The sequence below is a fragment of the Streptomyces sp. NPDC002513 genome, from assembly GCF_053595355.1.
Genome location: NZ_JBSFXK010000017.1, coordinates 1 through 46739, shown reverse-complemented (window position 1 = coordinate 46739; position 46739 = coordinate 1). Strand labels below are relative to the sequence as shown.

36 protein-coding genes and 1 pseudogene are annotated in these 46739 nt (G+C 71.5%); 13 read left to right on the top strand and 24 right to left on the bottom strand.

The window, feature by feature from the left end:
* The coding region (locus ACWD5Q_RS14450; protein WP_451427303.1) for a VWA domain-containing protein at nucleotides 1-1330 on the top strand (1330 nt) is incomplete at its 5' end.
* Between the two features lie 179 nt (nucleotides 1331-1509).
* Nucleotides 1510-3225, top strand: coding sequence for a methionine--tRNA ligase (metG, locus tag ACWD5Q_RS14445; protein WP_451427302.1), 1716 nt, complete (start codon nucleotides 1510-1512; stop codon nucleotides 3223-3225).
* 184 nt (nucleotides 3226-3409) lie between these two features.
* On the opposite strand, the gene aspS is transcribed toward metG, so the two are convergent.
* Complete coding sequence (gene aspS / locus ACWD5Q_RS14440) at nucleotides 3410-5173, bottom strand: aspartate--tRNA ligase (protein WP_451427301.1); 1764 nt, start codon at nucleotides 5171-5173, stop codon at nucleotides 3410-3412.
* Nucleotides 5174-5445: 272 nt separating this feature from the next.
* Between aspS and ACWD5Q_RS14435 the strand changes: the two genes are divergently transcribed.
* Nucleotides 5446-7608, top strand: a complete 2163-nt coding sequence (locus ACWD5Q_RS14435) for an ATP-binding SpoIIE family protein phosphatase (protein WP_451427300.1) — start codon at nucleotides 5446-5448, stop codon at nucleotides 7606-7608.
* Nucleotides 7609-7678: 70 nt separating this feature from the next.
* Here ACWD5Q_RS14435 and ACWD5Q_RS14430 read toward each other — a convergent pair whose 3' ends face one another.
* The 4 genes from ACWD5Q_RS14430 to ACWD5Q_RS14415 form a co-directional block, all read right to left on the bottom strand.
* A complete protein-coding gene (locus tag ACWD5Q_RS14430; protein ID WP_451427299.1) occupies nucleotides 7679-8785 on the bottom strand; it encodes an AI-2E family transporter in 1107 nt (368 codons plus the stop codon).
* 94 nt (nucleotides 8786-8879) lie between these two features.
* A complete protein-coding gene (locus ACWD5Q_RS14425; protein ID WP_451427298.1) occupies nucleotides 8880-9860 on the bottom strand; it encodes a pirin family protein in 981 nt (326 codons plus the stop codon).
* A 158-nt stretch (nucleotides 9861-10018) separates the two neighbouring features.
* Nucleotides 10019-11962 (bottom strand): Ig-like domain repeat protein, encoded by a 1944-nt coding sequence (locus tag ACWD5Q_RS14420; RefSeq protein WP_451427297.1) that lies wholly within the window; start codon nucleotides 11960-11962, stop codon nucleotides 10019-10021.
* A gap of 205 nt (nucleotides 11963-12167) precedes the next feature.
* On the bottom strand, nucleotides 12168-12659 hold the full coding sequence (locus tag ACWD5Q_RS14415; RefSeq protein ID WP_451427296.1) for an SseB family protein: 492 nt from the start codon (nucleotides 12657-12659) through the stop codon (nucleotides 12168-12170).
* A gap of 143 nt (nucleotides 12660-12802) precedes the next feature.
* On the opposite strand from ACWD5Q_RS14415, the gene ACWD5Q_RS14410 reads away from it, so the two are divergent.
* Both ACWD5Q_RS14410 and ACWD5Q_RS14405 read left to right on the top strand, forming a co-directional pair.
* Nucleotides 12803-14629, top strand: a complete 1827-nt coding sequence (locus ACWD5Q_RS14410) for an acyl-CoA dehydrogenase (protein WP_451427365.1) — start codon at nucleotides 12803-12805, stop codon at nucleotides 14627-14629.
* A gap of 418 nt (nucleotides 14630-15047) precedes the next feature.
* Nucleotides 15048-16346: a M18 family aminopeptidase gene (locus ACWD5Q_RS14405; RefSeq protein ID WP_451427295.1), complete on the top strand. Its 1299-nt coding sequence runs from the start codon at nucleotides 15048-15050 to the stop codon at nucleotides 16344-16346.
* A gap of 165 nt (nucleotides 16347-16511) precedes the next feature.
* Here the strand turns inward: ACWD5Q_RS14405 and ACWD5Q_RS14400 are convergent, their stop codons facing one another.
* On the bottom strand, nucleotides 16512-18338 hold the full coding sequence (locus tag ACWD5Q_RS14400) for an NHL domain-containing thioredoxin family protein (RefSeq protein WP_451427294.1): 1827 nt from the start codon (nucleotides 18336-18338) through the stop codon (nucleotides 16512-16514).
* 143 nt (nucleotides 18339-18481) lie between these two features.
* On the opposite strand from ACWD5Q_RS14400, the gene ACWD5Q_RS14395 reads away from it, so the two are divergent.
* Nucleotides 18482-18736 carry a hypothetical protein gene (locus ACWD5Q_RS14395; protein ID WP_451427293.1) on the top strand — a complete coding sequence of 85 codons (255 nt, stop codon included), beginning with the start codon at nucleotides 18482-18484 and terminating at the stop codon, nucleotides 18734-18736.
* Nucleotides 18737-18834: 98 nt separating this feature from the next.
* On the opposite strand, the gene ACWD5Q_RS14390 is transcribed toward ACWD5Q_RS14395, so the two are convergent.
* Nucleotides 18835-19248, bottom strand: coding sequence for a cupin domain-containing protein (locus ACWD5Q_RS14390; protein WP_451427292.1), 414 nt, complete (start codon nucleotides 19246-19248; stop codon nucleotides 18835-18837).
* A 128-nt stretch (nucleotides 19249-19376) separates the two neighbouring features.
* Between ACWD5Q_RS14390 and ACWD5Q_RS14385 the strand changes: the two genes are divergently transcribed.
* The gene (locus ACWD5Q_RS14385) at nucleotides 19377-19871 is read left to right on the top strand and encodes an LURP-one-related/scramblase family protein (protein WP_451427291.1); all 495 of its coding nucleotides are present in this window, start codon (nucleotides 19377-19379) and stop codon (nucleotides 19869-19871) included.
* Between the two features lie 167 nt (nucleotides 19872-20038).
* Here the strand turns inward: ACWD5Q_RS14385 and ACWD5Q_RS14380 are convergent, their stop codons facing one another.
* Entirely contained in the window at nucleotides 20039-20863 is an 825-nt protein-coding gene (locus ACWD5Q_RS14380) for a maleylpyruvate isomerase family mycothiol-dependent enzyme (protein ID WP_451427290.1), read from the bottom strand.
* Between the two features lie 177 nt (nucleotides 20864-21040).
* Between ACWD5Q_RS14380 and ACWD5Q_RS14375 the strand changes: the two genes are divergently transcribed.
* Nucleotides 21041-21835: a carbon-nitrogen family hydrolase gene (locus tag ACWD5Q_RS14375; protein WP_451427289.1), complete on the top strand. Its 795-nt coding sequence runs from the start codon at nucleotides 21041-21043 to the stop codon at nucleotides 21833-21835.
* 21 nt (nucleotides 21836-21856) lie between these two features.
* On the opposite strand, the gene ACWD5Q_RS14370 is transcribed toward ACWD5Q_RS14375, so the two are convergent.
* The gene (locus ACWD5Q_RS14370; protein ID WP_451427288.1) at nucleotides 21857-23173 is read right to left on the bottom strand and encodes an MFS transporter; all 1317 of its coding nucleotides are present in this window, start codon (nucleotides 23171-23173) and stop codon (nucleotides 21857-21859) included.
* Entirely contained in the window at nucleotides 23170-23853 is a 684-nt protein-coding gene (locus tag ACWD5Q_RS14365; protein ID WP_451427287.1) for a GntR family transcriptional regulator, read from the bottom strand. Before ACWD5Q_RS14365 ends, ACWD5Q_RS14370 begins: the two co-directional genes overlap by 4 nt.
* A 205-nt stretch (nucleotides 23854-24058) precedes the next feature.
* Between ACWD5Q_RS14365 and ACWD5Q_RS14360 the strand changes: the two genes are divergently transcribed.
* Nucleotides 24059-24952 (top strand): D-alanyl-D-alanine carboxypeptidase family protein, encoded by an 894-nt coding sequence (locus tag ACWD5Q_RS14360; RefSeq protein WP_451427286.1) that lies wholly within the window; start codon nucleotides 24059-24061, stop codon nucleotides 24950-24952.
* Nucleotides 24953-25027: 75 nt separating this feature from the next.
* On the opposite strand, the gene ACWD5Q_RS14355 is transcribed toward ACWD5Q_RS14360, so the two are convergent.
* The 5 genes from ACWD5Q_RS14355 to ACWD5Q_RS14335 form a co-directional block, all read right to left on the bottom strand.
* Nucleotides 25028-26446 carry a dihydrolipoamide acetyltransferase family protein gene (locus ACWD5Q_RS14355; RefSeq protein ID WP_451427285.1) on the bottom strand — a complete coding sequence of 473 codons (1419 nt, stop codon included), beginning with the start codon at nucleotides 26444-26446 and terminating at the stop codon, nucleotides 25028-25030.
* 10 nt (nucleotides 26447-26456) lie between these two features.
* Entirely contained in the window at nucleotides 26457-27434 is a 978-nt protein-coding gene (locus ACWD5Q_RS14350; protein WP_451427284.1) for an alpha-ketoacid dehydrogenase subunit beta, read from the bottom strand.
* A gap of 1 nt (nucleotide 27435) precedes the next feature.
* The gene (pdhA, locus tag ACWD5Q_RS14345; protein WP_451427283.1) at nucleotides 27436-28626 is read right to left on the bottom strand and encodes a pyruvate dehydrogenase (acetyl-transferring) E1 component subunit alpha; all 1191 of its coding nucleotides are present in this window, start codon (nucleotides 28624-28626) and stop codon (nucleotides 27436-27438) included.
* A gap of 578 nt (nucleotides 28627-29204) precedes the next feature.
* The gene (locus tag ACWD5Q_RS14340; protein WP_451427282.1) at nucleotides 29205-30776 is read right to left on the bottom strand and encodes a protein kinase domain-containing protein; all 1572 of its coding nucleotides are present in this window, start codon (nucleotides 30774-30776) and stop codon (nucleotides 29205-29207) included.
* Nucleotides 30777-31694: 918 nt separating this feature from the next.
* On the bottom strand, nucleotides 31695-32228 hold the full coding sequence (locus ACWD5Q_RS14335) for a bacterial proteasome activator family protein (RefSeq protein WP_451427364.1): 534 nt from the start codon (nucleotides 32226-32228) through the stop codon (nucleotides 31695-31697).
* Between the two features lie 855 nt (nucleotides 32229-33083).
* On the opposite strand from ACWD5Q_RS14335, the gene ACWD5Q_RS14330 reads away from it, so the two are divergent.
* Nucleotides 33084-33605 carry a hypothetical protein gene (locus ACWD5Q_RS14330; protein WP_451427281.1) on the top strand — a complete coding sequence of 174 codons (522 nt, stop codon included), beginning with the start codon at nucleotides 33084-33086 and terminating at the stop codon, nucleotides 33603-33605.
* Nucleotides 33606-33674: 69 nt separating this feature from the next.
* Here ACWD5Q_RS14330 and ACWD5Q_RS14325 read toward each other — a convergent pair whose 3' ends face one another.
* From ACWD5Q_RS14325 to pdhA (ACWD5Q_RS14300), 6 genes are all read right to left on the bottom strand, one after another.
* On the bottom strand, nucleotides 33675-34655 hold the full coding sequence (locus ACWD5Q_RS14325; RefSeq protein ID WP_451427280.1) for an NAD(P)H-quinone oxidoreductase: 981 nt from the start codon (nucleotides 34653-34655) through the stop codon (nucleotides 33675-33677).
* Nucleotides 34656-34741: 86 nt separating this feature from the next.
* The gene (locus ACWD5Q_RS14320) at nucleotides 34742-36304 is read right to left on the bottom strand and encodes a molybdopterin molybdotransferase MoeA (RefSeq protein WP_451427279.1); all 1563 of its coding nucleotides are present in this window, start codon (nucleotides 36302-36304) and stop codon (nucleotides 34742-34744) included.
* Entirely contained in the window at nucleotides 36301-37266 is a 966-nt protein-coding gene (locus ACWD5Q_RS14315) for an NTP transferase domain-containing protein (protein ID WP_451427278.1), read from the bottom strand. Before ACWD5Q_RS14315 ends, ACWD5Q_RS14320 begins: the two co-directional genes overlap by 4 nt.
* A gap of 104 nt (nucleotides 37267-37370) precedes the next feature.
* Nucleotides 37371-38936 carry a dihydrolipoamide acetyltransferase family protein gene (locus ACWD5Q_RS14310; protein ID WP_451427277.1) on the bottom strand — a complete coding sequence of 522 codons (1566 nt, stop codon included), beginning with the start codon at nucleotides 38934-38936 and terminating at the stop codon, nucleotides 37371-37373.
* A complete protein-coding gene (locus tag ACWD5Q_RS14305; RefSeq protein WP_451427276.1) occupies nucleotides 38936-39940 on the bottom strand; it encodes an alpha-ketoacid dehydrogenase subunit beta in 1005 nt (334 codons plus the stop codon). Before ACWD5Q_RS14305 ends, ACWD5Q_RS14310 begins: the two co-directional genes overlap by 1 nt.
* On the bottom strand, nucleotides 39937-41082 hold the full coding sequence (pdhA, locus tag ACWD5Q_RS14300; RefSeq protein WP_451427275.1) for a pyruvate dehydrogenase (acetyl-transferring) E1 component subunit alpha: 1146 nt from the start codon (nucleotides 41080-41082) through the stop codon (nucleotides 39937-39939). Before pdhA (ACWD5Q_RS14300) ends, ACWD5Q_RS14305 begins: the two co-directional genes overlap by 4 nt.
* Nucleotides 41083-41271: 189 nt before the next feature.
* On the opposite strand from pdhA (ACWD5Q_RS14300), the gene ACWD5Q_RS14295 reads away from it, so the two are divergent.
* Nucleotides 41272-41757, top strand: coding sequence for an Lrp/AsnC family transcriptional regulator (locus ACWD5Q_RS14295; RefSeq protein ID WP_451427363.1), 486 nt, complete (start codon nucleotides 41272-41274; stop codon nucleotides 41755-41757).
* Nucleotides 41758-41776: 19 nt separating this feature from the next.
* Here ACWD5Q_RS14295 and ACWD5Q_RS14290 read toward each other — a convergent pair whose 3' ends face one another.
* Together ACWD5Q_RS14290 and ACWD5Q_RS14285 are read right to left on the bottom strand one after the other, a co-directional pair.
* Nucleotides 41777-42364 carry a TetR/AcrR family transcriptional regulator gene (locus ACWD5Q_RS14290; RefSeq protein ID WP_451427274.1) on the bottom strand — a complete coding sequence of 196 codons (588 nt, stop codon included), beginning with the start codon at nucleotides 42362-42364 and terminating at the stop codon, nucleotides 41777-41779.
* Complete coding sequence (locus ACWD5Q_RS14285; protein WP_451427273.1) at nucleotides 42361-43875, bottom strand: 3-hydroxyacyl-CoA dehydrogenase; 1515 nt, start codon at nucleotides 43873-43875, stop codon at nucleotides 42361-42363. Before ACWD5Q_RS14285 ends, ACWD5Q_RS14290 begins: the two co-directional genes overlap by 4 nt.
* 148 nt (nucleotides 43876-44023) lie before the next feature.
* Here ACWD5Q_RS14285 and paaN point away from each other — a divergent pair, with 148 nt between their 5' ends.
* Nucleotides 44024-45715: a phenylacetic acid degradation protein PaaN gene (paaN, locus tag ACWD5Q_RS14280; RefSeq protein WP_451427272.1), complete on the top strand. Its 1692-nt coding sequence runs from the start codon at nucleotides 44024-44026 to the stop codon at nucleotides 45713-45715.
* A 7-nt stretch (nucleotides 45716-45722) separates the two neighbouring features.
* On the opposite strand, the gene ACWD5Q_RS14275 is transcribed toward paaN, so the two are convergent.
* On the bottom strand, nucleotides 45723-46493 hold the full coding sequence (locus ACWD5Q_RS14275) for a TrmH family RNA methyltransferase (RefSeq protein ID WP_451427362.1): 771 nt from the start codon (nucleotides 46491-46493) through the stop codon (nucleotides 45723-45725).
* 143 nt (nucleotides 46494-46636) lie between these two features.
* Here ACWD5Q_RS14275 and ACWD5Q_RS14270 point away from each other — a divergent pair.
* A pseudogene (locus ACWD5Q_RS14270) lies at nucleotides 46637-46739 on the top strand (septation protein SepH); the annotation flags it as partial.

Sequence of the window (46739 nt, the reverse complement as noted above, 5' to 3'; positions counted from 1 at the left end):
AGCCACCACACCCGAGACCGAGGCACCCACCGAGGCCACGGCGGAACCCGAGGCCACGTCAGAGCCGGAGCCCAAGCCGGAACCGGTCGCCGAAACGACCCCCGAGCCCACGCCGACGGCGGAAGAGAAGCCCGAAGAGCAGGCTGCCGCCGAGACGACCACCGAGACCACGGAACCGGAAGCCACCGCAGAGCCGGAACCGGCCACGGAAACGGAACCGGAGACCACCCCGAAGCCGGAAGCCACCACACCCGAGACCGAGGCACCCACCGAGGCCACGGCGGAACCCGAGGCCACGTCAGAGCCGGAGCCCAAGCCGGAACCGGTCGCCGAAACGGCCCCCGAGCCCACGCCCGAATCCGTCGCCGAAACCACCGAGCCCGAGCCCGCCCCCGAGGCCGAGAAGGAGCCGGAACCGGAACCGGTAGCCACCGCATCCGAGCCCGCGACCGAGCCCGAACCCGAGCCGGTCGCCGCCGACGAGGAAGCCCGGAACGAGTCGTCCACCCCCTCCGACGACGAAGCCGAGGCCCCGGCGGACGCCGACGACGAAACCGAAGGCGAAACCGAAGCCGAAGCCGAGACCGACGCCGACGCCGAGACCGAAGCCGAGACCGACGCCGACGCCGACGCCGAGACCGAAGCCGAAGCCGAGACCGAAGCGGCCCCCGCCCTGAGCCTCGCCCGTGTCACGTCGCTCGCGCCCGCTCTCGCCACCGCGTACAGCGCCGCCGCGACCGTGCTCGACAAGCACGGCCTCACCGGCACCCGCGCCAAGGTCTATCTCGTGCTGGACCGCTCCGCCTCCATGCGCCCGTACTACAAGGACGGCTCCGCCCAGGCTCTCGGCGAGCAGGCTCTCGCCCTCGCCGCCCACCTCGACCCCGAGGCCACGGTGCACGTCGTCTTCTTCTCCACCGAAGTGGACGGCACCGGAGAGCTGACCCTCACCGAGTACGAGAACAGGATCGACGACCTCCACGCGGGCCTCGGCCGCATGGGCCGTACGAGCTACCACGCGGCGGTGGAGGCGGTCACCGGTCACCACGACAGGACCGCGGACCCCGCCCTCCCCGCCCTGGTGATCTTCCAGACGGACGGCGCCCCGGACGCGAAGACCCCCGCCACCCAGTCCCTCACGGCCGCCGCGAAGAGCCACCCCGCGCTCTTCTTCTCCTTCGTCGCCTTCGGCGACCCGGAGAACAAGGCCTTCGACTACCTCCGCAAGCTGAAGACGGACAACACGGCCCACTTCCTGGCCGGCGAGACCCCGCGCGAGCTGACGGACGCGGAGGTCTACGAGGGCGTCCTGGCGAGCTGGCGCCCGTAGGGGCCACCAGAGGACCCGGGAAAAGACCGCTCGAAGACGCCGCCCGCTTCCCACCCCCTGAAAAACGGGAAGCGGGCGGCGCACCCATGTCGGCTACGATTTCAAGGTTCGTAGACGATGACGGACGGTCCAAAAACCGACGGTCGTCACCCCACGTAGCGACTTGGGAGCAGCCCGCGATGGCTCGACACCTCATCACCAGCGCCCTTCCGTACATCAACGGGATCAAGCACCTGGGCAACATGGTGGGGTCCATGCTCCCGGCGGACGTGTACTCCCGCTATCTGCGCCAGCGCGGCCACGACGTGCTCTACATCTGCGCGACGGACGAGCACGGCACCCCGGCCGAGCTGGCGGCCAAGGAGCTGGGCCTGCCGGTCGACGTGTTCTGCGCCCAGGCGCACGACGCGCAGAAGGCGGTGTACGACGGCTTCAACCTGGCCTTCGACTACTTCGGCCGCAGCTCGTCCCCGCAGAACCGCGAGATCACGCAGGAGATCGCCCGCGAGCTGAAGGCGAACGGGTTCATCGAGGAGCGGTCCATCCGCCAGGTGTTCTCGAACGCCGACGACCGCTTCCTGCCCGACCGGTACATCATCGGCACCTGTCCGTACTGCGGCTACGACAAGGCCCGCGGCGACCAGTGCGAGAACTGCACCCGCGTCCTCGACCCCACGGACCTGATCAACCCGCGCTCCGCGATCAGCGGCAGCAGCGACCTGGAGATCCGCGAGACCAAGCACCTCTTCCTCCTTCAGTCGGTGCTGGCCGGCGAGGTCGAGGCATGGGTCGACGAGCGCGCCGACAGCTGGCCGGTGCTGGCCTCCTCGATCGCCCGCAAGTGGCTCAGCGAGGGCCTGCACGACCGTGCGATCACCCGTGACCTGGACTGGGGCGTCCCCGTCCCGGCCGACACCTGGCCCGAACTGGCCGCCGAGGGCAAGGTCTTCTACGTCTGGTTCGACGCCCCGATCGAGTACATCGGCGCGACGAAGGAATGGGCGGACCAGGACCCGGAGCACCGGGACTGGCGTTCCTGGTGGTGGGAGTCGGACGCCGACGTCCACTACACCCAGTTCATGGGCAAGGACAACGTGCCCTTCCACAGCGTGATGTTCCCGGCCACCCTGCTGGGCACCCGCTCGCCGTGGAAGAAGGTCGACGTCATCAAGGCCTTCAACTGGCTCAACTACTACGGCGGCAAGTTCTCCACCTCGCAGAAGCGCGGCGTCTTCACGCACGACGCGCTGGAGATCCTGCCCGCCGACTACTGGCGCTACTTCATGATGGCGAACGCGCCGGAGTCGGACGACACGTCCTTCACCTGGGAGCACTTCACGGCCACGGTGAACAAGGACCTGGCGGACACCCTGGGCAACTTCGTCAACCGGGTGCTCTCCTTCTCCCGCAAGCGCTTCGGCGACGCGGTCCCGGAGGGCGGCGAGCCGGGCGAGGCCGAGGCGCGGCTCGGTACGGAGATCGCACGTCTCCTCGCGGAGTACGAGGAGCACATGGAGGCCATCCAGTTCCGCAAGGCGGCGGCCTCGCTGCGCGCCCTGTGGTCGGCCGGCAACTCCTACCTGGAGGAGAAGGCCCCCTGGCTGGAGATCAAGACCAACAAGGAGGGCGCGGCCCTCACCCTGCGGACGGCGATGAACCTGATCCACCTCTACGCGGTGGTCTCGGAACCGTTCATCCCGACGTCCTCCGCGGCCATGCGCGCGGCCTTCGACCTGACGGACGACACGGCCGTGTGGGTGACGCCGCAGGAGGCGCGGTCCCTCACGGCGGTCCCGGCCGGCACGCCCTTCACGGTTCCCCCGGTGCTGTTCGCGAAGCTGACGGACGAGGACCTGGCCGCGTACAAGGAGCGCTTCGGCGGCGAGACCGAGTAGCGCCGTCGGTACGCCGCGGGGGCCCGGGAAGCGATCGGCTTCCCGGGCCCCGGCTTTTCCGCCCGGGGAAAGGGCTGTGCTTCCCGGGGCGCATACGACAGCGGCTCGGAACCGTTCCTCGGTTCCGAGCCACCTCTTCGGCGCGGCGTTCCCCGCACCGCCTCGCTCAGCTGCTTCTCCGGCGCTACTTCGGCTGCGGCTTGCGCACCGAGAGGTGCAGCTCCCTCAGCCGCTCCTCCGGCAGCTCCGTCGGGGCGCCCATCATCAGGTCCAGTGCGTTGCCGTTGAGCGGGAACGCGATGGTCTCGCGGATGTTCGGCTCGTCGGCCAGCAGCATCACGATACGATCGACGCCCGGCGCGATACCGCCGTGCGGCGGGGCGCCGAAGCGGAAGGCGCGGAGCATGCCGGCGAACTGCTCCTCGACGGTCTCACGGTCGTAGCCCGCGATCTCGAAGGCCTTGAGCATGATCTCCGGCTCGTGGTTCCGGATCGCGCCGGAGGACAGCTCGACGCCGTTGCAGACGATGTCGTACTGCCAGCCCAGGATGTCCAGCGGGTCCTGGGTCCGCAGCGCCTCCAGGCCGCCCTGCGGCATCGAGAACGGGTTGTGCGAGAAGTCGATCCTGCCGGTCTCCTCGTCCTTCTCGTACATCGGGAAGTCGACGATCCAGCAGAAGCGGAAGACGCCCTCCTCGAAGTGGCCGGCCCGCTTGGCGGCCTCCACCCGCACCGCGCCCATGATCTTCGAGACCTCGTCGAACTCGCCCGCGCCGAAGAAGACCGCGTGGCCGGGGGCCAGCTGGAGCCGCTTCGTCAGCTCCGCGACGTTCTCCTCCGTCAGGAACTTCGCGATCGGGCCCGTCAGCGAGCCGTCCTCGCCGACCCGCACCCAGGCCAGGCCCTTCGCCCCCTGCTCCACCGCGTACTCGCCGAGCTGGTCGAAGAACTTCCGGGGCTGCGACGAGACGTCCGGCACCGGCAGCGCGCGCACGTGCTTGCCCGCGAAGGCCTTGAACTCCGAGCCCTCGAAGATGTCGGAGATGTCGACGAGCTCCAGCTTGGCGCGCAGGTCCGGCTTGTCGGAGCCGTACTTCAGCATCGCCTCGCGGAACGGGATCCGCAGGAAGGGGGAGGAGACATGACGGCCGCCGCCGAACTCCTCGAAGATCTCCGTCATGAGCTTCTCGATCGGCTGGAAGACGTCCTCCTGCTCGACGAAGCTCATCTCGACGTCGAGCTGGTAGAACTCGCCCGGCGAGCGGTCCGCGCGGGCGTCCTCGTCGCGGAAGCAGGGCGCGATCTGGAAGTACCGGTCGAAACCGGAGATCATCAGCAGCTGCTTGAACTGCTGCGGGGCCTGCGGCAGCGCGTAGAACCTGCCCGGGTGCAGGCGGGAGGGGACGACGAAGTCGCGGGCACCCTCCGGGGAGGTGGCGCTGAGGATCGGGGTCGCCATCTCGTTGAAGCCCATCGCCGCCATCTTGTGGCGGATGGCCGAGATCACGGCCGTGCGCAGCATGATGTTGCGGTGCATGCGCTCGCGGCGCAGGTCGAGGAAGCGGTACTCCAGGCGCCGCTCCTCGTTCACCCCGTCCTCGGCGTTGATCGTGAAGGGGAGCGGGGCGGCCGCGCCGAGCACCTCGACCTCGCCGACCTCGATCTCGATCTCACCGGTCGGCAGGTCCGGGTTCACGTTCTCGGTGCCGCGGGAGACGACCTTGCCGTCGGCGCGGACGACCGTCTCCTTGGAGAGCTTGTCGAGGGCCTCGTAGGCGGGCGTGCCGGGGCGGGCGACGAGCTGCGTGATGCCGTGGTGGTCGCGCAGATCGATGAAGAGGATGCCGCCCAGGTCGCGCCGATTGTGCAGCCAGCCGCTCAGCCGGACGTCGCTGCCGACGTCAGAGGCGCGGAGCTCGCCGCAGGTGTGGGACCTGTACCGATGCATCGTCGTTCATCCAGCCTTCGCGGGTCGGGTCTTCCCGGGGCCGCTCGCCCCGGCGCCTCCGGGCGGCCACGGCCCGGACCTACCAAGGGTACCGGCCGCCCCGGCATCGACTCCCCCTGATTACGGGGCGACGCTCCGCCGACCGGCGGGCGACGCTCCGCGAACACCGCACCGGGCGACTCCGGGGACGGGCGCCGGAACAGACATGTCCGAGATGGCGTTTTTCTCATGTTCGGTGGCGTCTTTGGATCGTCTCTTCTTAGAGTGGGCCAATGCGCACCGGTGAGCCCCTGCCCGCCGTGGGAGACGTCCTGGCCGCTCTCGCGACCGGCCTGTGGCACTACGACGCCGCCGCGCGAGTGGTCACCCTGGACGCCGAGGCCGCGCGGCTCGTCGGACTGCCCGCCCGGCCGACGACGCTCACGGAGGCGGGCATCCGGGCCCGCTTCCACCCGGCGGACTGGAACGAGGTCGACGGGATCGTCCAGCTCGCCCTCGCCGAGGGCACCATCGCCGAGGTCCGGATGCGGATCATGGACGAGCACCAGCGGGTGATCCGCATCGTCCGCAGCCGCTCCAAGCCGTCGGCGGATCCGGAGTCCGGGGAGTACGTCCTGGACGGCACCCTCCAGGAGGTCACCGAGTCCCCGGAGGGAGCGGCGCGCTCCCCCGTCACCGGCGACTGGCGGCGCTCACGCGAGGCGTTCCTGCTGGACGCGGGGCGCGCGCTGGCCGAGGCGCGGTCCACGGAGGAGGTGCTGCGGGTCGCGGCCGGGCTGTCGATGCCCGGCTTCTCGCCGGACGGGCTCGCGGTCTTCGGGACCGAGGCGGACCGGCTGACCGTCATCGGCCACTGCGGCCGGAAGCCGGACGACGAGGGACCCCTCACCCGGATGCCGCTGGACACGGACTACCCGGCCGCCGAGGTCGTCCGCACCGGCCGCGCCGTCTATCTGTCCTCGCCCGAGCAGTACCGGGCCCGCTACCCGGTGTCCTGGCCGCTCGCCGCGCACTTCGGCCGCCGCTCCTGGGCCTTCCTGCCGCTCACCGTGGCGGGGCGCACGATGGGCGCGTGGATGGCGGCGTTCACGTACCCCGTCACCTTCACGCCCGACGAGCGCTCGGTGCTCACCACGATCGCCCGCATGCTCGCCCAGGCCCTCTCCCGCGCGGGCGCCGCCGAGACGGAACGGAAGCTGACGGACGGACTGCAACGCTCGATGCTGCCCACGCTGGGCCCGCGGATACCGGGCATGACCGTGGCCGCGCGCTACATACCGACCGGCGGCGGGCTCCAGGTCGGCGGCGACTGGTACGACATGATCCAGCTCCCCGCGGGCTCCTCCCGGGCGACGTCCGGCGGCGGACGCTTCGCGCTCACCATCGGCGACGTCCAGGGCCACGACGTGCGCGCGGCCGGACTCATGGGCCAGCTGCGGATAGCACTGCGCGCGTACGCCGCCGAGGGGCACCGACCGGACGCGGTCCTCTCCCGCGCCTCACGCTTCCTGCACGGGATGACCTGCGGCGGCGAGGGCACCGACCTGCGCTTCGCGACCTGCCTCTACGTCGAGGTGGACCCGGCGACCGGCACGCTGGAGATCGCCCGGGCCGGCCACCCGGACCCCGCCATCCGCATGGCCGACGGGACCGTGCTGATGCGGCCGACCGCGGGCGGGATGCCGCTCGGCATCGACCCCGACGCGGACTACCCGACCACCCGGCTCGTCCTGGAACCCGGCGAGATTCTGCTGCTCTGCACGGACGGGCTGATCGAGACCGGCGGGCACGACCTGGACACCGGCTGGCGGCGCATCCGGCGGCTCCTGGAGGAGCACGACGGGGACATGGAGGCGCTGGCCGACTCACTGGTGCAGGCCGTCCACGGGCCCTCCTCGCACCACGCCACCGGACCGCTCACCGACCGCCGCGAGGACGACATCGCCGTGGTGCTGCTGTACCGGGCGGGCGACGGCTCCGGTCGCGCCGGCGCCGGCCTGCCGCCGGTCCTGCGGCGCACGATGCTGACGGTGGCGCAGGCCGAGCCCGAGCGGGTCGCGAGCGCCCGGCAGCAGCTGCGCGAGCTGCTGCACGACTGGTCCTCGCAGGACCAGGTCCACTCGGCCGTGCTCGTGGCCTCCGAGATACTGACGAACGTCCTCGTGCACACCGACACGGACGCCCTGCTCCGCGCCGAGGTCTCCGGCGACGGGCGCGGCTTCGACGGCACGGGCGGGCGCCGGCTGCGGGTGGAGGTCACCGACGCCTGCGACGACCTGCCGCACAAGCGCCGGCCCGGCGAACTCGCCTCCTCCGGGCGCGGCCTGGTGCTCACGGAACTGCTCGCGGACGCCTGGGGGGTGGAGCCACGGGGCCAGGGCAAGAACACATGGTTCGAACTGTTCGAGGCCCCCGCGACGTACGGCGGGACGTAAGCCCCCACCACGGCCAGGGGCCACCAGGGGACGGGCGCCGGGCTCCGGGCGCAGGGGCTCCCACGGTCCGTCACGCTCCCGGTGGCTCCCCCTGCGCGCCCGGCGGCTTCCCCCCGGCATCAGGCCCCGGGCGCACCGGTTGCGGCCCGTCCCGTCCGTACCGTGTCCGCAGCTCGTGGCCGACGCCGAACGCCGCCGCGGTCAGCGGCACCGCCAGCAGCATCCCTAGGATGCCGGCGACCGACGCGCCCGCGGTGAGCGCCAGCAGTACGGCGGCGGGGTGCATCCGCACGGTCCGGCTCTGCACCACCGGCTGCAGCACATGCCCGTCCAGCACCTGCACGGCGACGACGACACCGAGCGCCCACAGCCCGATGACCACCCCGCGGTCCGCGAGGGCGACCAGGACCGCGACCGCACCGGAGAGGAAGGCGCCGAGGTAGGGGATGTAGGCGCCCACGAAGACCAGCGCGCCCAGCCCGATCGCGCCCGGAACGCGCAGGACCAGCAGGCCCACGGTGGTCAGCGTCGCGTCGATGAGCGCGATGACCGTGGTGCCGCGCATGAACCCCTCGACGGCCTCGAAGGCGCGCCGGGCCACCGCCTCGACGGTGTCGGCGGCCCCGCGTGGGGCGAGCGAACGCAACTGGTCCGCCACGCGGTGGGAGTCGCGCAGAAAGAAGAAGACGAGCAGCAGGGCGAGGACGGCCATGGCGATGTACTCGGCCACGACGCTGACCCCGCTGATCACGTTGGAGGCGGCGGTTCCCCCGAACTTGGAGATCAGGCCCTTGGAGTGGGTGGCCAGGTCGTCCAGCGAGGTGCCGGCCGCCCCGAAGTGCCCCGCGACCGTTTTCGCGGCCCGCTTGAGCGAGGACAGGATCTGGTCGCCGGTGTCGACGAGGGCGGCGACGACGATGTACACCGCTCCGCCGACCACGGTCGCCACGGCGACGCAGGTGATCCCGGCCGCGAGTGACCGGTGGACACCGGCCCGCACGAGCCACCGGTGCAGCGGCCCGAGGAGCGCGGTCCCGAGCAGCGCGAGCAGCACCGGCACGACGGCCGTACGGAACTGTCCGCACAGCCGGAGCACGATCCAGACGACCCCGGCGACCAGCAGCACGGCGGCGCACCAGGCGGCGAGCCGGCGTACGGCGTCGGGAAGGATCTGCACCCTCCCAGCCGATCACGCGAAGGGCGGGCTGTCCTGTGCGGACAGCCCGCCCGGGTGACGCCGTATCAGACCCGCACCGGCGCCGATCCGCCGATCAGGCGTCCTGCGGACCGCTCTCGGTCATCCCGTGCACGGCGGGGATGGTGCCGAGGCGCCCCTTCTGGAAGTCCTCGAAGGCCTGCTGGAGTTCCTCGCGGGAGTTCATCACGAACGGGCCGTAGTGCGCCATGGGCTCACGGATCGGCTGTCCGCCCAGCAGGACGACCTCGAGGTCCGGGGTGTGCGAGTCCTGCTTCTCGTCCGCACGGACGGTGATCGAGGAGCCCGCGCCGAACACCGCGGTCTGGCCGAGACGGATCGGACGGCGCTCCGTACCGACGCTGCCGCTGCCGGCCAGGACGTACGCGAGACCGTTGAAGTCCTCGCGCCAGGGCAGGGTGACCTCCGCACCCGGCGCCACGGTGGCGTGGATCAGGGTGATCGGCGTGTGCGTGACACCGGGGCCCTTGTGACCGTCCAGCTCACCGGCGATGACGCGGATCAGCGCGCCGCCGTCGGGGGTCGTCAGCAGCTGGACCTGGCCACCGCGGATGTCCTGGTAGCGCGGGGCCATCATCTTGTCCTTGGCGGGCAGGTTGACCCAGAGCTGGATGCCGTGGAACAGGCCGCCGGACACGACGAGCGCCTCCGGCGGGGCCTCGATGTGCAGCAGGCCCGCGCCCGCGGTCATCCACTGGGTGTCCCCATTGGTGATGGTGCCGCCACCGCCGTGGGAGTCCTGGTGGTCGAAGACGCCGTCGATGATGTAGGTGACGGTTTCGAAGCCACGGTGGGGGTGCCAGGGGGTGCCCTTGGGCTCGCCCGGCGCGTACTCCACCTCACCCATCTGGTCCATCATGATGAACGGGTCGAGGTGACGGTAGTTGATCCCCGCGAACGCCCGGCGAACCGGGAATCCCTCGCCTTCATAGCCGCTGGGCGCGGTCGTGACACCGAGCACGGGACGGGACACCGCGTCGGCCGGCGTGACCACACGGGGCAGGGTCAACGGGTTCTCGACGGTCACTGCTGGCATGTCTGGTACCTCCTTGTGCTCTTACTTTAGTTGACGATTGAACTTTCTGCCACCCTGAACGCGAAAGAGCCCGGAGGACATTCCCTCCGGGCTCCGTCTCCATGTCCGCGCGCCGGTCGTTTCAGCCGTTTCGGCTACTTTCAGTCGCTTCAGTTGTCTCAGTTGCTGAAGTACAGGTACTTCCAGGCCCCGTACGTCGTGGAGTTCACGGTGTCACCGGACGAGCCGTTGACGTACACCGGCCGCATCCGCGCCTTGATCCCGGACTCGCCGGGCGCCTCGAGACTCACGGCCGACGTGCCGTTCGTGCCGAGCGCGAAGTACTCGGAGCCGGCCGCGTGCCACGCGCCGCTGTAGTAGACCTGCAGGTCCACACGCTGCTTGCGACCCGGGTAGTAGGTCATGGTCGTGGTGAGCAGCGGGGCGGTGTTCTTGTGGAACCAGTAGTACGACGTCGAACCGATCTTGGCCGTCTTGTAGTGCTTGGAGACTGCCATGGAGACCCTGACCCGGGCGTACGCGTTGATCTTGACCGTCTTCGGCTGGTACCGGGAGTCGCCCGCGAAGACCGCGGTGACGGCCGTGTCGCGGGTCATGTCCAGGGTCACCGACAGATTGCCGCTGCTGTTGACCGTGCCGGACTTCACCAGCCTCTTCGGCTTGTCCGCGCCGAAGGGGTCCGCGTAGATCTCGACCTTGCGGTTCTTGTACGTCGTGCCGAGGTGCGCGGTGAAGTTCACATCGGCGCCGTAGTCGTACAGCTTGCCGTTGTTGTTCAAGGACAGCGTCGTCGCCGCGCGGGAGACCGCGACCTTGTCGGAGGCGGAGGCCGACGTGTGCTCCGCGTCGCCCGCGTAGGTGACCTTGTAGGTGACGGTGCCGCCGGCCGGCGGGGTGTCCGTGAAGGAGTAGGTGCCGTCCGTCTTCACCGTGACGGCCGGGAGCCCCTTGCCGCCGGGGCTGTCCAGGTCGGTGCGGGTGACCGCGAGCTTCGCGCCCGCCGGGAGCGGCACGCTCGCCGTGATCCGGCCCTTGACCGTGAGCTGCTTGGCCCGGGTCGCGGAGGCGGGCGCGTCGACCGTGAGGCTCGGCACGCTGAGCGCCGGGCCGGTGTACGCCTTCAGGGTGAAGGTGCCGCCCGTACCGGCCAGGGCGAACAGCCGCGAGGAGTCGGGGGTCCACGCCACCTCGCCGATGCCGGACGACGTCCCCGTCTCGAAGCGGCGCACCGGAGTGCCGGCGCCCGGCTTGTAGACGGACACATGACGGTCGTAGGCCTGGGCGATCAGACCGCTCGGCGAGACGTCGCCGGACCAGCCCGTCTCCGTGAGTTCCCCGGCCTCCGTGAAGGTCCCGTCGGCGTAGGAGAGCTTCCGGGAGCCGTTCCACAGCACCTGGGAGCCGCCGGGTACGAGGTCGACGTCGCCGAAGTACTGCCCGCCGCCGCTCTTGGCGACCAACTGCGGGGTGGCTCCGGAGACGTCGAGCACGTTCAGCGCGCCCGGGCTGTCGCCGCTGTCGGTGACGGACAGCAGACCGGGCGCCGACGGGTCGGCGTCGAGGATCGCCGCGTTGTAGTACGGGGCGACCGTGTCCGGGAGCTGTCCGAGGGCCACCGCGGCGGCCGCGTCGGTGACGGCGGGGTCGACGGAACCCAGGTTGCCGTGGAAGGCGCCGTCCTCGCCGGTGATCCGGTACGAGAACCAGAGCCGCCCGCCCGCGAAGGCGACCTCGCGCGGGTCGGTGCCGGCGCCGAGCTCGTAGCGGGTCCTGACCTCCAGGGTCGCCGCGTCGAGGGCCACGATCTCGTGGCTGGTCGGCAGGGACGCGTACAGGGTGTGGCCGTCGTCGGAGAGCGCGAGGTCGCCGGGGCGGCCGAAGCCGGCGTTCAGGCCGACCAGGGTGCCGTTGTAGTCGGTGGCCAGGATCCGTCCGTTGTCCTGGTCGGCGACGAAGACACGCTGGAGCGCGCCGTCCGCGACCAGGCCGACGGGCTGGGTGAGAACGGCGGCCTCGGCCGAGGCCGAGCCCGCCGCGGCCACGCTCAGCGCGACCGAGCTGAAGAGGACCGCGAGCGCCGTCGCGGCCGCAGTGCTGCGCATGCGCACAGTGATGAACCCCCACAAGAGATCCCGGGACGACCGGGAGACGAGAGCGCCGCGCGACACCCGGACGCGACCGCGTGAAGGCGGTGACGTGCGGGGCGCGGCTGCCGGGGGCAACTCTATGGCAGGGCCGTGACAAGCGGGGAGGGAATTACCGGCGGCACCGGGCCACTCGCCCCGGCAGTGCCGGCGGCCCGGGCAATCAGCCGTACATCCGCCGCATCGCGAACTCCACCATCTGCTCGACCGCCTTCGCGTCGAACACCATCCGGTGCTCGCCCTCCATGTCGAGCACGAACCCGTACCCCGTGGGCAGCAGGTCGATCACCTCCGCCCCGGTGATCACGAAGTACTTCGACTCCTTGCCCGCGTACCGCCGCAGCTCCTTCAGCGAGGTGAACATCGGGATCACCGGCTGCTGGGTGTTGTGCAGCGCCAGGAACCCGGGGCTGTCGCCGCGCGGGCAGTAGACCTTGGACGTGGCGAAGATCTGCTGGAAGTCCTCGGCGGACATCGACCCCGTGGTGAACGCGCGGACCGCGTCCGCGAGCGACGGCGGCGACGGCTCGGGATACAGCGGAGGCTGCTGGCCGTATCCGCCGGGCATCTGCCCGCCCGGCATCTGGTGCCCGGGCATCTGCTGCTGCGCCGAGGCGTACTGCTGCTGCGCACCCGCGTTCTGGTAGCCGTACATGCCCCAAAGAGTAGTGGGCCACATATAGCCCATGAGGGGTTGATTCTTATTACCGACGGGTAGCATCATCGGAGCTACTTGTCAGTACATGAACCGCACGCGAGGAGTCAGTGCCTCGCCGATCTCTCTACGGAGCCGTCGCCATGGGGCACTACAAGTCGAATCTCCGCGACATCGAGTTCAACCTCTTCGAGGTGCTCGGCCGCGACAAGCTGTACGGCACCGGCCCGTTCGCGGAGATGGACATGGACACCGCCAAGAGCGTCCTCGAAGAGCTGACCCGCCTCTCGGAGAACGAGCTGGCGGAGTCCTTCGCGGACGCCGACCGCAACCCGCCGGTCTTCGACCCCGAAACGAACACCGCGCCCGTCCCGGAGTCCTTCAAGAAGAGCTACAAGGCCTTCATGGACTCCGAGTACTGGCGCCTCGGCATCCCCGAGGAGATCGGCGGCACCACCGCCCCGCCGTCCCTCATCTGGGCCTACGCGGAGCTGATCCTCGGCGCCAACCCGGCGATCTGGATGTACTCCTCGGGTCCGGCCTTCGCCCGCATCCTCTTCGAGGAGGGCACCGAGGTCCAGAAGAAGATCGCGCAGATAGCCGTCGACAAGACCTGGGGCTCCACCATGGTGCTCACCGAGCCGGACGCCGGCTCGGACGTCGGCGCGGGCCGCACCAAGGCGATCCAGCAGGAGGACGGCTCCTGGCACATCGAGGGCGTGAAGCGCTTCATCACCTCCGGTGAGCACGACATGGAGGAGAACATCCTCCACTACGTCCTCGCCCGTCCCGAGGGCGCCGGCGCCGGCACCAAGGGCCTGTCCCTCTTCCTCGTCCCGAAGTACCTCTTCGACTTCGAGACCGGCGAGCTGGGCGAGCGCAACGGCGTCTACGCCACCAACGTCGAGCACAAGATGGGCCTGAAGGCGTCCAACACCTGCGAGATGACCTTCGGCGACCGCCACCCCGCCAAGGGCTGGCTGATCGGCGACAGGCACGACGGCATCCGCCAGATGTTCCGGATCATCGAGTTCGCCCGCATGATGGTCGGCACGAAGGCGATCTCCACCCTGTCCACCGGCTACCTGAACGCCCTGGAGTACGCCAAGGAGCGCGTCCAGGGTCCGGATCTGGCCAACTTCATGGACAAGAGCGCGCCCAAGGTCACCATCACCCACCACCCCGACGTGCGCCGCTCGCTGATGACGCAGAAGGCGTACGCGGAGGGCATGCGCGCGCTCGTCCTCTACACCGCCTCCGTCCAGGACACGATCGCGGTCAAGGAGGCGAACGACGAGGACGCCTCCACCGAGCACGCCCTCAACGACCTGCTCCTGCCGATCGTCAAGGGCTACGGCTCCGAGAAGGGCTACGAGCAGCTCGCCCAGTCGCTGCAGACCTTCGGCGGCTCCGGCTTCCTGCAGGAGTACCCGATCGAGCAGTACATCCGCGACGCCAAGATCGACACCCTCTACGAGGGCACCACCGCGATCCAGGGCCAGGACTTCTTCTTCCGGAAGATCGTCCGCAACCAGGGCGCCGCGCTGAACTCGCTCGCCGAGGAGATCAAGAAGTTCCTGGCGATCGGCACCGGCGGCGAGGAGCTGGCGGGCGCCCGCGAGTACCTGGCCAAGGCGGCCGTGGAGCTGGAGGCCATCGTCGGCCTGATGCTGACCGACCTCTCGGCCACCCAGGAGGACGTCAAGAACATCTACAAGGTGGGCCTGAACACCACCCGCCTGCTGCTGGCCTCCGGTGACGTGATCGTCGGCTACCTGCTGCTGAAGGGCGCGGCGATCGCCGCCGAGAAGCTTCAGACGGCCTCCGCCAAGGACAAGGCGTTCTACACCGGCAAGATCGCGGCGGCGAAGTTCTTCGCGGCCAACGTGCTGCCGGGCGTGACCCTGGCCCGCAAGGTGGCCGAGAACGTGGACCTGGACCTCATGGAGCTGGACGAGTCCGCGTTCTGAGACCCGAGCCGGACCGGAGCGCGTTCGTCCGAGGACCCGAACCGCACGCGGGCGCGCTCCAGGACGCGAGCCGGGCGGGGGCGCGAGCCGGATGCGGGCGCGCTCCACGACGCGAGCCGGACGAGGCCGCGTTCCGGGGCGCGAACCGCACGCGGGCGCGAGCTGGGCAGGGGCGCGAGCCGCACGCCGTGCGCTCCACGACGCGAGCCGGACGAGGCCGTGTGTCCAGGGCCCGGGCACGTCCAGGGCGCGCCCGGAGGCGGGCCGTGCCGCCCCGCGGTGCGCCCGTGGCCGGGCTGACCGGGACCTGTCCGTCCCCTCCGACCCGGCCCGGCGCTCGCCGCCTTCCACATCCTCCTCACGAGGGCCTGCTCCCCGTCACCGGGAGCGGGCCCTCGCCCGTCGTTAAGGTGAACCCATGAGCACAAGCCCTCGCTTCGACCGCGGCCACACCGACGACCTCATGTCCTTCCTAGCGGCGAGCCCGTCGCCGTACCACGCCTCGGCCCACGCCGCCGAGCGACTGGAGAAGGCCGGCTTCCGGCAGGTCGCGGAGACGGACGCCTGGGACGGGACGAGCGGCGGGAAGTACGTGCTCCGCGGCGGCGCGATCGTCGCCTGGTACGTCCCCGAGGGCGCCGACGCGCACACACCGTTCCGGATCATCGGCGCGCACACCGACTCCCCGAACCTGCGGGTCAAGCCGCGGCCGGACAGCGGCGCCCACGGCTGGCGGCAGATCGCGGTCGAGATCTACGGCGGCCCGCTGCTCAACTCCTGGCTGGACCGCGACCTGGGTCTGTCGGGCCGGCTCTCCCTGCGCGACGGCTCCACCCGCCTCGTGAACATCGACCGACCGCTGCTGCGCGTGCCCCAACTGGCCGTGCACCTGGACCGCTCGGTCTCCACGGAGGGGCTGAAGCTGGACAAGCAGCGTCATCTGCAGCCCATCTGGGGCCTGGGCGACGACGTGCGCGACGGGGACCTCATCGCGTTCCTGGAGCAGGAGCTGGGCCTGCCCGCGGGTGAGGTGACGGGCTGGGACCTGATGACCCACTCCGTCGAACCGCCCGCCTATCTCGGCCGGGACAAGGAGCTGGTGGCGGGCCCGCGGATGGACAACCTGCTGTCCGTGCACGCGGCCACCGCGGCGCTCGCGGCCGTCGCCGGCTCCGGCGCCGACCTCTCCTTCATCCCGGTGCTCGCGGCCTTCGACCACGAGGAGAACGGCTCCCAGTCCGACACCGGCGCCGACGGCCCGCTGCTCGGATCCGTGCTGGAACGCTCGGTGTTCGCCCGGGGCGGTTCGTACGACGACCGGGCACGGGCCTTCGCCGGCTCGGTCTGCCTGTCCTCCGACACCGGGCACGCCATCCACCCGAACTACCCGGAGCGGCACGACCCGACCCACCACCCGCGCGCGGGCGGCGGCCCCATCCTCAAGGTGAACGTCAACAACCGCTACGCCACGGACGGTTCGGGCCGCGCGATCTTCGCCGCGGCCTGCGAGAAGGCGAACGTCCCCTTCCAGTCCTTCGTCTCGAACAACGCGATGCCCTGCGGCACGACCATCGGCCCCATCACGGCGGCCCGCCACGGCATCAAGACGGTCGACATCGGCGCGGCGATCCTCTCGATGCACAGCACCCGCGAACTGTGCGCCGCCGACGACCCGTTCCTGCTGGCGAACGCACTGGTGGCGTTCCTGGAGGGCTGACGCTCCGCCGCCGCGGGACCGCCACGTCCACCGGCATCGACCGCCGGAGGCGGGTCGTGGTGCCGTCCGCCCCCTTCGTCGAGAAGGAACGGCACCGTCCCGGTGGCGGACACGGCGGATACGGCGGGTGCGAGGTCTGCCCCCGCACCCGGCCGCCCCGCGGGCCTACTCCGCGTCCATGCCCGCCAGGACCAGCGGAAGCCGGCTCGCCCCGTCCTGAGTGACACGGACCGGGACGCCCCAGTCCTGCTGGTGGACATGGCACGCCGGATACTCGTTCGCCGGATCGTCGTCGCAGGACGCGGCCATCGCCGAGACGTGCAGGACACCCTCGGCCAGGGCCGGGTTCAGCTCCAGCTCGCGCGCGAGATCCGTGTCGGCTCCCTCGCCCCGGAGCAGCAGCTCGGGCGGGGTCGAGGAGACCAGCAGACGGGTCGACGGGCCGTAGCGCGTGTCCAGCTTCTGTCCGGCCGGGGCCTGGAAGACGACCTCCAGCCGAAGCCTGCCGGGCGCCACTTCGGTCGCCGCGCGCTGGGTGCGGTGGGCGACCGACGCGACCCGCACCGCCTCCTCGGGCAGCCGGAGCCGGGTCAGCCGGTGGCGGGCGGACTCCACCACCACGATGTCGTCACCGACGAGCACCGCGTCGGACGGCTCCCGCAGGTCCGTCGCCAGCGTCGTCACCTCGCCGGTCGCCGGATCGTAGCGCCGCAGCGCGTGGTTGTAGGTGTCGCTGACCGCCACCGAGCCGTCCGGCAGCGCGGTCACGCCCAACGGGTGCTGCAACAGGGCCTGTTCGGCCGCGCCGTCCCGGTGCCCGAAGTCGAACAGCCCCGTGCCGACCGCCGTGTGGACCGCGCCGTCCCGGTCCACCCAGCGCAGCGCGCTCGTCTCGGAGTCCGCGAGCCACAGACGCTCCCCGTCGGCCGACACCGCGAGACCCGACGGCTGCGCGAACCATGCCTGTGCCCCCGGGCCGTCCACCAGCCCCTCGTTGGTGGTGCCCGCCGCCACCGCGACCGCGGCCGTCTCCGGGTCGTACGTCCACAGCTGGTGCACGCCCGCCATCGCGATCCACACCCGGCCGCCGAAGACCGCCACGTCCCACGGCGAGGAGAGATCCACCTCCCGGGCGGGACCGGACGTGGGCGACCCCTGCCACCACTGAGCGCCGGTGCCCGCGAGTGTGGTGACCTCCCCGGTCGCCAGGTCCAGGCGGCGCAGCGCGTGGTTCACCGTGTCGGCGACGACCACCGCGCCCTCGTCCAGCAGCGCCAGGCCCTGCGGCTCGCTGAAGCCCGCCGTCTCGGCCGGGCCGTCCGAGAAACCCCGCAGACCCGATCCGATGCGCCGGACCACCGTCTCGCCGTCGGCCGCCAGCTCCACCAACTGGTGCCGGGTGGTGTCGCTGACCAGGAAGGTGCCGGACGGCAGCAGAAGCGCCTTGCCCGGGAAGCGCAGGGTCGTGGGCTCCGGCTCCGGCGCCACATAGGGGCCGTCGCCGCGGCGCAGGGTGCCCTTCGCCGCATGCTCCTGCTCCAGCTCCTCCACGAGCCGCGCTATCGCGTGGGCATGGCCCTCGCCCGCGTGCTGCGCGACCACGTACCCCTCGGGGTCGATGACGACGAGCGTCGGCCAGGCGCGGACGGCGTACTGCTTCCAGGTGGCGAGCTCCGGGTCGTCCAGGACCGGGTGCTCCACCCCGTACCGCTCGACGGCGTCCGCCACCGCCTGGTGCTCCGCCTCGTGGACGAACTTAGGGGAGTGCACGCCGATGATCACCACGGTGTCGCGGTGCTTCTCCTCCAACTCGCGCAGCTCGTCCAAAACATGCAGACAGTTAATGCAGCAAAATGTCCAAAAATCGAGGATGGTGATACGTCCTCGCAGGTCGGGGAGGGTGAGGCTCTGGCCCCCTGTGTTGAGCCAGCCTCCCTTTCCGATCAGCTCGGGGGCGCGGACGCGGACGCGACGCGGTGTGGAGTCGTTCATGGGTCAAGAGTGCCACCCGCGATCGGCGCCCCGGGGAGCCTGTGGATAACCCGGTGGCGGTCCGCACATGTACGGGATGCGCACATGCCGTCACGGAGAGATGCTCATCGCAGACAGGGGGGCCATCGCAAGGGAGCAGTTCCATGCCACGAGACATCGACGACCAGAACCGCCGCCGGGACCGGGAGCGCGAGCACGGGGAGATCACCGGCGAGGACAGGCGTGACCGGAACGGCCGCGACCCCGACATGAGCGGGTCCGACAGGGCGGACGGCGATGTGGAGGGCTCCGGCCGGCGCCGGGAGCGTGACGAGCGCCGTTCGTCGTGGGACGAGGACGAGGACGAGGACCTGCTCGGCCGACGGGACATGCGAGACATGCGGGACGGCTACCGCTGACCCGACCGGACCCGTCCCCCGCACGGTTCGCACGCGAGTCCCCCGCCGGGCGGCGGGGGACTCGCGTGCGTCCGGGCGCGGCGTCGGGTGCCGCGTGCTCAGGCCAGCGTGTGCCCCGTCGTCGCGTCGACGTGGTCCGGGACCTCCTCGTGACGGTCGCCGACCGTCATCGTGCCGGTGGGTTCGAACAGCAGAATCGATGCTCCGGCCGGCGCGGAGGGCTTGTGCTCGGTTCCCCGCGGGACCGTGAAGACCGAGCCCCGGGAGAGGGTGACCGTGCGCTCACCGGCCGGCTCCCGCAGCGCGATGTGCAGTTCTCCGTCCAGGACGAGGAAGAACTCGTCGGTGTGGTCGTGCGTGTGCCACAGGTGCTCGCCCTCGACCTTGGCGACGCGCACGTCGTAGTCGTTGACGGTGGCGACGATGCGCGGGCTCCACAGCTCGGAGAAGGAGGCGAGGGCCGCGGCGAGGGCGACGGGCTCCGTGTGGTGACGGGGTTCCAGGGATTCCATGCGGCCATCCTGCGGGGTGCCGTGCGCAGCGGGCGAGTGCCGGCTGGACATCGCGGCACGAGACCGGACTTCAGTCCGTCGGCCTACCGGCGGCGTTTGGGACCCGCTCCGGGGGAAGCCCTCATCGTATGAGATTCCTCGTACGCGATCGGCTCCTCGGCTTCGGTGACGACTACTGGATCGAGGACCAGCACGGCAACAAGGTGTTCCTGGTCGACGGCAAGGCGATGCGGCTGCGGGACACGTTCGAGCTGAAGGACACACAGGGGCACGTCCTGATCGACATCCACCAGAAGATGTTCGCCCTGCGCGACACGATGGTCATCGAGCGCGACGGCGAGCCGCTGGCCAGGATCAGGCGCAAGCGTCTGTCGCTGTTGCGCAACCACTACCGCGTCTCGCTGGCCGACGGCACGGAACTCGACGTCAGCGGCAAGATCCTCGACCGCGAGTTCGCCATCGACTACGAGGGGGAGCTGCTGGCGCAGATCTCCCGCCGCTGGCTGACCCTCCGCGAGACGTACGGCGTCGACATCGTGCGCGAGGACGCGGATCCGGCGCTGCTGATCGCGGTGGCCGTGTGTGTGATCCACCTGGCGGACAAGGAGCGGGAGGAGGACTGAGCGGCCCGCCACAGCACGGGGGCCCGCCTGGGACGCCCACGGGCACGGGGTCCGCCCACGACACGCTGCGGTGCCGGGTGGCCACCCGGTCCCCGGTGCCCCGGGGCGGGCACCACGCCCCGCGCCGCCCGCGCGCCCCGGAGGCCGGCCCTGGCGGTCCCGGTTGCCTACTTGGTGACCGCGAACGCGTGCAGGATCGCCTCCGCGAGGTCCGGGTCGCCCTCCGCCTTGATGCGGTCCGCCACGACGTCCGCGGTGACGCGGCCGCTGGCAAGACGGACGAACGTCTCCCAGTCCATCGTGAACGACACCGCCGGGCCCAGCGAGGGCGTGCCGTCGATCGTGCCGCGCCCCTCCGCGTCGACCCGGACCGTGCGCAGGAATTCGACGGGACCGTGGACGTCGAAGACGATCGCCGAACCGGGCGGCGCCCCGGCGCCCTCGGCCACCACCTTCGGCAGCGCGGCCAGCAGCTCGTCCCGGGTGATGTGTGCGCCCGGCGAGTCCAGGTTCCCCGGGCGCCCCAGCGCCGCCCGCAGGTCCTGCTCATGCACCCACACGTCGAACGCGCGGTACCGCATGGCCTCCTCGAGGGTCTGCTCGCTGCCGAACGGACCTCGCACCTTGGTGCCCGGGTCCCGCGACTCGTTCCGCAGCTGGCGGTTGCGGCGGATGATCGTGTATTCCAGCTCCGACGTCATCTCCGGTGCCGTGTGGTGGCGGCGGACGTCGACCTGCATCTCCGTGTACCGCTGGTGCTCGTTCGTGACGTGGAAGAGGTCGCGCGGGAGCGTGTGGATCGGGCGGGGGTCGCCGAGCATCTCGCTGTCCATGCCGATGACATGGGAGACCACGTCCCGCACCGACCAGCCGGGGCAGGGCGTCCGCCGGTTCCACTCGCTTTCCATGAGCGGCTGCACCAGCTCGGATATCGCTTCGATGGAGTCGGTCCAGGCGTCGGCGTAGGGCTGGAGGGTGGGATGCAGACTCACGGAACGGGACCCCTCGGGCGGTCGGTGCACGGGCAATTGACAGCTATGTCGACGGGAGGCGACTGTCGGCGGGTGTCTTGGAACGTTAAGTTACGCTGCTGTGAGGCACCCCGGCAGTGCTTTCGTGTGACGATCGTAGGCCTGAAAAGAAGTCTCGAATGCCAGGACGGTGGTAGTGTGCGCGCCTCCCTGATCCAGATCCGGGTAGACGAGGACGAATCGGTCGCGTCGCGCCGCCGGCGAGCCGCCTCCCTGGTACGAGATCAAGCCGGAGTCGATCTCGTGGTGCTGCCGGAGCTGTGGACCACCGGCGCGTTCGCCTACGAGGACTTCGCGCCCGAGGCCGAACCGCTCGCCGGGCCCACCCACGAGGCGATGGCGAAGGCGGCGAGCGACGCGGGCGTGTGGCTGCACGCCGGCTCGATCCCCGAACGCGCCCCTGACGGTGCCCTCTACAACACGTCTCTCGTCTTCTCCCCCTCCGGTGAACTGGCCGCCGCCTACCGCAAGATCCACCGCTTCGGCTTCGACCGGGGCGAGGCCGTGCTGATGGGTGCGGGAACCGAGCAGGTGACGGTGCGCCTGCCGCAGACGACCCTCGGCGTGGCCACCTGCTACGACCTCCGCTTCCCCGAGCTGTTCCGCGCACTCGTGGCCGCGGGGGCCGAGACACTCGTGATCCCGGCGGGCTGGCCGGAGCGCCGCCGGTCCCACTGGACGCTGCTGGCCCAGGCACGGGCGGTCGAGAACCAGGCGTACGTCCTTGCCTGTGGAACGGCCGGGACGCACGCGGGAGTTCCGCAGGCGGGTCACTCGATCGTGGTGGATCCGTGGGGCGAGGTCCTCGCGGAGGCCGGCGCAGACGAGGAGATCCTCACGGTCGAGTTCGACCCGGGGAAGGTCGCCTCCACACGCGAGCAGTTCCCGGCGCTGAAGGACCGGGTGCTGGGCCTGGACCGCCCGCGGCGCTGAGGGCTCGCCCCTGCCGGAGTACTACGCCGGCACATGTACCGTCTCCACCCGGCTGGCCACCAGCCGCTCCCGCTCCCTGCGCGCCGCCTGCCTGCGCAGCCGCAGGATCTGGCTCAGCCCCAGCGCCTGGAGCACGAACACCGCGGAGAACGCCACGGTGTAGTCGTCGCCGGTCGCGTCCAGCAGCACACCGATCGCCAGCAGCGTCGTCATGGAGGCGGTGAAACCACCCATGTTGGTGATGCCGGAGGCCGTGCCCTGACGCTCCGGCGGGTTCGCCGGCCGCGCGAAGTCGAAGCCGATCATCGAAGCCGGGCCGCAGGCCCCGAGCACCGCGCACAGCACGATCAGCAGCCACATCGGCGCGTGCGGGCCCGGGTAGAGCAGCGTGGCCGCCCACAGCACCACCGTCGCCCCGGCCGTCCCGAGCGTCAGCGGCAGCCGGGCCGTGTGGTGCCGGGCGACGATCTGTCCGTAGACCAGGCCGACGACCATGTTCGACAGCACCACGAGCGTGAGCAGTTCCCCGGCCGTCGCCCGCGACAGCCCCTGCGCCTGGACCAGGAAGGGCAGGCCCCACAGCAGCAGGAACACCATCGACGGGAACTGGGTCGTGAAGTGCACCCACATGCCGAGGCGGGTGCCGGGTTCCCGCCAGGACGCCGCGATCTGCCGCCGCACGTACGCCGCCCCGTGGTGCGGGAACGGCTCCGGCTCGTACCCCTCGGGGTGGTCCTTCAGGAAGAGCAGGAGCAGCACGAGAACGACGACACCGGCGAGCGCGCTGCCGCCGAACGCGGCGGTCCAGCCGACCCCGTGCAGCAGCCGGGCCAGCACGAGCGTCGAGACCAGGTTGCCCGCCACGCCCACCAGGCCGGCGAGCTGGGCGACCAGCGGACCGCGGCGGGCCGGGAACCAGCGGGTGCCGAGGCGCAGCACGCTGATGAACGTCAGGGCGTCACCGCAGCCGAGCAGCGCACGTGAGGCGAGCGCCGTGCCGTACGAGGAGGAGAAGGCGAACCCCACCTGCCCGGCCGTGAAGAGCACAACGCCTATGGCCAGCACCTTTTTGGTGCCGAGCCGGTCCACCAGCAGGCCGACGGGTATCTGCATGCCCGCGTACACGAGGAGCTGGAGGATCGAGAAGGCGGACAGGGCGGAGGCGTTCACATGGAAACGGTCCGCGGCGTCGAGCCCGGCCACACCAAGAGATGTGCGAAAGATCACAGCGACGAAGTAGACCGAGACACCGATGACCCACACCGCGACGGCGCGCCGGCCGCCCGGCGGGTCTCCGGGCAGGGAGACCGAGCGGGAGCTCAGGGAGCGTGAACTCATCGCACCTCACCCCGCGCCAGGTGGGAGAACCAGTTGACGTGCCGGTGGACGACGTCCACGGCCGCCTCGGCGTCGCCGGACCGGAGGGCCTCGAGGATCTCCCCGTGCTCGGCGAGCGTCTTGGCGATCCGGTCGGGGTGCGAGTGCATGACCGCGACCCCCATCCGCAACTGGCGGTCGCGGAGTTGGTCGTACAGACGGGAGAGGATCTCATTGCCGCCGCTGCGCACGATCTCGGCGTGGAAGGCGCGGTCGGTGACCGCCGCCGCGGCCAGGTCCCCGACGGCGGCCTGCTCCTTCTGGCGTGCGAGCAGCTCCTCCAGACGGTGGATCAGCCCGGGCGGGGCGGGCACGGCCTTGCGGGCCGCATGCTCCTCGACGAGCTGACGGGTCTCCACCACGTCCGCGATCTCCTGCGCGGAGACGGGCAGGACCAGGGCCCCTTTCTTCGGGTAGAGCCTGATCAGCCCTTCGACCTCCAGCCGGAGCAGGGCCTCGCGCACCGGCGTCCGCGAGACCCCCACCGCCTCGGCCAGCTCCCCCTCAGTGAGCAGGGTCCCGCCTTCGTAACGGCGCTCCAGGACACCCTGTTTGACGTGGGCGTACACGCGGTCGGCGGCGGGCGGCTGTCTGGCGGACGGCTTCTCGGGAGCGGGGGCGGCGGACGGCGCTGAAGGCATGCGCACATGATAGATACAACACGTACGCAAGCCGACGGACGTCCACGATGCGGACGGGCGGACCTCTCTGCATATTCGCCACGCCAACCGCACATCCTTTTGTGCTAGTTACATGTCTCACCAGAAAGCGGTCCTGTCATCTGACCGCTCTCCAGGGGCATTTGGATGCATACAGCGCATCAGAGACGCAATCGGAGCTTTCAACTTGATTACCGGCATTAAGGGCACCCGAGTTCGCAGAGCAGCCGCGGCAGTGTTCACCACCGGCGCCGTGCTCACCGCCGCCGCCCTCACCGCGGCACCCGCACAGGCCGTCACGACGCCCACGATCACCGCCAAGGGCGGGTTCGTGATGAACAACGGCACCGGCAAGAGCCTGTTCACCAAGGCCGCCGACACAAGGCTGTCCACCGGCTCCACCACCAAGATCATGACCGCCAAGGTCGTGCTGTCCCAGACGAACCTGAACCTTGACTCCAAGGTCACGGTCCAGAAGGCCTACAGCGACTACATCGTCGCCAACACCGCCTCGTCCGCCCACCTGATCGTCGGCGACAAGGTCACCGTCCGTCAGCTGCTGTACGGGCTGATGCTGCCCTCCGGCTGTGACGCGGCCTACGCGCTCGCGGACAAGTTCGGTTCCGGCACGACCCGCGCCGCGCGCGTGAAGTCGTTCATCGGCAAGATGAACACCACCGCCAAGAGCCTCGGCCTGACGAACACGCACTTCGACTCGTTCGACGGCATCGGCAGCGGCAGCAACTACTCGACGCCGCGCGACCTGACGAAGCTCGCGAGCAACGCGATGAAGAGCTCCACCTTCCGCACGGTCGTCAACACCAAGACGACGAAGCAGAAGGTGACCACCCAGAGCGGCGGCTACCGCTACTACAACTGGACCAACACCAACCCGCTGCTCGGCACCTACAGCGGCGCCATCGGCGTGAAGACGGGCTCGGGCCCGGAGGCCAAGTACTGCCTGGTCTTCGCCGCGACCCGCAGCGGCAAGACGATCATCGGTACGGTCCTGGCGTCGACGTCGGTCGACAACCGCACCGCCGACGCGAAGAAGCTGCTGAACTACGGCTTCGCCGTCTGATCCCTCGCGCACCACGGCAGAAGGGGCCGGCCGCTTTCGCGGTCGGCCCCTTCGTCGTGATCCGCGCCCCGGGCGCTACCCCCAGGTGATCAGCCGCTTCGGCTGCTCCAGGACGGCCGCCACGTCGGCGAGGACCTTCGAGCCCAGCTCGCCGTCCACCAGGCGGTGGTCGAAGCTGAGCGCGAGGGTCGTGACCTGGCGGGGCTTGACCTTGCCCTTGTGGACCCAGGGCTGGAGCTTGATCGCGCCGACCGCGAGGATCGCCGACTCGCCCGGGTTGAGGATCGGCGTGCCCGTGTCGACGCCGAACACCCCGACGTTCGTGATGGTGACCGTGCCGCCCTGCATCGCCGCCGGGGTGGTCCTGCCCTCGCGGGCCGTGGCCACCAGCTCACCCAGCGCCTGGGCGAGCTGCGGAAGGGTCTTGTCGTGCGCGTCCTTGATGTTCGGCACGATCAGACCGCGCGGGGTGGCCGCCGCGATCCCGAGGTTCACATAGTGCTTGCGGACGATCTCCTGGTTCGCCTCGTCCCAGGAGGCGTTGACGTCGGGGTTCCGCTTGATCGCGACCAGCAGGGCCTTGGCGATCAGCAGGAGCGGATTGACGCGCAGGCCCTGGAGGTCGGTGTCCTGCTTCAGCTCCTCGACCAGCTTCATCGTGCGGGTCACGTCGACCGTGACGAACTCCGTGACGTGCGGCGCGGTGAACGCGGAGCCGACCATCGCCTGCGCGGTGACCTTGCGGACGCCCTTGACGGGGATACGGGTCTCCCGCGCGGTGTCGTACGTCACCACGGGCGCCGGGGCGGCCGGGCGCTCCACGGCCGGCGCGGGGACCACCGCGGCGGGCGCCGCCGGCGCGGGGGCCGCGGCCGCGTGCACGTCCTCGCGGGTGATGATCCCGTCCGGACCGGAAGGGACGACCGTCGCGAGGTCGACCCCCAGGTCCTTGGCGAGCTTGCGCACCGGAGGCTTCGCCAGCGGGCGGGGCCTCGCGCCGTGCCCGTTCAGCTCGCCCTGGAGTGCCGTGGCCGCCTGGCGGGCCTCCCCGGCAACCGCGGTCGCCTTGCGGGGGCGGCGCCTGGTGGAGGACTCGGCGACGCCGTACCCGACGAGGACCGGCTTGCGGCCCCCCTGCTTGGGCTCCTCCGGCGCGGGCGTGGGCTCCTGGGCCGCGGGCTTCGGTACCGAGGCCCGCTCGGCAGGCGCCGGCGCCTGCCCGGCGGGAGCCCCCCCGGCCACGTCGACTGCGATGATCGGCGTGCCGACGTCCACCGTGGTGCCCTCGGGGAAGCGCAGTTCCCGGACCACCCCGTCGTACGGGATGGGCAGCTCCACGGCCGCCTTGGCGGTCTCCACCTCGCACACGACCTGCCCGTCGGTGACCGTGTCCCCGGGCTGGACGTACCACTTGAGGATCTCGGCCTCGGTGAGGCCCTCCCCCACGTCGGGCATCTTGAACTCGCGCACGGACGCGTCAGTCATCGTCGTCACGACCCTCTCCTCAGTACGCCAGGACGCGGTCGACGGCGTCCAGCACCCGGTCCAGGCCCGGCAGGTACTCCTCCTCCAGGCGCGCCGGCGGATACGGGGCGTGATAGCCGCCGACCCGCAGCACGGGCGCCTCCAGGTGGTAGAAACACCGCTCCGTGATCCGGGCGGCGATCTCCGCACCCGAACCGAAGAACACCGGTGCCTCGTGCACCACCACCAGGCGGCGGGTCTTCTCCACCGACGCCTGCAGGGAGTCGAAGTCCAGCGGCGAGACCGAGCGCAGGTCCAGCACCTCCAGTGACCGGCCCTCCTCCCGGGCGGCCGCGGCGGCCTCCTGGCACACCTTCACCATCGGGCCGTAGGCCGCCAGCGTGACATCCGTGCCCTCACGCACCACCCGCGCCTTGTGCAGGGGGTACGGGATCGCCTCGGCGTCGACCTCGGACTTGTCCCAGTAGCGCCGCTTCGGCTCGAAGAAGATCACCGGGTCGTCGCTCTGGATCGCCTGCTGCATCATCCAGTACGCGTCCGACGCGTCCGACGGAGAGACGATCTTCAAGCCGGCCACGTGCGCGAACAGCGCCTCGGGGGACTCGCTGTGGTGCTCGACCGCGCCGATGCCGCCGCCGTACGGGATGCGGACGACGACCGGGAGTTTGACCGTGCCCAGGGAGCGGGCGTGCATCTTCGCCAGCTGGGTGACGATCTGGTCGTACGCCGGGAAGACGAAGCCGTCGAACTGGATCTCCACCACCGGGCGGTATCCGCGCAGCGCCAGGCCGATCGCCGTGCCGACGATGCCCGACTCGGCGAGCGGGGTGTCGATGACCCGCTCCTCGCCGAAGTCCTTCTGCAGACCGTCGGTGACCCGGAAGACGCCGCCGAGCTTGCCGACGTCCTCACCCATCACCAGGACCTTGGGGTCCGACTCCAGGGCCTTGCGCAGCGACTCGTTGATCGCCTTGGCGAGCGCCATCTTCTCGGCCATGTCACCGACCCTCTTCCGCGTCCGCGAACGACGCCTGGTAGGCGGCGAACTGGGCCCGCTCCTCGTCGACGAGCGCATGCCCGTCCGCGTACACGTTCTCGAAGATGGCGAAGTGGTCCGGGTCCGGCATCGCACGGACCGCTTCACGCACCCGCCTTCCCAACGTCTCGCTCTCCGCCTCGAGTTCCGCGAAGAATCCCTCGTCCGCGTGGTGTGCGGCGAGGAGATGGGCGCGCAGGCGGGCGATCGGGTCCTTCGCCTCCCAGGCGGCCCGCTCGTCGTCGTGGCGGTAGCGGGTCGGGTCGTCGGAGGTCGTGTGCGCGCCCATGCGGTACGTGAACGCCTCGACCAGGGTCGGGCCCTCGCCGTTGCGCGCCCGCTCCAGCGCCCACTTCGTGACCGCGAGGCAGGCCAGGACGTCGTTGCCGTCCACGCGCACGCCCGGGAAGCCGAAACCCTGCGCGCGCTGGTACAGCGGCACACGGGTCTGCTTCTCGGTCGGCTCGGAGATCGCCCACTGGTTGTTCTGGCAGAAGAACACCACCGGCGCGTTGTAGACCGCCGCGAACGTGAACGACTCCGCGACGTCGCCCTGGCTGGAGGCGCCGTCGCCGAAGTACGCGATCACCGCCGAGTCCGCCCCGTCCTTGGCGACACCCATGGCGTAGCCCGTCGCGTGCAGCGTCTGCGCGCCGATGACGATCGTGTAGAGGTGGAAGTTGTTGCTGTTCGGGTCCCAGCCGCCGTTGTTCACACCGCGGAACATGCCGAGCAGGTTGGCGGGGTCCACCCCGCGGCACCAGGCGACGCCGTGCTCGCGGTACGTCGGGAAGACGTAGTCCTCGTCGTTCAGGGCCCGTCCCGAACCGATCTGGGCGGCCTCCTGGCCGAGCAGCGAGGCCCACAGCCCCAGCTCGCCCTGACGCTGCAGGGAGGTGGCCTCCGCGTCGAAGCGGCGGGTCAGCACCATGTCCCGGTACAGGCCGCGCAGCTGCTCGGGCGTGATGCCCTCGACATACCGGTCGTACTCCGGGTTCTCGACGCGCTCGCCCTCAGGTGTCAGCAACTGGACGAGATCCGCGTCGGTGCCCTTCTTGGGCGTGGTGCGAGTGGTGCGCTTGGTGCCGGTGGTGCCGGCCTTGCTTCCGGCGCTGCGTCGCGGCTTGCGCGCGGCAGTGCTCTCCACGGTCACGTGTGCTCCTCCGTCGGTCCGGCCCCCGGGTTCGCCGGGTGCCTGGGGGTCCCCTCGGCCCGCTGTGGGGCCGGTGAGAGCGGCTCGCCTGCAGCGCACGGACGCACGGGGTGGGTGCGACGCGTTCGAGACAGACGTGACAGGTGCCCCGGCGAGCGCCCTGCAAAGGGCACGTTACCCAGTGCGCCACATTTCTGTGAAACCCCTCCTGACCTGGGATTTTGCTTGGATTTCCAAGTAAATCGAGTAAGTCGGGCACAGACGCTGGTCACAGCCTTGCAGGGGGCCGGAACAACGGCACGTTATCCCGCTCACCTGGAGCACGGGAAGAGTCTTCTGGGGTGGTGCCGGTGTCGCCGGGCGGCGACCGGCCACCGTCCGGACAAGCACACACGCGCGCGTGGAGCCCGTTTCCGGGTCCCACGCGCGCGTGGCGGCCGTTTTCGCGGGGCGGCCACCCCATGTCCTCGGGTCCTGTCCTCGGGAGCCGGTCACGCCGCTGTCGTCGCCCGGCGGTCGTCCCACCGTCCCCGACGCGTCCGCCTCGGCCCCCCGGCCCCGTCGAGCCCTGGGCGTCCTCAGGGCGCCTGCGGGTCGATCGCGCCCGTGGTGTCCCCACCGCCCGGAAGGGACGGGCCCGAGGTGTCGCTGCCGCCGCCCGTGGGCGAGTCCGTCGGGTTGTCCGAGGGCGCCGTCTCGGTGGGCTGGTCGCTCGGCTGGTCCGGCGTCGTCGACGGCTGCGTCGGCGGCTGCTGGCTGTGGCTCTGCGACGGCGTGTACGAGGGCGTGTAGTCCGAGCCGCCGCCCGTGTCCGTGGTGCCGTCCGTGGACGTGTCGGTCGCCTCGTCCGTCGGCGTGTTCTGGGACTTCTTGTCGTCCTTGGTCTTCGTCGCGGTCGGCGACGGGGTGGTGCTCGTCCCGGCATCGCCGCCGCCAGTGTTGTTCAGCGCCAGCGCGACGCCCGCGGCGATGGCGACGACCGCGAGGACCGCGAGAATCCACAGCTTGCCGCGTCCGCTGCCCTTGTTGCCGTGCCCCTCGAAGCCGCCGTTGTCCCCGGAGCCGTAGCCCGCCGGCAGGACGGACTGCGGAATCTGCGTGGTGCCGGACTCACCCGGGTGCGGCATCACCGTCGTACCGGCGAAGCCTCCGGCGGGGGTGTGCCGGCCCTCGTGCACCTCGACCGGACCGGTGTTCCAGGTGCCGGTGTAGCCGCCCTGGTCGTACAGCATCTGCAGGGCGTACTGGGACAGACCGCGCATCTCCTCCGCGGTCTGGAACCGGTCGTCCGGATCCTTCGCCAGGGACCGCATCACGAGTCCGTCCAGCTCCGGCGGCGCCATGCCCCCCGAGATCTGGGACGGGGGCACCGGGATGTCCTGAACGTGCTGGTACACCACGGACAGCGGGGTCTCGCCGACGAACGGGGGCCGCAGCGCGAGCAGTTCGTACAGCAGACAGCCCGTCGCGTACAGGTCCGAGCGATGGTCGACGGCCTTGCCGAGCGCCTGCTCCGGGGAGAGGTACTGCGGCGTGCCCATGACCATGCCGGTCTGCGTCATCGTCGTGGACGCCCCGTGCAGGGCGCGCGCGATGCCGAAGTCCATCACCTTCACGGCGCCGTTGTTGGTGATGATGACGTTCGCCGGCTTGATGTCGCGGTGCACGATGCCGTGCTGGTGCGAATAGGCCAGTGCCTCCAGCACGCCCGAGACGATGATCAGGGCCTGCTCGGGTCCGGGTGCCTCAGCGTTGAGCAGCAGGTCGCGGATCGTACGGCCCTCGACCAGCTCCATCACGATGTACGGCACCGACTGGCCGCCCACGAGGTCCTCGCCCGAGTCGTACACGGCGACGATCGCGTGGTGGTTGAGGCCGGCCACCGACTGGGCCTCGCGCGTGAAGCGGGCCTTGGAGACCGGGTCCTCGGCCAGGTCCGCGCGGAGCAGCTTGACCGCGACCGACCGCCCGAGGCGCACGTCCTCGGCCGCGAACACCTCGGCCATGCCGCCCCGGCCGAGTCTGTGGGTCAGCCGGTACCGGCCGTCCCCGACAAGCCCGCCGTTGCCCCAGTTCTCCGGCGCGTCTGACATCCCGCCGCCAGTCGCCTCGGGGTCGGACGGGCCCTGGGCGCGCTGCGTCTGTGCCATCAGTCCTCGCCGTCGTTTCTGCCCGCGGTCTGCGCGGTGGTTGTCACGGTCTCCGGCGAGCCACGCTACAGGCTCCGCGCAAGGCGCCGGTCCGAGATGCAACCGAGATGGACCGGTCATCCAACCCTGCGCCCGGTCCCCTGTGCAAATTCCGAACACAGGCCGTACACCCCTCGTCACGCTTCTGCGACGCTTCTTGCGCGTTTGGTCATGAACGGGCACGGGGCTGGGCCTGGCTCTGTCCTGGGCCAGACTTGGCCGGAAGCGACCAGTCGCTCACGGAGCAATCGCTCTCGACCGGCGGTGGTCCGCATGCCGATCACGGACGGCGGGGGCACGACGAGCCGCTGCCGACGTGCCGACGGCGGACGCGGAACGCGGGCCGGGCTTGCGCCACGACGGCACACCGGGCCGGTGTGCGGGGCGTTTCCCCTCCGACGGGCAGAAGCGACGGCCGCGGTCCTCGCCCGACGAGAGCGGTATGGCTTCGGGGCGCCTCGCGGTGCGCTTTATACAGGGCGCAGTGCCCGACCGCCAGGTCGCGATCAAGACACTTCACACCGAGCGGGGTCGCGAACGGGCCGACGGGGCGGTCCCGCCGCGAGGCGCCGGCCGTGGCGAAACTCACGCGCGCGAACTCCGCCTCCGCCACCGGGCACCGGGCATCGGCGAACACGGCTTCGGCGCAGGCCCCGAAGCCGCGGACCGGACCGGCATGCGGGCAGGGCGGTCGGCATGCCGCGGCACCTGCCGCCGCTCCCGACACAGCGGGGAGGGCCCGGCACCGTCGTGCGTCGTGGTGCCGGGCCCTCCCCCTCGTCGTGGTGCCGGGTCCTTCTCATGGCCGGGGTCACCGGTTCGTACGGCCGGGGTCAGCCGACTCGCACGGCCGGGGTCAGCCGACTCGCACGGCCGGGGTCACAGGTACGGGCCGCCGACGCGGCCGCCCTCCTCGCCATCGGGGGAGCCGGCGCCCGGCGGGAGGGCGCGGCGCATCTGCTCCAACTGGGCCCGCGCCGCCATCTGCTGGGCGAACAGCGTGGTCTGGATCCCGTGGAAGAGGCCCTCCAGCCACCCCACCAACTGTGCCTGCGCGATCCGCAGTTCCGCGTCACTCGGGGTCGCCTCGTCCGTGAAGGGCAGGGAGAGCCGCTCGAGCTCCTCGACGAGTTCGGGAGCGAGACCGTCCTCCAGCTCCTTCACCGAGCTGGCGTGGATCTCCTTCAGGCGCTGCCGGCTCGCCTCGTCCAAAGGAGCGGCGCGCACCTCCTCCAGCAACTGCTTGATCATGCTGCCGATCCGCATGACCTTCGCCGGCTGCTCCACCTGTTCCGTCACCGGGATCTCGCGGGAGCCATCGTCTCCGGTGCCGCCGAGAGCCATTCCGTCCTGGCCTACGACCAGGATCCTCTGGGCGTTCTCGGACGACTTCTCATTCCTCGGCATCTCCATGCGGGCCATTCTCTCGTACCCCTGCACGACATCGGCCATGTGCCCTCGGTAAGGGGTGATCCACCCCGGCCAGGCGCCGCAGCCCGACCTCGCGGTGTTCGAGCCGGAGGAGGTGGTCGTGCGCTTCGTACGGGACATTTCACGCCGGATATGCAGGACATATAAGACGTCAGCCGAGATGCCGGACATGGGGGGCCGTGTGACGCTGGTGGCGTTGATCTTGCCCCCCGAGCACGGGAGGGGGTCACGCGCGTGACTCCATGGCCGCGTACACCGTCCACGTTCCACACGCTCCGCGCCGCCGTCCTGCCGCCGGTCCTGACGACGACCGCCGTCCTCGGCGCGTACGGGATATCCGTCGCCCACGGCATACCGCCCGAGTCCGGGACACGGCCCGCTGACGGCGGCCGGACCGCTTCGTACTCCGTTCAGCCCCTCTCGCGGCCACCTGTCGAACTCCGCGCCCCGTCCGTGTCACGGCCCCTCGTCGAGCCCAGCGCCCGCCGGCCACTGCCAGGGCCTCCCACCGAGCGCATGTCACGGCCCTCGGCCGGGTCCGCCGTCCGACCTTTGCAGCCCCCCATATCCGGCGGCGCGGCCGCGCTCGCCCTCCGCGCCCCGTCCACGGCCGCCCGGCACCCGGACCTCACCCGGCCCGTCCTCCGCTCCGCCCGTCCCTCCGTGACGCCGCCCACCGCGCCCTCGCATGGTTCCGGGCCCAAGGCGTCCGTGCCCCCCGGCCACATGACCACGCCGGGCACAAGAACGACCACGGCCTCCCCCGCGACCGGAACGGCCGCACCGGATCCCGGGTCATCGGTGGCTCCCGTCCGGACAGCCGTACGGGAGCACCCGGTGTCCGCTGCGCCCGCTCACCCGGTCGGCCCAGGGAGCAAGCCCCCCTCCGGCCCCCGTCGAGCACCCGCTTCCGGGCGCCTGGCCGCTCACTTCTCCCCCTCCTCCCCCTCGTCCTCTCCCTCCCGGCCCTCGACCGAGCCCTCCCGGCACGGCAGCCGGGCCGATGAGGGGCGGGTACGGCCCGGGCGGCCGGACACCGAGCCGGAGGAGGACGAGGGCGAGGACGCGTACACGGACCCCGCGTACACCGGCCCCGCCGACACGGCACCCACGGAGGGGGACGTCACGACATCGGCGGAGCCCGACCTCGAGGACCCGGACGTGGACGCGGGGGCGTCCCTCGGCGCGGCCGATCCCCCAGGGACCCTGCCCGCCCCCTCTCAGGCCCCCGGCCTGCCCGCCGGGCAGACCGCCGCCTCGAAACCGGTGGTCGAGGTCCTGCCCCTCGGCAGCGGCCTGATCCTCATCGGTCTCGGCCTGGCACTCGCGCTTCTCGGCCTGCGCCTGCGCCGGGAGTGACCCGGCCGTCCTCGCATACGCCGGGAGTCCCTCCCCCTTGCGCCACGCCTGCGCGGGACCGGTGGCCCCTCATGGCTTCACCAGCAGCACCTTTCCGATGTGACCGCTCTCGTCCAGCAACCGGTGGGCCGTGGCCGCGTCGCTCATCGGGATCTCACGGTCGATGACCGGGCGCACATGGCCGGAGGAGATCAGCGGCCAGACGTGTTCCCGTACCGCTGCCACGATCGCCGCTTTCTCTCCGAGCGGCCGCGCCCGCAGCGAGGTCGCGGTGATAGCCGCCTGCTTTCGCAGCAGCGTGTTGATGTTCAGCTCGCCCTGGACCCCGCCCTGCATGCCGATGATCGCCAGCCTGCCGTTCAACGCGAGCGCCTGGACATTGCGGTCCAGATATTTCGCACCCATGTTGTCGAGGATGACGTCCGCGCCCGCCCCCGCCGTGGCCTGCCGGATCTCCTCCACGAAGTCCTGCTCGCGGTAGTTGATCAATACGTCCGCGCCCAGTTCGGCGCAGTAGTCCAGCTTCTCCTTGGCGCCTGCCGTGACCGCCACCTTCGCGCCCACCGCCTTGGCCAGTTGGATGGCCATCGTGCCGATACCGCTGGAGCCGCCGTGCACGAGCAGCGTCTCGCCCGGACGGAGATGGGCGACCATGAACACGTTCGACCAGACCGTGCAGGTCACCTCGGGCAGCGCGGCTGCCTGACGCAGATCGACCCCCTCCGGCACGGGCAGCAGCTGTCCGGCCGGGACCGCGACCTTCTCGGCATAGCCGCCGCCCGCGAGCAGCGCGCACACCTCGTCGCCGACGGCCCATCCGGAGACACCGGGGCCGAGGGCGGCGATCCGCCCGGAGCACTCGAGTCCGGGGTACGAGGACGCACCGGGCGGCGGGTTGTAGAGGCCCTGACGCTGGAGGAGGTCGGCGCGGTTGACGGCGCTGGCCGCCACCTCGATCAGCACTTCGCCCTCGGCGGGTACAGGGTCGGGGACCTCGGCCCACACCAGCGCCTCGGGCCCACCGGGTTCAGGAATCGTGATCGCGTACATGAGAGGGACGCTACTCCCCGGCCTTCACGATGACGCCGGGTCCCGACGTTTCACGTGAAACACTCCCCGTTTCCCACCGTTGCGACTCACTGCGCCCATACCCACGGCAGGTCCAGCAGCTCCAGTTCCTGACCGGGCTGGGCACCCCCGGGCGGTACGACCGCCAGGGCGTCCGCGGCGGCGATGCCACGCAGCATGGCCGGGCCGTTGTAGTGCAACGGGACCGCATGGTCGGCGCGCACGACGACGGGGACGAGCCGGGTGTCGTACGGGTGCCCGTGGGTGGAGCCCCTCAGGGGCAGCCGGTACGGCTCGGGGGCCACGCGCCCCGTCAGTCCGCGCAGCAGGGGCTCGGCGAGGGTGAGCAGACCGGAGACGGCCGCGAGGGGATTGCCGGGCAGCCCGATGAGGTGCTGGTCGTCCCGGGTACGGGCCAGGAGCATGGGGTGCCCCGGGCGCGCCTTCACACCGTCCACGAGGAGTTCGGCGCCGACACGGCGCAGGGTGGGGTGGACATGGTCGACGGGTCCCCCGGCCGTACCACCGGTCGTGACAACCAGGTCCGCGGTCGAGGAGGTGACCGCCCGGTGCAGGGCCTCCGCGTCGTCACCGAGCCTGCGGACGGTCACCACGTCCGCGCCGAGCGCACGCAGCCAGGGCGGCAGCATCGGGCCGAGCGCATCCCGGATCAGGCCGTCCCTGGGCAGCCCCTCGGTGAGCAACTCATCCCCCAGCACCAGGACTTCGACCCGGGGGCGGGGCCATACAGAAAGCATGTCGTATCCGGCGGCTGCGGCGAGTCCGAGCACGGCCGGAGTGACCACGGCCCCCGGAGGGAGCAACTGATCGCCGGCGTGGCACTCCTGGCCGCGCGGCCGGATGTCCTGGCCATGCGCGATCGTCGGGGTCCTCCCTGTCCGAGCGCGGCCGGGATCCGAGGGAAGGGCGGCATGCAGCCGTCCCTTGTCGTCCATGCGCCCGTGTTCGCTGCGCAGAACCGCGGTGGTGTCCGGGGGGATGCGCGCACCGGTGGCGATCCGCACGGCCTCGCCGTCCTCGAGGGGAACCTGCTCCGTGTGCCCGGCGAGGACTCCTTCCTCCCGTACGTCCCAAGGGCCGGGGCCCGCGACCGCCCAGCCGTCCATGGCGGAGGTGTTGAAGGAGGGGAGGTCGGTCAGCGCGGTGAGGGGCGCGGCGAGAACCAGGCCGAGGGCGGCGTCGAGGGGTACCTCGACGGGTTCGCGGTGCGGCGCGGAACGGGCCGCGCGCGCGGCGGCGGCGCGGGCCTCGGGCCAGGACGTGGCCTGGTGGCCCGGGTGACGCTCGGACGAGGCCGGTGCGGCGGACACGGCCCCCGCCGGGCCGTCCTGGCCCCCGTCCCGGGTGCCGGTATGCCGGGGGGTGCCGGGTCCCGTTCCGGGCGTAGGCGACTTCGACCGGCCCTCACGCGGGCCGGGGTCCCGTACCAGAGCGAGGGCCTCTTCGAGGTCCCGGTCGTGCTGCTCCGGGTCGTGTCGCTGCCCGGCCGGGCGGGCGGAGCGGGCCTCGCCCGGACGGCCCCGCCCGGCGCTGTCGTCGACCACGGCCAGAGCCTCCTCCACATACCGTTCGTCGGCGTCCGGGCCTCCCCGGCCGCCCCTCCCCGTCATCCGGCGTCCGGCTTGGCCTCGGCGGTCTCCTCGTCCGCCCAGCGCAGGGCCAGCGCGGCGGCCTTGCGGGCGGCCTCGGCGACCGCTTCGGGACCGCCCTGCGCCTGCGCGGCCGCGTAGCCGACGAGGAACGTCGTCAGCGGGGCCGCGGGACGGGCCACCCCGTGCGCGGCGTCGCGGGCGAGATCGAGGAGGACGCCGGTGTCGACGTCGAGGTCGATGCCCAGTTCGTCCTTGACTGCGGAAATCCATTCATCCAACACGTGCCCATGCTCCCTGATTCGTGACCGGGCGGCAGCGATGTCGTCCCAGGTGTCACAGTCGAAGGACGCGGCGGGGTCGAAAATACGGGTGAGGCCGAGCCGGGTGACCAGCCGCCGCAGCGGAAGGCCAGCAAGACCGGACCCCGGAGGGTGAGCGGGGAGGTCCGAGGGATCGCGGCGCTCTGGAGCATGGGGGAGTTCCGGTGCGCCAAAAGCGCCCCGCTCGGCGGCCAGCCGTGCGAGTTCGCGGCGCAGCGCCGCGCTCCGGTAGGCGGCGACGAGGGGCTGGTCGCGCCCCTCGGGGTCGGTGAGCACCGCCCCGTCGGCACCGCTCGCCCGCAGCGCGGCCAGCAGCCGCCGTACCGTCCCCGCCGCCAGGAACGGCAGATCGGCGGAGAGCACGACGACATACCCGGCCGTGGTGTGCCGCAGCCCCGCGTCGAGCGCGGCGACCGGGCCGGCGCCCGGCGGGTCCTCGCGTGCCCAGACCACGGGGCGCGCGACGGGCCTGGGGTCGGCGACGACCACCGTGGTGGCCGCGCCGGCGCAGGCCGCCAGGACGCGGTCGAGCAGCGCCCGTCCGCCGACGCGCACACCCGGTTTGTCGGCACCGCCGAGCCGCCGGGCGGCACCGCCGGCCAGGACGACCGCGTCGTACACCCCGGCTTCCTGGTCGCCCGTGGGCTCGTACTCGGTCATGTTCCCGAGTATGGCGCCGCGTCGATCAGTGCCGCCCGCCGAGCACATCGGCTGTGCGCGGGAGCTTGCTCACACTCTCGGCGGCCGACGGTCACGGGCCCGGCTCAGAGGGTGCGCAGCAGCACCGCCGGCTGTTCCACGCAGTCCGCCACGTACCGCAGGAATCCGCCCGCCGTGCCGCCGTCGCACACCCGGTGGTCGAAGGTGAGCGAGAGCTGCACGACCTGCCGCACCGCCAGCTCTCCCTCGTGCACCCATGGCTTGGGGACGATCCGGCCGACGCCGAGCATGGCCGCCTCCGGGTGGTTGATGATCGGGGTCGAGCCGTCGACGCCGAACACTCCGTAGTTGTTCAACGTGAAGGTCCCGCCGGTGAGTTCTCCGGGCGTGAGCGTGCCGGCACGTGCCGCCTCGGTCAGGCGGGCGAACTCCGCGCTGAGCGACTCGGTGTCCCGCGCGTGCGCGTCCCGTACGACGGGGACGACGAGTCCCCGTTCGGTCTGTGCGGCGAACCCGAGGTGCACCCGGTCGAGCCGGACGATCTCCCGGGCCTCCAGGTCGACGGTGGCGTTCAGCTCGGGGAAACGGGCGAGCGCGGCGGTGCAGATGCGGGCCAGCAGGGCGAGCAGGGCGATCTTGGGGCCGCCCGCCGCGTTCATGGCCGTCCGCGCACGCATCAGTTCCGTGGCGTCGGCGTCGACCCAGCAGGTCGCGTCGGGGATCTCACGCCGGCTGCGGGAGAGCTTGTCGGCGACGGCCCCGCGGACGCCCTTGAGGGGGATCCGGGTACCGGAATCGGTCGTCGCGCGCACCGGTGCGCCCGCTCCGGGTGCGGTGTGGGGAGTCGCGTGTGCCGGGGCCGTGGTGGCCGGCTCGTACGTGCTGGTGCGCGCGTCCGGCGCCGGCACGTCGGGAGCGGAGCCGTCGAGAACCGCGGCGGCGGCCGCGCGCTCCGTGGCCCTCGCACCTCCGCGGGCCACGGCGGCCCTCAGGACGTCCTCCACGTCCGCGCGCAGGATCAGCCCGTCGGGCCCGGACCCCCTCAACTGCCGCAGATCGAGCCCGTTGTCGCGGGCGAGCCTGCGCACGAGCGGGGAGATCACCGGGACGGGTCCGTCGACGTACCGGTGGACGTCCGCGCCGTGGCCGGGAGCCGAAGCCGCCCGGGACAGGGCAACCGGGGCCGAGGCCGCCGGTGCCGAAGTCACGGCGCCCGAGGCTGCCGCTGCCCGGGCGATGGGAGCGGGTGCGGGTGCGGCGGCTGCGGGGACCGGGGCCGGTCCGGAGACGGAATCGACCGCCCGCGATGCACCGCCCGCGGGGCGGGTGCCGGGCTGCGGCGGCCGGACCCGGCGCCGCCGGGCGGGAGCCGCCGATGTGCCGTACCCGACCAGCACGTTCCCGGACGACTCCTCGCCCCCGGGGGCACTCATGGCGACCGTCAGCAGCGGCGCACCGACCGGAAGTTCCGTGCCCTCCTCGCCGAAGCGGGCCGTGACCACGCCTTGGTAGGGGCAGGGCACCTCGACCATCGCCTTGGCCGTCTCGACCTCGACGACCGGCTGGTCGACCGTGACGACGTCCCCGACCTTCACCAGCCAGCGGACGATCTCCGCCTCGGTCAGTCCCTCCCCGAGGTCCGGCAGCCTGAACTCGAGCACCTGGGTCATCAGCTCTCCGCCTCCCACTGCAGGCGCCCCACGGCGTCCAGGATCCGGTCGACGCCCGGCAGATGGTGCCGCTCCAGCATCGGCGGCGGGTAGGGGATGTCCAGTCCGGCCACGCGCAGCACCGGCGCCTCCAGATGGTGGAAGCAGCGCTCGGCCACCCGTGCGGCGATCTCCCCGCCCGGCCCGCCGAAGCCGGTCGACTCGTGCACCACCACGGCCCGGCCCGTGCGGCGCACGGACGCGGTCACCGTCGCGTCGTCGAACGGCACCAGGGAACGCAGATCGACGACCTCGAGGTCCCAGCCCTCGGCGCGTGCCGCCTCGGCCGCCTCCAGACAGACGGGGACCGACGGTCCGTAGGTGAGGAGCGTCGCGCTGCGGCCCGGACGCCGCACCACCGCACGGCCTATCGGCTCCACGGCCTCGGGGTCGTCGGGGTTCCAGGAGTCCTTCGACCAGTACAGCCGCTTGGGCTCGAGGAAGACGACCGGATCGTCGGAGGCGATGGCCGCGCGCAGCAGTCCATAGGCGTCCGCGACCGTCGCGGGCGTGACGACATGGAGGCCCGGGGTCGCCATGTAGTAGGCCTCGGAGGAGTCGCTGTGGTGCTCGACGCCGCCGATGCCTCCCCCGTAGGGAACCCGGATCGTCAGGGGCAGCGGCATCGCGCCGCGGGTGCGGTTGCGCATGCGCGAGACATGGCTGACCAACTGTTCGAAGGCGGGGTAGGCGAAGGCGTCGAACTGCACCTCCACGACCGGCCTGAGGCCGTACATCGCCATGCCGACGGCCGTGCCGAGGATGCCCGCCTCGGCGAGCGGTGTGTCCGTGCAGCGATCGTCGCCGAACTCCTTGGCGAGCCCGTCCGTGACCCGGAAGACACCGCCGAGCGTCCCGACGTCCTCGCCCATGATGTGCACGGACGGGTCGGCGGCCAGGGCGTCGCGCATCGCGCGCGTGAGGGCCTGCGCCATGGTGGCCGGCTTGAGGGCAACGGTCGTCATCGCCCGGCTCCTTCCGGTCCGGCCGCCTCGGCGTCCAGCTCCGCCCGCAACTGCGCCTGCTGTTCGAGGAGTTGGGTGGTGGGCTGGGCATACACCTGGGTGAAGAGGTCCATGGGGTCGAGCGCCGGGTCCTGGTTCATGCGCGCCCGCAGGTCGGCCGCCAGCGCTTCGGCGTCCTCGCGCGCGGCCCGTATCCCGTCCTCTTCGAGGAGGCCGCGCCGCGTCAACTCCCGCTCCAGCAGCACGATCGGGTCGTGGGCCTGCCAGGCCTCGACCTCGGCGTCGCCGCGGTAGCGGGTCGCGTCGTCGGCGTTCGTGTGAGCGTCGATGCGGTACGTCACCGCCTCGACGAGGGTGGGGCCGCCGCCCGCGCGCGCGTGCCGTACGGCCTCGCCGAGGACCTCGTGCACGGCGACCGCGTCGTTTCCGTCGACCAGCCGGCCCGGCATGCCGTAGCCGACCGCCTTGTGCGCCAGGGAGGGCGCCGCGGTCTGCTTGGCGAGCGGGACGGAGATCGCGAAGCCGTTGTTCTGGACCAGGAAGACGACCGGCGCCTGCCACACCGCGGCGAAGTTCAGGGCCTCGTGGAAGTCGCCCTCGCTGGTGCCGCCGTCTCCGACCAGAGCGAGGGCGACCACGTCGTCGCCCTTCAGGCGGGCGGCGTGCGCGAGCCCCACGGCGTGCGGAAGCTGGGTGGCGAGCGGGGTGCACAGGGGGGCCACCCGGTGCTCGTACGGGTCGTAGCCGGTGTGCCAGTCGCCGCGCAGCAGGGTCAGGGCCTCGACGGGATCGACGCCGCGGGCGACGGCCGCGAGCGTGTCGCGGTAGCTGGGGAAGAGCCAGTCGCGCTCCTCGAGGGCGAGCGCCGCGGCGACCTGGCAGGCCTCCTGCCCGGTGCTGGAGGGGTAGACGGCCAGGCGGCCCTGCTTGGTGAGCGCCGTCGCCTGTACGTTGTACCGGCGGCCGCGCACCAGCTGGCTGTACAGCCGGCGCAGGAGCTCCGGATCGGCCTTGGCGGCCGCCTCGGTGCCAAGGACGCGGTACGGCAGAGCGTCGGGCAGCAGCGGAGCGGGATCGGTACGGGGCTGCCAGGCGGGCGGCGGGGTCGGCCGGTAGGCGTCCCGCTGCTCCATGACCGTCATGACGGCACCTCCTCGTGGGAGCGGCTTCAGACGCGCCACGGAAGTGATGCGCCTCACCTACCGATTGTTCGGTCGTCGGCACATTTTGGCTACAGGCGCCTCCAGGCTGTGGACAAACGGTTCTCCACAACCTGAGATGGACGCAGTACGTCCATGGTAGAGAGGCGGGGGCACATGGCACCTGAACAAATGGCCGAGCCACCGGAGCATGGCCCGGCACTGCCGCCCCCACGCCCCCTGGACGCCATCGACCGGGACATCCTGCAGATACTCCAATCGGACGGCCGCGCCTCGATACGGTCGGTCGCCGAGCACGTGCACGTCTCCCGCGCCAACGCCTACGCACGGATCAACCGGCTCATCGAGGACAGCGTGATCCGCGGCTTCGGCGCCCGGGTGAACCACGAACGCGCCGGTCAGGGCACCTCGGCGTACATCACGCTGAAAATCGTCCAGAACTCCTGGCGCACGGTCCGCGCGCAGTTGCGCCTGCTCCCCGGCGCCTCCCACATCGCCCTGGTGGGCGGCGACTTCGACGTACTGCTCCTGGTCCACACACCCGACAACAGGGCGCTGCGCGAACTGGTCCTCACCCGGCTCCAGGCGATCCCCGAAGTACTCAGCACGCGCACCCTGCTGGTGTTCGAGGAGGAGGACCTGGAACCGGAGGGCTGACCGGGGCCGGGCCGGCTCCTCAGTGTTCGGTGCGCAGCCCCGAGAAGACCAACCGCGCGACCGCGTCGACGACTTCTCGCTCCATGCCCCGCCCCTCGGGCCGGTACCACTCCACGATCGAGTTGATCATCCCGAAGACGAGCCGTGTCGCGAGCCGCACGTCCACGTCGCCCCGTACGTCCCCGTCGTCGGCGGCGGCCTTGAGCAGCTCCGCGACCTGGTGGTCGAACTCGCGGCGCCGCTCCAGCGCCCACCGCTCGGTGCCGGTGTTGCCGCGCACCCGCAGCAGCAGCGTCACATACGGCAGCTCGGCGGTGAGCACCTCGACCATGCGCCGCACGACGTACTCCAGCCGTTCCACGGCACGGCCCACGCGCGCGTGGTCCTCGTCGAGGATCCCGAAGAGGCCCTCCAGCGCCCGGCTGACGGCCCGGCGCAGCAGTTCCTCCTTGCCCGCGACGTGGTGGTAGATCGACGACTTGGAGATGCCGGCGGCCTTGGAGAGGTGCTCCATGGAGGTGCCGTCGTAGCCGCGCTCGTTGAACACCCGCACGGCGACGGAGAGCAGGCTCTCCGGGGTGTACGTGTCGCGCTTGGCCGTGGTCATGAGGTGCCCTCCCGCTTCTCGGAGGCGTACGCGTGGCGGTAGAGCGCGAGGGACGGGGCGTACCGTCCGCAGGGGTCGCGCAGGTGCAGGTCGTCCAGGAGGTCGTAGGCCCAGCCGCGGCCGAGCCGGCGGCTCCACTCGAAGGGGCCGAGGGGGTAGTTGACGCCGAGCCGCATCGCGGTGTCGATGTCCTCCTCGGTGGCCACACCCTTCGCGACGGCGTCGTGCGCCAGGTCGATGATCCGGGCCACCGTCCGGGCGACGATCATGCCGGGCACGTCCCCGATGACGCTGACGTCCTTACCGAGCGCCTGGAAGAGCCCGACGGCCTCGGCGAGGGTCCCCGGCGAGGTGTCCCGGGAGGCGGACAGGGCGATCCGGGTCGCCTTGCGGTAGTCGAACGCCAGGTCGAAGTAGACGACGTCCCGGAACTCGACGGAGGTCTGGCCGTCCGCGAGGGCCAGCTGCCCGCCGCCGGGCAGCACCAGACGGGTGCCGTGGTCCTCGTCGTCCTCACGGACGCCGATGCCCGCCTCGCGGATCAGCGCGAGCAGTTCCGAGGCGGGGCCGAGGTCGCCCTCGGCGACGACGTACGCGGGTGCCGGTGCCTTCTCCGCGGTGTGCGGCTCGGGGCGCTCGGCGCCGTCCCCGTAGCCGTACCAGCCCTGTCCGGCCTTGCGTCCGAGCCGGCCGGACTCCACCAGCCGCCGCTGGGCGAGAGAGGGCGTGAAGCGCACGTCCTGGAAGAAGGACTCCCACACGGAGCGGGTGACGGATTCGTTGACGTCCTGCCCGATGAGATCGGTCAGCTCGAACGCGCCCATCCGGAAGCCGCCCGACTCGCGCAGGACCGCGTCGACGGTGGCGGGGTCGGCGGCCTGCGCCTCGTACACCGCGAACGCCTCGGCGTAGAAGGGCCGGGCGATGCGGTTGACGATGAAGCCGGGGGTGTCGGCACAGGCGACCGGAGTCTTGCCCCAGGCGCGGGCCGTCTCGTACGCGCGCGTGGCGGACGTGACGTCGGTGGCGAACCCGGAGACGACCTCCACCAGCGGCATCAGCGGCGCGGGATTGAAGAAGTGCAGGCCGACGAAACGGCCCGGGTTGCGCAGGGCGCCGCCGACGGCGGTCACGGACAGGGACGAGGTGTTGGTGGCGAGCAGGCAGTCGTCGCCGACGATGTCCTCCAGCTCCCGGAACAGCCGCTGCTTGACGTCGAGCCGCTCCAGGACCGCCTCCACGACGAGCGAGCAGGGCGCCAGCTCGGCCAGGTTCTGGGCGGGCAGGAGGCGGGCGCGGGCCGTGTCCCGCTCGGCCGCGGTGAGCCGGTTCTTCTCGACGAGCCGGTCGAGGCGGGCGCCGATCGCGGCGGCCGCCTCGCGGGCGCGGCCCGGCACGGAGTCGTACAGCCGCACGGGGTGCCCCGCGACCAGCGCGACCTGGGCGATGCCCTGGCCCATGGTGCCGGTTCCCACGACGGCCACAGGGCCGCTGAGGTCGAGTGCTGTCATGTGCGTGATCCTCCCGCACGGGGTTTTCCACAGATACGGCAGGCCCCCTTGTCCCGACCGATCGTTCGGTTACTCTAGCTCTGACCGCCTGTTCCTGCCCAGGTCATGAACTCGACGAAGAGCTCTTGAGACGAGGAGTTGGTCCCGCATGGCCGCCGAACTCACCGCGCCCCAGCTGATCGCCCAGCACCGGCCCACCCTCGACCAGGCACTGGAAGCCATCCGCACACGCGCGTACTGGTCCCCGCACCCCGAACACCCCAAGGCCTACGGGGAACACGGCAGCCTGGACGCCGCAGCCGGCAAGGCCGCCTTCGACGCCCTCCTCGGCACCCGTCTCGACCTCGGCCAGCCGGGCACGGACGACTGGACGGGCGACGAGGTCTCGCCGTACGGGATCGAGCTGGGGATCACCTACCCCCACGCGGACATCGACGTCCTGCTGCCCGCCATGCGCGCCGGCCGGCGGGCCTGGCGCGACGCGGGCGCGGAGACGCGCGCGGTCGTATGCCTGGAGATCCTCAAGCGCATCAGCGACCGGACGCACGAGTTCGCGCACGCGGTCATGCACACCAGCGGCCAGGCGTTCATGATGGCGTTCCAGGCGGGCGGCCCGCACGCGCAGGACCGCGGCCTGGAGGCGGTGGCGTACGCGTACGCGGAACAGGTCCGCACGCCCGGGACCGCGGAGTGGACCAAGCCCCAGGGCAAGCGCGACCCGCTGGTCCTCACCAAGACGTACCAGCCCGTCCCGCGGGGCATCGCGCTGGTCATCGGCTGCAACACCTTCCCGACGTGGAACGGCTACCCGGGCCTGTTCGCGTCCCTGGCCACCGGCAACGCCGTCCTCGTGAAGCCGCACCCGCGCGCGGTGCTGCCGCTCGCGCTCACCGTGCGGGTCGCCCGCGAGGTGCTCGCCGAGGCGGGCTTCGACCCGAACCTGGTGGCGCTGACCGCCGAGCGCCCGGGCGAGGGCATCGCCAAGACGCTCGCGGTGCGCCCGGAGATCCGGATCATCGACTACACGGGCTCCACGGCGTTCGGCGACTGGCTGGAGACCAACGCCCGCCAGGCGCAGGTCTACACGGAGAAGGCCGGCGTCAACACGGTGATCGTGGAGTCGACCGGCGACTACAAGGGGATGCTGTCCAACCTGGCGTTCTCCCTGTCGCTGTACAGCGGACAGATGTGCACCACCCCGCAGAACCTGCTGATCCCCCGGGACGGCATCACCACCGACGAGGGCCCGAAGTCCTACGACGAGGTGGTCGCGGATCTCGCGCGCTCGGTCGACGGCCTGCTGGGCGACGACGCGCGCGCGAACGCGCTGCTCGGCGCGATCGTGAACCCCGACGTCAAGGCCCGTCTGGAGGCGGCGGCCGGACTCGGCGAGGTCGCCCTGGCCTCCCGGGAGATCGCCAACCCGGAGTTCCCGCAGGCGGTCGTCCGCACCCCGGTGATCGTGAAGCTCGACGGCGCGAAGCCGGACGCGGAGGCCGCCTATATGAGCGAGTGCTTCGGCCCGGTCTCCTTCGCCGTCGCGGTGGACTCGGCTGCGGACGCGGTGGAGCTGCTGCGCCGCACCATCCGGGAGAAGGGCGCGATGACCGTCGGCGCCTACACCTCCTCCGAGGAGGTCGAGGAGGCCGTCGAGGAGGCCTGCCTGGAGGAGCGGGCCCAGCTCTCGCTCAACCTGACCGGCGGGGTGTACGTCAACCAGACGGCCGCCTTCTCCGACTTCCACGGCTCGGGCGGCAACCCGGCGGCCAACGCGACCCTGTGCGACGGAGCGTTCGTGGCGAACCGCTTCCGGGTGGTGGAGGTGCGGCGGGAGGCGTAGCGGCGGCTCAGGCGGGTGCGCCCCCGGTGGCACTCCAGTGGTACAGCGTCATCGCCACACTGGTGGCGAGGTTGTAGCTGGAGACCTGGGGGCGCATCGGCAGGGACACCAGATGGTCGGCGCGGGCGCGGAGTCCGGCCGACAGGCCGGTGCGCTCGGAGCCGAACGCGAGCACGGCGTCGTCCGGCAGCTTCAGGGCGCGGATGTCCTCGCCCTCCGGGTCCAGCGCGAAAACCGGGCCCGACGGCAGCTCGGCCACGGACAGCCGCTCCACGGCGGTCGCGAAGTGGAGCCCGGCCCCGCCCCGCACCACAGTGGGATGCCAGGGGTCGAGCGTGCCGGTGGTCACCACACCCGTCGCGCCGAACCCGGCCGCGAGCCGGATCACCGCCCCCGCGTTGCCCAGGTTGCGCGGGTTGTCGAGGACGATCACAGGGGCGGTGCGGGGCGTGCGCCGGAGCACTTCGAGATGGGCCTCGCGCGCGGGGCGCACGGCGAGGGCGGCGACCGCGGTGGGATGCGGGCGCGGCACAAGGGTCCGGTAGGTGTCCTCGGGCACCTCCGTCAGAAGTGTCTCCAGCACCCCGCGTACATCGGGCGCCAGTTCGTCGGCCAGGGCGAGCGCCGCCTGCCGGTCGGTGGTGACGGCGACCGGCACACGCGCGTGGAAGCGCACCGCGTGCTTGAGCGCGTGGAAGCCGTCGAGCAGGACCAGGTCGGCGGCGAGCCTGTGCCAGGTGCCGGCCGGATCAGCGGTGCCGGGGTGCGGGTCCGTCATGCCGTGCAGCCTACGTGCGCCGCGGGCCGCGGGCTTCCGGGCGGCGGCCCGCGGGATCGACACCGCGACGGTGAGGACGTAGTCGACGAGCAGGGCGCTGGCGACGGTGAGGCCCGCCTTGGGCCCGAGATTGGTGGTCGCCACCTCGTAGCCGCGATCGTCTCATCGGTGCGACGGACCGTCAGGCCGAGGCGGACGGGGTCCGTCCAGGTCGTCGGGCGGCGGTCCCGAGCTGGGACGAGATCG

Coding starts and splice junctions, on each gene's coding strand:
- ACWD5Q_RS14435 (WP_451427300.1), top strand. CDS start 5,446: ATGCGCACCGGTGAGCCCCTGCCCGCCGTGGGAGACGTCCTGGCCGCT.
- ACWD5Q_RS14335 (WP_451427364.1), bottom strand. CDS start 32,228: ATGGAGATGCCGAGGAATGAGAAGTCGTCCGAGAACGCCCAGAGGATC.
- ACWD5Q_RS14390 (WP_451427292.1), bottom strand. CDS start 19,248: ATGGAATCCCTGGAACCCCGTCACCACACGGAGCCCGTCGCCCTCGCC.
- ACWD5Q_RS14410 (WP_451427365.1), top strand. CDS start 12,803: ATGGGGCACTACAAGTCGAATCTCCGCGACATCGAGTTCAACCTCTTC.
- ACWD5Q_RS14400 (WP_451427294.1), bottom strand. CDS start 18,338: ATGAACGACTCCACACCGCGTCGCGTCCGCGTCCGCGCCCCCGAGCTG.
- aspS (WP_451427301.1), bottom strand. CDS start 5,173: ATGCATCGGTACAGGTCCCACACCTGCGGCGAGCTCCGCGCCTCTGAC.
- ACWD5Q_RS14340 (WP_451427282.1), bottom strand. CDS start 30,776: ATGGCACAGACGCAGCGCGCCCAGGGCCCGTCCGACCCCGAGGCGACT.
- ACWD5Q_RS14370 (WP_451427288.1), bottom strand. CDS start 23,173: ATGAGTTCACGCTCCCTGAGCTCCCGCTCGGTCTCCCTGCCCGGAGAC.
- ACWD5Q_RS14295 (WP_451427363.1), top strand. CDS start 41,272: ATGGCCGAGCCACCGGAGCATGGCCCGGCACTGCCGCCCCCACGCCCC.
- ACWD5Q_RS14325 (WP_451427280.1), bottom strand. CDS start 34,655: ATGTACGCGATCACGATTCCTGAACCCGGTGGGCCCGAGGCGCTGGTG.
- ACWD5Q_RS14275 (WP_451427362.1), bottom strand. CDS start 46,493: ATGACGGACCCGCACCCCGGCACCGCTGATCCGGCCGGCACCTGGCAC.
- ACWD5Q_RS14365 (WP_451427287.1), bottom strand. CDS start 23,853: ATGCCTTCAGCGCCGTCCGCCGCCCCCGCTCCCGAGAAGCCGTCCGCC.
- ACWD5Q_RS14320 (WP_451427279.1), bottom strand. CDS start 36,304: ATGACGGGGAGGGGCGGCCGGGGAGGCCCGGACGCCGACGAACGGTAT.
- ACWD5Q_RS14415 (WP_451427296.1), bottom strand. CDS start 12,659: ATGTACGGCTACCAGAACGCGGGTGCGCAGCAGCAGTACGCCTCGGCG.
- ACWD5Q_RS14420 (WP_451427297.1), bottom strand. CDS start 11,962: ATGCGCAGCACTGCGGCCGCGACGGCGCTCGCGGTCCTCTTCAGCTCG.
- ACWD5Q_RS14290 (WP_451427274.1), bottom strand. CDS start 42,364: ATGACCACGGCCAAGCGCGACACGTACACCCCGGAGAGCCTGCTCTCC.
- ACWD5Q_RS14310 (WP_451427277.1), bottom strand. CDS start 38,936: ATGACCCAGGTGCTCGAGTTCAGGCTGCCGGACCTCGGGGAGGGACTG.
- pdhA (WP_451427275.1), bottom strand. CDS start 41,082: ATGACGGTCATGGAGCAGCGGGACGCCTACCGGCCGACCCCGCCGCCC.
- ACWD5Q_RS14405 (WP_451427295.1), top strand. CDS start 15,048: ATGAGCACAAGCCCTCGCTTCGACCGCGGCCACACCGACGACCTCATG.
- metG (WP_451427302.1), top strand. CDS start 1,510: ATGGCTCGACACCTCATCACCAGCGCCCTTCCGTACATCAACGGGATC.
- ACWD5Q_RS14395 (WP_451427293.1), top strand. CDS start 18,482: ATGCCACGAGACATCGACGACCAGAACCGCCGCCGGGACCGGGAGCGC.
- paaN (WP_451427272.1), top strand. CDS start 44,024: ATGGCCGCCGAACTCACCGCGCCCCAGCTGATCGCCCAGCACCGGCCC.
- ACWD5Q_RS14385 (WP_451427291.1), top strand. CDS start 19,377: ATGAGATTCCTCGTACGCGATCGGCTCCTCGGCTTCGGTGACGACTAC.
- ACWD5Q_RS14315 (WP_451427278.1), bottom strand. CDS start 37,266: ATGACCGAGTACGAGCCCACGGGCGACCAGGAAGCCGGGGTGTACGAC.
- ACWD5Q_RS14425 (WP_451427298.1), bottom strand. CDS start 9,860: ATGCCAGCAGTGACCGTCGAGAACCCGTTGACCCTGCCCCGTGTGGTC.
- ACWD5Q_RS14305 (WP_451427276.1), bottom strand. CDS start 39,940: ATGACGACCGTTGCCCTCAAGCCGGCCACCATGGCGCAGGCCCTCACG.
- ACWD5Q_RS14285 (WP_451427273.1), bottom strand. CDS start 43,875: ATGACAGCACTCGACCTCAGCGGCCCTGTGGCCGTCGTGGGAACCGGC.
- ACWD5Q_RS14350 (WP_451427284.1), bottom strand. CDS start 27,434: ATGGCCGAGAAGATGGCGCTCGCCAAGGCGATCAACGAGTCGCTGCGC.